Origin of the sequence: Streptomyces sp. NPDC005533 (assembly GCF_042871845.1) — a bacterium.
Lineage (GTDB): Bacteria > Actinomycetota > Actinomycetes > Streptomycetales > Streptomycetaceae > Streptomyces.
The window spans coordinates 1-57671 of the sequence record NZ_JBIAJH010000007.1 but is presented as its reverse complement, the minus strand read 5'-3'; the positions used below and the strand labels follow the sequence as shown (position 1 = coordinate 57671).

44 protein-coding genes and 4 pseudogenes are annotated in these 57671 nt (G+C 72.1%); 21 read left to right on the top strand and 27 right to left on the bottom strand.

The window, feature by feature from the left end; genetic code table 11:
• Positions 1-75 precede the first annotated feature (75 nt).
• On the bottom strand, positions 76-609 hold the full coding sequence (locus tag ACFYP3_RS09215) for a GNAT family N-acetyltransferase (protein WP_388829154.1): 534 nt from the start codon (positions 607-609) through the stop codon (positions 76-78).
• 141 nt (positions 610-750) lie between these two features.
• Here ACFYP3_RS09215 and ACFYP3_RS09210 point away from each other — a divergent pair, with 141 nt between their 5' ends.
• Positions 751-2076: a sulfite oxidase gene (locus ACFYP3_RS09210; RefSeq protein WP_388829658.1), complete on the top strand. Its 1326-nt coding sequence runs from the start codon at positions 751-753 to the stop codon at positions 2074-2076.
• Positions 2077-2084: 8 nt separating this feature from the next.
• On the opposite strand, the gene ACFYP3_RS09205 is transcribed toward ACFYP3_RS09210, so the two are convergent.
• The 3 genes from ACFYP3_RS09205 to ACFYP3_RS09195 form a co-directional block, all read right to left on the bottom strand.
• Entirely contained in the window at positions 2085-3248 is a 1164-nt protein-coding gene (locus tag ACFYP3_RS09205; RefSeq protein ID WP_388829151.1) for an alpha/beta hydrolase family protein, read from the bottom strand.
• Positions 3249-3891: 643 nt separating this feature from the next.
• The gene (locus ACFYP3_RS09200; RefSeq protein WP_388829149.1) at positions 3892-4230 is read right to left on the bottom strand and encodes a hypothetical protein; all 339 of its coding nucleotides are present in this window, start codon (positions 4228-4230) and stop codon (positions 3892-3894) included.
• The gene (locus tag ACFYP3_RS09195; RefSeq protein WP_388829146.1) at positions 4227-4487 is read right to left on the bottom strand and encodes a hypothetical protein; all 261 of its coding nucleotides are present in this window, start codon (positions 4485-4487) and stop codon (positions 4227-4229) included. The genes ACFYP3_RS09200 and ACFYP3_RS09195 overlap by 4 nt, the downstream gene beginning before the upstream one ends.
• A gap of 285 nt (positions 4488-4772) precedes the next feature.
• On the opposite strand from ACFYP3_RS09195, the gene ACFYP3_RS09190 reads away from it, so the two are divergent.
• Entirely contained in the window at positions 4773-5333 is a 561-nt protein-coding gene (locus tag ACFYP3_RS09190) for an MOSC domain-containing protein (RefSeq protein ID WP_388829143.1), read from the top strand.
• 211 nt (positions 5334-5544) lie between these two features.
• Here the strand turns inward: ACFYP3_RS09190 and ACFYP3_RS09185 are convergent.
• The 4 genes and pseudogenes from ACFYP3_RS09185 to ACFYP3_RS09170 all read right to left on the bottom strand — a co-directional run.
• Positions 5545-5655, bottom strand: a pseudogene (locus ACFYP3_RS09185) (sulfite exporter TauE/SafE family protein); the annotation flags it as partial.
• 48 nt (positions 5656-5703) lie between these two features.
• A complete protein-coding gene (locus tag ACFYP3_RS09180; RefSeq protein ID WP_388829140.1) occupies positions 5704-6108 on the bottom strand; it encodes an ATP-binding protein in 405 nt (134 codons plus the stop codon).
• Between the two features lie 812 nt (positions 6109-6920).
• On the bottom strand, positions 6921-9389 hold the full coding sequence (locus tag ACFYP3_RS09175; RefSeq protein ID WP_388829137.1) for a SpoIIE family protein phosphatase: 2469 nt from the start codon (positions 9387-9389) through the stop codon (positions 6921-6923).
• A gap of 38 nt (positions 9390-9427) precedes the next feature.
• Entirely contained in the window at positions 9428-13999 is a 4572-nt protein-coding gene (locus ACFYP3_RS09170) for a HAMP domain-containing protein (protein ID WP_388829134.1), read from the bottom strand.
• Between the two features lie 431 nt (positions 14000-14430).
• Here ACFYP3_RS09170 and ACFYP3_RS09165 point away from each other — a divergent pair, with 431 nt between their 5' ends.
• The 6 genes and pseudogenes from ACFYP3_RS09165 to ACFYP3_RS09140 all read left to right on the top strand — a co-directional run bounded on the left by ACFYP3_RS09165 (position 14431) and on the right by ACFYP3_RS09140 (position 21846).
• Complete coding sequence (locus tag ACFYP3_RS09165) at positions 14431-14826, top strand: ATP-binding protein (protein WP_388829131.1); 396 nt, start codon at positions 14431-14433, stop codon at positions 14824-14826.
• 609 nt (positions 14827-15435) lie between these two features.
• A pseudogene (locus ACFYP3_RS09160) lies at positions 15436-17208 on the top strand (DNRLRE domain-containing protein); the annotation flags it as partial.
• A gap of 111 nt (positions 17209-17319) precedes the next feature.
• Entirely contained in the window at positions 17320-19392 is a 2073-nt protein-coding gene (locus ACFYP3_RS09155) for an amidase domain-containing protein (protein ID WP_388829655.1), read from the top strand.
• Between the two features lie 14 nt (positions 19393-19406).
• Positions 19407-19919, top strand: coding sequence for a hypothetical protein (locus ACFYP3_RS09150; RefSeq protein ID WP_388829129.1), 513 nt, complete (start codon positions 19407-19409; stop codon positions 19917-19919).
• A gap of 189 nt (positions 19920-20108) precedes the next feature.
• On the top strand, positions 20109-20498 hold the full coding sequence (locus ACFYP3_RS09145) for a hypothetical protein (protein WP_388829126.1): 390 nt from the start codon (positions 20109-20111) through the stop codon (positions 20496-20498).
• 532 nt (positions 20499-21030) lie between these two features.
• Positions 21031-21846 (top strand): annotated as a pseudogene (locus ACFYP3_RS09140) (IS5 family transposase).
• Positions 21847-21921: 75 nt separating this feature from the next.
• On the opposite strand, the pseudogene ACFYP3_RS09135 reads toward ACFYP3_RS09140, so the two are convergent.
• Positions 21922-22008 (bottom strand): annotated as a pseudogene (locus ACFYP3_RS09135) (IS5/IS1182 family transposase); the annotation flags it as partial.
• A gap of 637 nt (positions 22009-22645) precedes the next feature.
• On the opposite strand from ACFYP3_RS09135, the gene ACFYP3_RS09130 reads away from it, so the two are divergent.
• The 3 genes from ACFYP3_RS09130 to ACFYP3_RS09120 all read left to right on the top strand — a co-directional run bounded on the left by ACFYP3_RS09130 (position 22646) and on the right by ACFYP3_RS09120 (position 25811).
• Positions 22646-23071, top strand: a complete 426-nt coding sequence (locus tag ACFYP3_RS09130) for a subtilase-type protease inhibitor (protein WP_388829123.1) — start codon at positions 22646-22648, stop codon at positions 23069-23071.
• A 571-nt stretch (positions 23072-23642) separates the two neighbouring features.
• The gene (locus tag ACFYP3_RS09125; RefSeq protein WP_388829120.1) at positions 23643-23831 is read left to right on the top strand and encodes a DUF4236 domain-containing protein; all 189 of its coding nucleotides are present in this window, start codon (positions 23643-23645) and stop codon (positions 23829-23831) included.
• Between the two features lie 1539 nt (positions 23832-25370).
• Entirely contained in the window at positions 25371-25811 is a 441-nt protein-coding gene (locus ACFYP3_RS09120; protein ID WP_388829117.1) for a hypothetical protein, read from the top strand.
• Positions 25812-25943: 132 nt separating this feature from the next.
• On the opposite strand, the gene ACFYP3_RS09115 is transcribed toward ACFYP3_RS09120, so the two are convergent.
• The 3 genes from ACFYP3_RS09115 to ACFYP3_RS09105 all read right to left on the bottom strand — a co-directional run bounded on the left by ACFYP3_RS09115 (position 25944) and on the right by ACFYP3_RS09105 (position 28768).
• Complete coding sequence (locus ACFYP3_RS09115) at positions 25944-27065, bottom strand: EcsC family protein (RefSeq protein WP_388829114.1); 1122 nt, start codon at positions 27063-27065, stop codon at positions 25944-25946.
• 102 nt (positions 27066-27167) lie between these two features.
• Complete coding sequence (locus tag ACFYP3_RS09110; RefSeq protein WP_388829111.1) at positions 27168-28106, bottom strand: amidohydrolase family protein; 939 nt, start codon at positions 28104-28106, stop codon at positions 27168-27170.
• Between the two features lie 254 nt (positions 28107-28360).
• Positions 28361-28768, bottom strand: a complete 408-nt coding sequence (locus tag ACFYP3_RS09105; RefSeq protein WP_388829108.1) for a DUF3224 domain-containing protein — start codon at positions 28766-28768, stop codon at positions 28361-28363.
• A gap of 141 nt (positions 28769-28909) precedes the next feature.
• On the opposite strand from ACFYP3_RS09105, the gene ACFYP3_RS09100 reads away from it, so the two are divergent.
• Entirely contained in the window at positions 28910-29296 is a 387-nt protein-coding gene (locus ACFYP3_RS09100) for a VOC family protein (RefSeq protein ID WP_388829106.1), read from the top strand.
• Positions 29297-29301: 5 nt separating this feature from the next.
• On the opposite strand, the gene ACFYP3_RS09095 is transcribed toward ACFYP3_RS09100, so the two are convergent.
• Positions 29302-30000 carry a class I SAM-dependent methyltransferase gene (locus ACFYP3_RS09095; RefSeq protein WP_388829104.1) on the bottom strand — a complete coding sequence of 233 codons (699 nt, stop codon included), beginning with the start codon at positions 29998-30000 and terminating at the stop codon, positions 29302-29304.
• Between the two features lie 285 nt (positions 30001-30285).
• Here ACFYP3_RS09095 and ACFYP3_RS09090 point away from each other — a divergent pair, with 285 nt between their 5' ends.
• Positions 30286-30549, top strand: a complete 264-nt coding sequence (locus ACFYP3_RS09090) for a hypothetical protein (protein WP_388829101.1) — start codon at positions 30286-30288, stop codon at positions 30547-30549.
• Positions 30550-30567: 18 nt separating this feature from the next.
• Here ACFYP3_RS09090 and ACFYP3_RS09085 read toward each other — a convergent pair whose 3' ends face one another.
• Positions 30568-31542 carry an isopenicillin N synthase family dioxygenase gene (locus ACFYP3_RS09085; protein WP_388829098.1) on the bottom strand — a complete coding sequence of 325 codons (975 nt, stop codon included), beginning with the start codon at positions 31540-31542 and terminating at the stop codon, positions 30568-30570.
• A gap of 239 nt (positions 31543-31781) precedes the next feature.
• On the opposite strand from ACFYP3_RS09085, the gene ACFYP3_RS09080 reads away from it, so the two are divergent.
• The 3 genes from ACFYP3_RS09080 (at position 31782) to ACFYP3_RS09070 (ending at position 33959) form a co-directional block, all read left to right on the top strand.
• The gene (locus ACFYP3_RS09080) at positions 31782-32534 is read left to right on the top strand and encodes a VOC family protein (RefSeq protein WP_388829652.1); all 753 of its coding nucleotides are present in this window, start codon (positions 31782-31784) and stop codon (positions 32532-32534) included.
• Positions 32535-32724: 190 nt separating this feature from the next.
• A complete protein-coding gene (locus ACFYP3_RS09075; RefSeq protein WP_388829095.1) occupies positions 32725-32913 on the top strand; it encodes a DUF6381 family protein in 189 nt (62 codons plus the stop codon).
• A gap of 233 nt (positions 32914-33146) precedes the next feature.
• Entirely contained in the window at positions 33147-33959 is an 813-nt protein-coding gene (locus tag ACFYP3_RS09070) for a DUF1206 domain-containing protein (RefSeq protein WP_388829092.1), read from the top strand.
• A 24-nt stretch (positions 33960-33983) separates the two neighbouring features.
• Here the strand turns inward: ACFYP3_RS09070 and ACFYP3_RS09065 are convergent, their stop codons facing one another.
• The gene (locus tag ACFYP3_RS09065) at positions 33984-35342 is read right to left on the bottom strand and encodes a M64 family metallopeptidase (RefSeq protein WP_388829089.1); all 1359 of its coding nucleotides are present in this window, start codon (positions 35340-35342) and stop codon (positions 33984-33986) included.
• A gap of 138 nt (positions 35343-35480) precedes the next feature.
• On the opposite strand from ACFYP3_RS09065, the gene ACFYP3_RS09060 reads away from it, so the two are divergent.
• Positions 35481-36860, top strand: a complete 1380-nt coding sequence (locus tag ACFYP3_RS09060; protein WP_388829086.1) for a tetratricopeptide repeat protein — start codon at positions 35481-35483, stop codon at positions 36858-36860.
• On the opposite strand, the gene ACFYP3_RS09055 is transcribed toward ACFYP3_RS09060, so the two are convergent.
• The 4 genes from ACFYP3_RS09055 to ACFYP3_RS09040 all read right to left on the bottom strand — a co-directional run bounded on the left by ACFYP3_RS09055 (position 36823) and on the right by ACFYP3_RS09040 (position 40469).
• Complete coding sequence (locus tag ACFYP3_RS09055; protein ID WP_388829083.1) at positions 36823-38346, bottom strand: MFS transporter; 1524 nt, start codon at positions 38344-38346, stop codon at positions 36823-36825. The genes ACFYP3_RS09060 and ACFYP3_RS09055 overlap by 38 nt on opposite strands.
• 59 nt (positions 38347-38405) lie before the next feature.
• Entirely contained in the window at positions 38406-38987 is a 582-nt protein-coding gene (locus ACFYP3_RS09050; protein ID WP_388829080.1) for a TetR/AcrR family transcriptional regulator, read from the bottom strand.
• Between the two features lie 200 nt (positions 38988-39187).
• Positions 39188-39427 carry a DUF6158 family protein gene (locus ACFYP3_RS09045; RefSeq protein WP_388829077.1) on the bottom strand — a complete coding sequence of 80 codons (240 nt, stop codon included), beginning with the start codon at positions 39425-39427 and terminating at the stop codon, positions 39188-39190.
• A 133-nt stretch (positions 39428-39560) separates the two neighbouring features.
• The gene (locus ACFYP3_RS09040; protein ID WP_388829074.1) at positions 39561-40469 is read right to left on the bottom strand and encodes a LysR family transcriptional regulator; all 909 of its coding nucleotides are present in this window, start codon (positions 40467-40469) and stop codon (positions 39561-39563) included.
• Between the two features lie 181 nt (positions 40470-40650).
• Between ACFYP3_RS09040 and ACFYP3_RS09035 the strand changes: the two genes are divergently transcribed.
• Positions 40651-41181 carry a DUF6817 domain-containing protein gene (locus ACFYP3_RS09035; protein WP_388829071.1) on the top strand — a complete coding sequence of 177 codons (531 nt, stop codon included), beginning with the start codon at positions 40651-40653 and terminating at the stop codon, positions 41179-41181.
• Between the two features lie 5 nt (positions 41182-41186).
• On the opposite strand, the gene ACFYP3_RS09030 is transcribed toward ACFYP3_RS09035, so the two are convergent.
• Positions 41187-44438, bottom strand: a complete 3252-nt coding sequence (locus ACFYP3_RS09030) for a TIM-barrel domain-containing protein (RefSeq protein ID WP_388829068.1) — start codon at positions 44436-44438, stop codon at positions 41187-41189.
• Positions 44439-44641: 203 nt separating this feature from the next.
• Entirely contained in the window at positions 44642-46237 is a 1596-nt protein-coding gene (locus ACFYP3_RS09025) for an alpha/beta hydrolase (RefSeq protein WP_388829065.1), read from the bottom strand.
• Between the two features lie 183 nt (positions 46238-46420).
• Here ACFYP3_RS09025 and ACFYP3_RS09020 point away from each other — a divergent pair, with 183 nt between their 5' ends.
• Together ACFYP3_RS09020 and ACFYP3_RS09015 are read left to right on the top strand one after the other, a co-directional pair.
• Positions 46421-47278, top strand: a complete 858-nt coding sequence (locus ACFYP3_RS09020) for an MBL fold metallo-hydrolase (RefSeq protein WP_388829062.1) — start codon at positions 46421-46423, stop codon at positions 47276-47278.
• Between the two features lie 211 nt (positions 47279-47489).
• Positions 47490-48428 carry an SDR family NAD(P)-dependent oxidoreductase gene (locus ACFYP3_RS09015; RefSeq protein ID WP_388829059.1) on the top strand — a complete coding sequence of 313 codons (939 nt, stop codon included), beginning with the start codon at positions 47490-47492 and terminating at the stop codon, positions 48426-48428.
• A 161-nt stretch (positions 48429-48589) separates the two neighbouring features.
• On the opposite strand, the gene ACFYP3_RS09010 is transcribed toward ACFYP3_RS09015, so the two are convergent.
• The 3 genes from ACFYP3_RS09010 to ACFYP3_RS09000 all read right to left on the bottom strand — a co-directional run bounded on the left by ACFYP3_RS09010 (position 48590) and on the right by ACFYP3_RS09000 (position 50949).
• On the bottom strand, positions 48590-48874 hold the full coding sequence (locus tag ACFYP3_RS09010; RefSeq protein ID WP_388829056.1) for a hypothetical protein: 285 nt from the start codon (positions 48872-48874) through the stop codon (positions 48590-48592).
• A 99-nt stretch (positions 48875-48973) separates the two neighbouring features.
• On the bottom strand, positions 48974-49642 hold the full coding sequence (locus ACFYP3_RS09005) for a response regulator (RefSeq protein ID WP_388829053.1): 669 nt from the start codon (positions 49640-49642) through the stop codon (positions 48974-48976).
• Positions 49642-50949: a sensor histidine kinase gene (locus tag ACFYP3_RS09000; RefSeq protein WP_388829050.1), complete on the bottom strand. Its 1308-nt coding sequence runs from the start codon at positions 50947-50949 to the stop codon at positions 49642-49644. Before ACFYP3_RS09000 ends, ACFYP3_RS09005 begins: the two co-directional genes overlap by 1 nt.
• A gap of 322 nt (positions 50950-51271) precedes the next feature.
• Here ACFYP3_RS09000 and ACFYP3_RS08995 point away from each other — a divergent pair, with 322 nt between their 5' ends.
• Positions 51272-53473: an MMPL family transporter gene (locus ACFYP3_RS08995; RefSeq protein ID WP_388829047.1), complete on the top strand. Its 2202-nt coding sequence runs from the start codon at positions 51272-51274 to the stop codon at positions 53471-53473.
• Positions 53474-53558: 85 nt separating this feature from the next.
• Here the strand turns inward: ACFYP3_RS08995 and ACFYP3_RS08990 are convergent, their stop codons facing one another.
• The 3 genes from ACFYP3_RS08990 to ACFYP3_RS08980 form a co-directional block, all read right to left on the bottom strand.
• The gene (locus ACFYP3_RS08990; RefSeq protein WP_388829044.1) at positions 53559-55352 is read right to left on the bottom strand and encodes an ABC transporter permease/substrate binding protein; all 1794 of its coding nucleotides are present in this window, start codon (positions 55350-55352) and stop codon (positions 53559-53561) included.
• On the bottom strand, positions 55352-56404 hold the full coding sequence (locus ACFYP3_RS08985; protein WP_388829041.1) for a glycine betaine/L-proline ABC transporter ATP-binding protein: 1053 nt from the start codon (positions 56402-56404) through the stop codon (positions 55352-55354). Before ACFYP3_RS08985 ends, ACFYP3_RS08990 begins: the two co-directional genes overlap by 1 nt.
• 377 nt (positions 56405-56781) lie before the next feature.
• Positions 56782-57573, bottom strand: a complete 792-nt coding sequence (locus ACFYP3_RS08980) for a GntR family transcriptional regulator (RefSeq protein ID WP_388829038.1) — start codon at positions 57571-57573, stop codon at positions 56782-56784.
• Positions 57574-57671: the final 98 nt, after the last annotated feature.

Genomic DNA, 57671 nt, shown 5'->3' with positions numbered 1-57671 from the left:
GGACGGGGCCCGGGAGCGGTCCGGCCGACCCGGGGGTCGTCCGATCGGCTGATGCGGAATGGCGGGACGGCGGGATCAGGCCTCGTACTCCGTGAGGTCGATGCCGTGGATCCGCACGGAGGTCTCGTACCGGGGGTCGGTGGTGTCGCGTTCCATGACCATGCCCAGCTTGCGGATCACGTTCTCGGAATCGGTGTTGCTCATCCGGTTGACCGCGACGACCCGGTCCAGGCCACGGTCCTGGAGCGCGAACTCCAAGGTGGCGTGGGCGGCCTCGGAGGCGTAGCCCTGGCCCCAGTACTGGCGGCCGAGCCGCCAGCTGATCTGCACGTCCGCCCGGGCGTCCGGCAGGTTCTCGAGCACCGAGAGGCCGACGGCGCCGATGAGCTCGCCGGAGCCGAGGAGCTCGACGGCGAAGAGCCCGAAGCCCTCGTCGTCCCACTCCTCCTCCCACTGCTCGATCTCCTCGGCCGTCTCGTCCAGGTCGCGGGTGGACCCGTCACCGATCCAGCGCATCACCTCCGGGTCGGCGTTGATCTCCGACAGGGGGACGAGGTCGTCGTCGGTCCAGCGGCGGAGGAGGAGGCGGGGGGTACGGATCTCGGTCATGCCCCACATCCTGCCGAAATTCCGCCGACCAGCGGTAATCGGCCGTTGCGGCAGTGTTTCGAGTGCGTGGCCATCGCCGCGGGAAGGTTCCCGCGGCCCACCCCGGACCTCTACGGTCCGTCGGGAACCACGACCGAGGAGATGCCCGCCATGCCCTTCGACACGTCGGACGAGAGCCGGTACGACCGCACGCGCCTGCGGCAGTGGGCACACGGCCGCGCCCGCTCCGCCGGAGTGGACCGCCGCGACCTGCTGAAGCTGTTCGCGGTCGGGACGGCCGCCGGATCGCTGGGCCTGGCGGCGGGCGCACCGGCCGCGGCGGCGGGCTCGGCCGCCGCCGGCTCACCGGCCGCGGGCGCGCCGAACCCGCCCGTCGCCGCGGCGGCCGGCCCCGTCACGGTCAAACCGCTGCCGCCCGAGCTGTTCACGCTCCGCGGCACCAACGCGGAGACGAACTTCGCGGCGCTGCGCGGCACCGGCCCGCTCACCCCGATCGACCGGTTCTTCGTCCGCAACCACACCTCCACTCCGCGCGTCGACGCGGCCGGGTGGCGGCTGAAGGTGTGGGGCGACGGGCTGTCGGGCGGCCCGGTGGAGTTCTCGTACGAGCGGCTGCGGGCCCTGCCGGCGGTCGAGCGGACCCTGTTCATCGAGTGCGCGGGCAACGGCCGGAGCTTCTACACCACGCAGCAGGGGCAGCCGGTGACCGGCACCCCGTGGACCCTGGGCGCCATCGGGGTCGCGCGCTGGCGCGGCGCGCGGCTGTCGGACGTGCTGCGGCTGGCCGGGGTCACCCGCGGCGCCGTCGACGTGCTGCCGAGGGGGCTGGACGACGAGGTGGTCGCGAACGGGGTGAACCTGGGCCGGGTGCGCCGCCCGCTGCCGGTGGCGAAGGCGCTGGACGACGTCCTGCTCGCGTACGAGATGAACGGGCAGCCGCTGCCGCCCGACCACGGCGGTCCGGTGCGCCTGGTCGTACCGGACTGGGTCGGGATCTCCTCGATCAAGTGGGTGGGTGACATCGAGGTGAGCGACGAGCCGCTGTACTCGCCGTGGAACACCGACATGTACCGGCTGTTCGGGCCCGAGCACCCGGCGCAGGGCAGCGCCCCGCTGACCCGGCAGACCATCAAGAGCGCCTTCGAGCTGGAGCTGGGGGCCGTCGTTCCCGTGCACCGGACCCGGCTGCTGACCGGCCGTTCCTGGTCGGCGGCGGCCCCCGTCACCCGCATCGAGGTCAGCACGGACGGGGGCGGCCACTGGCGGCGCGCCCGGCTGCACGACGCCCCGCGCCGGGGCGGCTGGGTGCGCTGGTCGCTGCCGTGGACCCCGCGGGCGACGGGTGCCACGTCACTGCTGGCCCGGGCGACCGACGCGAGCGGGCGGACGCAGCCGGAGACCTCCGTCCACAACACGCAGGGCTACCTCTTCGACGCGGTCGTGCGGCACCCGGTGACCGTGGTCTGAGCGGCGGTTCAGGGGGTGTGGAAGCGGACCTCCGGCGCATCGGGGGACGGGCCGTCGAGGAGGGGCCGCGGGATGCCCTTGAGGTGCTGGTCGAAGAAGGCGCCGACGTAGCGCCGGGTCAGCTCGACGGAGCGGGCTCCGGGCAGCGGGGCGCCCTGGTCGGGGAGGCCGAGCTGCTCGCCGATCGCCGGGAAGTCGGTGAAGGTGAAGTGGCCCGAGTCCGCGAAGGTGATCCAGCGCTTCCAGCCGTCGAGCTTGGGCCAGTTCTGGTCCCACGACGTGATGCCGCCGGGGGCGCTCTTCTGCTCGCCGAGGAACATGAAGGGGCGCTCGCCGAGCCCGGTGTCGGGGACCGGGGTGTGGAGTCCGCCGTCCATGTTCACCCCGGCGCGGATCCGGGGGTCGACGGCCATCGCGGCGACCGCGGAGGCGCCGCCGATGGAGTGGCCCGCCATCGCGATGCGGCTGGGGTCGATGAGGTCGGCGTGGCGCCAGGCGGGGCGGCGTCCGGTGAGGCGGTCCAGCAGGAAGGACACGTCGCGGCCCCGGGTGTCGCTGACCGTCCGCATGGGTGTACCCGCCTCGGTCTTGTCGCAGGCCAGGCAGGTCAGCACGCGCCCGCCGGGGAAGGCGGTGCCGACGCTCTCGTAGGCGTGGTCGACCGAGGCGACGACGTAGCCGCGGGAGGCCAGGTCCTCGGCGAGCGCGGTGAGGGTGGCGCGGTGGGTGGTGAAGCCCGGCGAGAGCACGACCAGCGGGTACCGTCCGGAGAGGGGACGGGCGTGGGTGCGGGAGGCGCTCACCGTGCCGGTCAGGGTCGCGACGGGGATGACCTGGTCGAGTCCGCGGTCGACCAGCAGCAGCCGGGCCTCCTCGTCGGTGAGGTAGCGCGCGGAGCCGCCGGTGTCGCGCCGCGCCGGGTAGCGCATGGTGACCATCAGCTCGCGCGGCCCCGATCCGGCCCAGGGATCGGTCCGGCTGCGGTCCACGAGGTGCAGGTCTTCCCGGCCTGTCGCGAACGGGCCGGTGGGGCGGGGCAGTTCCACCGTGGTGGCGGCCCGCGCGGCGGCGGACGGCGAGTCCGCCGCGACGGCGGTGCCCGCGCCGACGAGCGGGAGCGGCAGGATGAGGGCGAAGAGGGCGGCTGAGGCGACAGCACTGCGTCGGTTCATGAACCCGAGGCTATGCAGCGACAGTAGACGGATCGTCACCTCACAGGAGGATCGCGCCCTCCACCCCAAGGGGGCCCCGAATCCCCCTCAGGTCTCATCCCCGAACTGCGACAGCACCCCCGCGGCCCTCAACTCGCCTGCTGCCGTACGCGTGCGTGGTGCGACAGCCCGCTCGGCCGCGCCGGCTCACCGGGCCGGGCACGCCGGACTCGATGCTCTGCCACGGCATCGGCGGACCTGCCGGTGCCACGAAGGGGGATGCCACCGGCACCCCCGCCACCGCGACCCACGACGCCGCCGTCGTCCCCGAAACGCCGGCCGGCACCCCGCCCGTACGAAGCAGGCGGCGCGCTCCCCCGCGCCCCCGGCTCTCGGTCCCCACGAGCGGATCCGCGACCTGCTCTCGCACCTCGCTGCCGCCCTCCCCCCCGGCCACCGGCCCGCAAGCCCGCCTGCTCGCCCTGCAATGCGCACTGCGCACGGATCAACACGGGCACGCACGCATGCCCGACGGCCTCCTGCCCGGCATGCTCCTGGCCGTCGCGCTGAACGCGACCTCCCGGCGCCGTGATCCAGCGCCGACCGCCCCTCTGCTCAGCCTCCTGGATCATCGGCACACGACCAGGATCAACTTGTCCGGGCGTCAGAGCTCAGGCACGAGGAGGGTCAGGCGCAGGACCGCGGCGAAGGCCAGCAGTGCAGGCAGGGTGAACCACCACCTGCGCAGCCACTCGGCCTTCACGAACACCCAGGTGAGGAGTGTGATCACGGCGGCGAAGGCCAGGGCCAGGCCGGCCGCGAAATTGGAGTGGGCGCCGCTTTCGCTGTCCCAGGAGCCGGCGGGTTCCGCCGCATAGGCGAGCAGGAGGAGGTATCCGGTCGCCAGGTTGCCCACGGTCAGGACGACGGCGCACACGGCAGCGCCTATCGGATGCGGGGCGCTTCTGGGGTGCTGCCGGGTCATGGTACTCGTCTCGTTCACCGCAACGCTCTCCCGGCGCCGCCCAGATTGCCGTCGAACAGACGGCCGTACGCCTGTGCTCCGCTGCCTTCGCAGTAAGGGCCGCCGTTGTAACGGGCCGCGAGCTCCCGCATCTGTTCACGGGTCATGTCCTCCGGCAGCACATCGGCGAAGCCGCTCTCGGCCTTGAGCTGGGTGATGCGACCATCGCCACGATACGTCGGCGGTCCTGGGCATGGCCAAGCGCCGAAAACACGGCCTGTCGGGCTCAAGGCCATCGCGCGCCCCACAGGCGGGCCAGCCGGCCGCTGGACGGTTGCGGGCGGCGGCGGCCGTCGTCGCGGAACGTCGGTGGGCGCGTAGCCTGTCGCCGATGCCAAACCGGCATCTGACCCGGGAAGCCGGGAGGATCACTCCACTCGGCACACGGAGCTGCAGGCAGAGGTACCCGTAGTACCGTCAACGCGAGCAGCCGCAAGGGGCCCATCCTGTCCCGGCCTGCCGGCCGCACCGGCGGCGACACCCGCCGCCAGGCTCCCCACACCGACCCTCAGGAAGCCACGTTGACGCGCCCAGCCCAGTTCCCGCGAGTGATCGCCGTCAGCAGCAGCCCCTCGCACCAGACGATCGACAAGGACAACCGGCCCTCCATCACCCTCCTCGCCGGAATCGGAGTCGAGGCCGACGCACACGCCGGAGCCACGGTGCAGAACCCGTGGAAGGTGCGACGGGATCCGAGCGCGCCGAACCTGTCCCAGGTCCACCTCCTGGCCGCCGAACTCCTCGACGCCCTCGACCAAGCCGGATACCCCGTCGTCCCCGGCCAACTCGGCGAGAACATCACCACCCGCGGGATCGTTCTGGAAGCCCTTCCCCAGGGCACCCTGCTGCGTATCGGAGCCGACGCCGTGGTCCGGCTCACCGGACTCCGCGACCCCTGCCGCCGCATCAACAGCCTGCACCCCCGCCTCCTCAAACAAGTCCTCCACCGGGACCCGGACGGCACCCTGATCCGACGGGCCGGCGTCATGGCCGTCGTCGAAGCCACCGGCCGCATCGCCCCCGGCATGACCCTCCACGCCGAACCGCCACCTCCACCCCACACGCCGCTTCCACCCGTGTGACCGCCCCTGCCCGAAGCCACCGTCGGCGCTCGTGCCCTCAGCCTCGGCCCGGCCACCGCCGGTCACGGCGACCGTGCCCCGGGGCCCCATGGGACGGGGGCGAGGCGGCCCGGAGGGCGGCTGTGTTGCCAGCGGTCAGCCGAACAGCCCGTGGCCGGCTGCATGAACTCGGGCTCGGGTCGAGCTCGGCGAGGGCGTCGAGGACGCGTCACCCGGAGCCGACGACCGCGTCGTAGAGGAGGTTCGTCGGCGACACCGCCGGATTGGGCACCCCCAGCACCCTCAGCCGTACCGGCAGCAGGAACACCGCACCCGACACCCCCCACCGCCGCCGTTACCGGCAGCGCGCACGCCGGCTGACCGCCGCGCATCACAGGGTGCCCGACGCCCCGGTAGTAAGGGTGGCGGTCACGGTCTTACCGCCCTGGTGGACGTGCACGTCGGTCCTGGCGAGCTGGTTGACCAGCCTCCAACCGAAACCGCCGGGCACCTCCGGCGCCCACGGCTGCAGCCGCGGCGGGGAGGGCGACCGGTCCGAGACCTCGACCGTGACCGTGCCGGCGTGGGCGCTGATCCGGAAACCGGAGGCGCCACCGGCATGGCGGCTGGCATTGGAAACCAACTCGCTCACCACCGTCAGTACGTTGTCCGCCGCGGCCGGCTCCGGCTCCAGAGCCGCCAGGACTTCGCGAGCGATCTCCCGGGCCTCGGCGCAGCTGAGACCGCCCCCACCGGGAGCCAGGAGATCACGGGAAGACAGCGTCCGCTCTTCCATATGGTGCGCTTTCCCCCGCTTCCATCCGGTAAGCGGCACTCGCGGATGCTCCTCCGTGCCGTCCACCTCGCGCCGCCCGTCAGGCCCTCGTCGTCCCCGCTGTGGTGCCGAACCGGCACCACAGCGCAGCGGTCAGGCTAACCCCGCCGGCTCGGTGTGTGTAGGGAGCCCCCATACGAAGCCCCCACGATCGGAAATCCGAGGCGCCCACCGTCGTTCCGCTCGGCACGCCCCGCTCCCCCGCGCCTCGCTCCCCCGCGCCTCGCTCGTAGCCGGGGCCGGGGCCGGGGCCGCCGGACGCCCGTCCCCGGCCGCTCGACGGCGGACGCGGACGCTCTGTCGGCCGCCGTGTGCGGCACGGCCCGCGCGAGCGCACCGTCACCGGTAAGCACCGTGAGCTCGGGGCCCCGGCCACCCAGCCCGGAGCGTGAGCGGGGCCGTAGCCTTCAATGTGGTGCAGGCCCTGCGCCTACGCCCGGCCTACAGGGCGAAGGGCTTCACTTCGGTACCGCCAGCCGGCCGCGACATCCCGCAGCCGGTCCTTCTCCCCCTCGTCCACCGAGAGACCCCAGCGCGTGGGTCAGCCGATGGACGCGATCAGGGCGCTTTCCCGCACCACATCGTCCTTCCCACGTTCAAGGTGACGGTCCCGACCGCGTCGGCGTGCACGGGAACCAGCCCCTGCTCCGCATCCGGCATCACCAGGAGCAGGACGCCCCAACCGAACACCGTGTCCCAGACCCTGCGGGAGCCGGGCGGGTGGCCGTTGCGTCGGCCACGGGGAGGCCGATGGCGGTGAGGCGATCCCTCCCTCAACGGACCTCGATTCCGATGAGGCAGGTGTCGTCGTCGGTGTCGGAGGTGCTGTACGTGAGCACGCTGTCCAGTCGCTTCTCCAGTGTGTCAGCGGAGCGTGAAGCGACGGTGAGCAGCTGGGCGAGGGAGTCGGTGACGGCGATGTCCCTGCGTTCGACGAGTCCGTCGGTGTACATGAGCAGGATGTCGGCGGCTTCGAGCTGAACCTCCTCCTCCGTGAACGTCGCGTCGGGCATGGCGCCGAGCAACAGGCCGCCTGTGAGGGGGAACGACTGCGCTTGCCCGTTCCTGACCAGGACCGGTGGCAGGTGGCCGGCGCGCGCCCACTGCAGGGTTCGGGCCGGGGGGTCGAAGAGGGCGCAGACGGCGGTCGCGGTGAGGTTGCTGGTGAGGTGGAAGGCGACGCGGTTGAGCCAGGCGAGTAGCTGCGCGGGGCCGGCGCCGGTGACGGCGAGGCCGCGGAGTGCGTTGCGCAGCGCGACCATGCCCGTGGCGGCCTGGATGCCGTGGCCGGCGACGTCGCCGACGCTGAGGAGGATCTTGCCGCTGGGCAGGACGACGGAGTCGTACCAGTCACCGCCGACGAGGGACTCGGATTCGGCCGGTCGGTAGCGCACTGCGATCCGGATGCCGGGTACTTCGAGGGGCGCCGGGGCCGGGGGCATGATGGCATGTTGCAGTTGGAGGGCGAGGCGGCTGCGGTCGGCGGATTCTGCTTCGGTGTCGGCGAGCTGGTCCCGGGTGGCGGCGAGGGCGACCTCGGTCCAGTGCTGGGAGGAGACGTCCTGGCAGGCGCCGCGTACCGCGTAGAGGCGGCCTTTTTCGTCCAGGACGGGCTCGGCGACCATGCGGACGTGCCGGGTGATGCCGTCAGGGCGTTGGAGGCGGAACTCCACGGACGATTCGCGATGGCTGTGCAGCAGAGTGCGCAGGAAGCGGCCGATGGAGTTGACGTCGTGGGCGTGGGCGTGGGCGGCGAGGTCCTCGAGGGGGACGGGGGCGACGGTGATCGGCAGCCCGAACAGGGCGAAGAGCTGCTCGTTCCAGCTGATCTCCGCGGTGTGCATGTTCTGTTCGAAGCCGCCGACCCGGCCGAGGCGCTGCGCGTGCTGCAGCAGGTTGGCGAGCCGCGCCTTCTCGTCTTCGATCTTCCAGATGAGGAGGAGGGCGGAGCCGTGTCGGCTGATGCGTACGTCGGCGACCGTGGTGAGGGGTACCTCGCCGACGAAGGTGGTCAGGGTGGTGCGCAGGGCCTGGCAGGCTTCGCCGGTGGCGTACGTCCTCTCCAGTTTGTCGAAGACGCCCCCGGCCTCGGCTGCCGCTGGGTAGATCTCGAGGAAGCGGCGGCCGGTGACCATGGAGCGGGGGCGGCCGGCCGGATCGATGAAGCTGTTGTTGACGTGGTGAATGCGGAAGTCGGCGAGCCGACCGTCGGCGTCAAGAACGGGTGCGAGGACGAGGACCGTGTCGTCGAGATGACCGGCGAGGTCGGCAAGTTCCGCCAGGGCCGCGTGATGCGCCGCGTCTGAAAGGTCCGGGGTGCTGTGCGGGGACTGTTCTTCGAGAGTGTGGGCGCACAGTTCCGCCAGCGCTTCGAGCTGGCGGATGATCTGTACGGGCTGAGGGGGCAGCGGTTGGGGCCAGCCGATTTCCAGGACGCCGTGGATGCGGCCGCCGGTACCCGCGGGGATGACGATGCGACCGCCGTCGGGGTGCTGGCGCCTGCCGATGGTGGGGAGACTGGCCTGGGCCAGGCTGGGGACGACGGAGAGCTCGCGATGGGTGAAAGCCAGCCGCGCGCAGGTGGCGACCTCGGGTGGAACGTAGCGCCAGCGGTCGGCGTCCTCCGGCGTGAAGCCTGCCTGACCTGCCAGAGTGAGCGAGGAGTCGGCTCCCGCGATCCAGATCGCGACGCCGTGCGCACCGAGGGGGGCGAGCGCGTTGTCGAGGAGCGCCGCTGCGACGGCCGGCGTGTCCCCCGCAGCCAGAACGCGGCTTTCCGCTGCCCGAAGGCGGACGGCCGGCGCGGCTTCGGCAGCCTCCTCGGCGACAGCGGTGGCAAGGAACTCCTGCGCGACTTCGCTGACGCTGTCCCGGGCTGCCTGGTTGATGACGTCGACGGCGAGTGCCAGCAGGGTGGTGCCGGACTGCTCGGCGAGTTTGGCGAGCTGCCTCGACGCCTCGGCGGGCCCACAGCCGAGGCGCCCGACGAGAATGCCCTTGGCAAGCTCGACCAGAGCACGGCCGTCGGCCGCGGACTGGGCTTCCAGAGCCTCCTCGCGCAGCCGCTCCACGGTGGCCGCGAGGCGGCCGGCCTCCACTCTCGTGGAAGTCTCCGGCCTGGCGCCCCGCGCCGGCAGGGGTTCGCCGTGCACGGCTTCCGCTCGTGGATCCAGGGCATTGCCCCCCGCAGGACCACTGGCGTGAGCGTGGGTTGCTTCGGGTTCGTCAGAAGTGGTGTTCACCGTGTGAGTCGCTATTCCTCCGTGGGGTGGCCGGGTGGTCAGGCGGGCGTGGTGCCCGAGGTGTTCTGGGCTGGCAGCCACCGTCGGAGGCGGGTGATGAGGTCGTTGGCGTCGACGGGCTTGGTGACGTAGTCGTTCGCGCCGGAGGCCAGGCTCTTCTCCCGGTCGCCGGGCATGGCTTTCGCGGTGACCGAGATGATGGGGAGATCGGTGTACTCGGGCATGCGCCTGATCTCGGTGGTTGCCGCGTATCCGTCCAGTTCCGGCATCATCACGTCCATCAGGACCAGGTCGATTCCCGGGGTCTCGACGAGGGTTTCGATGCCCCGGCGGCCGTTCTCGGCGTGCAGGACCTGCATCCCGTGCAACTCCAGGATCCCACTGATGGCGTAGAGGTTGCGCGGGTCGTCATCGACGACGAGGACCGACCGGCCGGCGAGGCTGGCGTCGACGACGGCGTGTTCGGGGACCGCGATGTGGCTGTCGGCGTGCACCAAGGTGGGGACGTCGCCCGGGCGGTCTGCCGACAGGTGCAGGGCGATGCGCTCGCGGAGCTCATCGAGGCTGGAGAGCACTTCCAGCGGCAGAGCGGCGGCGCGCTCGGCCACCTCTGCCTGATGCTCCCGGGTCATACGCCGGTTGTCGTGGGCGAGGACCGGCAGGGAGGCCAGCGCACCGTCCCCTGCGAGAGCCTGAAGGAAGCGCAGTCCTTCCCCGTCGGATCCGAGTTCGAGGACCACGCAGTGGAAGGGCGCTTGGGCCAGTACGGCTGCCGCGTCCGCCGCGGTGACCGCGGTCACGACCTCGGCACGGTCGGTCGGCACGGTGACCGCCCGTCCCGCGGTCAGGTCCCCGGCCGCGCTCTCGGCGACCAGGCTGAGCAGGCCGTTGCTGCGCTGCTCGATGACCAGAATGCGTCGCGGATGACGCTGCTCCTCGAGGGCCGCCTGCGCAGCGCCGTCCGCATGCTCAAGCTCCGCAGCGGTGGGCTCCGCACTGTCGAGGGCAGCCGTTTCCGCTTCGGTGAGTTCTCGTCCGGAGACGGGGAGGTAGAGAGTGAAGGTGGAGCCCTTGCCGACCTCGCTGCGGGCGGTGACGGCGCCGCCCAACAGGCGGGCGATCTCCCGGGTGATGGACAGGCCCAGGCCGGTGCCGCCGTACTTGCGGCTGGTGGTGCCGTCGGCCTGCTGGAACGCGGCGAAGATGGCGTCCAGCTGCTGCTCGGCAATCCCGATGCCGCTGTCGATCACGCGGAAGGCGACCACGGACCCGGCCTGGGCCAGCTCGTCGGGGAGCTCTGCCGAACCCGCGGGCTCGATCTTGACGTGGACCCGGCCGTGCTCGGTGAACTTCACCGCATTGGAGAGCAGGTTGCGCAGGATCTGCTGGAGGCGGGCGTCGTCGGTGAGGAGGTCCACCGGAACGCCAGGGGCGGTGGTGATATCGAATTCAAGCCCCTTCTGACTGGTCAGCGGCCGGAAGGAGGCTTCGAGGTAGGTGAGGAGCTGCTTGAGGGAGACGCGCTCGAGGTTCACGTCCATCTTGCCCGCCTCGACCTTCGACAGGTCGAGGATGTCGTTGATCAGCTGGAGCAGGTCGGAGCCGGCGGAGTGGATGATGCCCGCGTACTCGACCTGCTTCGGGGAGAGGTTGCGGGTCGGGTTCTGGGCGAGGAGCTGGGCGAGGATGAGGAGGCTGTTGAGCGGGGTGCGCAGTTCGTGGCTCATGTTCGCCAGGAACTCCGACTTGTACTTGGAGGCCAGCGACAGCTGCTGGGCACGGTCCTCCAGTTCCTGCCGGGCCTGTTCGATCTCCAGGTTCTTGGCCTCGATGTCGCTGTTCTGGCTGGCGAGGAGGGCCGCCTTCTCCTCCAGTTCCGCGTTGGAGCGCTGGAGTTCCTCCTGCTGGACCTGGAGCTCCTCCGAGCGGGCCTGGAGTTCTGCCGTGAGCCGCTGGGACTCGCCGAGGAGCTCGTCGGTCCGGGCGTTGGCGACGATCGTGTTGACGTTGACCCCGATGGTCTCCATCAGGCGGCCCAGGAAGTCGCGGTGCACGGGGGTGAAGGGAGCGAAGGAGGCGAGCTCAATGACGCCCAGGACCTGGTCCTCGACGACGATGGGCAGAACGATCAGATGGGCCGGCGCCGCTTGTCCGAGCCCGGAGGAGATCAGGTATCCGGGCGGCACGTTGTTGGTGGTCAGGATGCGGCGGCTGCGGGCCGCCTGGCCCACGAGGGTCTCTCCGTGTCGGACGCGCGTGGCGGCGGGGCTTTCCGTCGGCCGTCCGAAGGAGCCGATGAGGGTGAGCCCGGCCTGTCCGTCGATCTCCTCGCCGAGGTAGAAGGCGCCGTAGCTGGCGTCGACGAGGGGGGTGAGTTCGTCCATGACGAGTTCGGCGACTACGGCGAGGTCGCGGTGGCCCTGCATCAGGCCGGAAATCTGGGCGAGGTTGGATTTGAGCCAGTCCTGCTCCTCGTTGGCACGGGTGGTCTCGCGCAGCGAGCCGACCATGGAGTTGATGTTGTCCTTGAGTTCGGCGACCTCGCCCGAGGCGTCGACGGTGATCGAACGGGTCAGGTCGCCCTCGGCGACCGCGCTGGCGACCTCGGCGATGGCCCGGACCTGCCGGGTCAGGTTGCCGGCCAGCTCGTTGACGTTCTCGGTCAGGCGCTTCCAGGTGCCGGAGACGCCCTCGACCTCGGCCTGGCCGCCGAGCCGGCCCTCGCTGCCGACCTCGCGAGCCACCCGGGTGACTTCCGCGGCGAAGGACGACAGCTGGTCGACCATCGTGTTGATGGTCGTCTTCAGCTCCAGGATCTCCCCGCGGGCGTCCACGTCGATCTTCTTGGACAGATCGCCGTTGGCGACGGCGGTGGTGACGAGGGCGATGTTGCGGACCTGGCCGGTGAGGTTGTTGGCCATGGAGTTGACGTTGTCGGTGAGGTCCTTCCAGGTGCCCGCCACGTTGGGGACCCGGGCCTGGCCGCCGAGCCGGCCCTCGGTGCCGACCTCGCGGGCCACGCGCGTCACCTCGTCGGCGAACGCGGACAGCGTGTCGACCATCGTGTTGATCACCCCGGCCAGCGCGGCGACCTCGCCCTTCGCCTCGACCGTGATCTTCTGCGAGAGGTCTCCGCGGGCGACGGCGGTGGCGACCTGGGCGATCGACCTGACCTGCCCGGTCAGGTTGGACGCCATGACGTTGACGTTGTCGGTGAGATCCTTCCAGGTACCGGAGACCCCGCGGACGGTGGCCTGGCCGCCCAGGTTGCCCTCGGTGCCGACCTCGCGGGCCACCCGTGTCACCTCGTCGGCGAAGGCGGACAGCTGGTCGACCATCGTGTTGATGGTCTCCTTCAGCTCCAGGATCTCCCCGCGGGCGTCCACCCGGATCTTCTGCGTCAGATCGCCCTGCGCCACCGCCGTGGTGACCTCGGCGATCGAACGGACCTGGGCGGTCAGGTTGTCGGCCATGAAGTTCACCGAGTCGGTGAGGTCACGCCAGGTACCCGAGACGCCCTTGACGTCCGCCTGCCCGCCGAGCCGCCCGTCCGTGCCGACCTCGCGGGCCACGCGGGTGACTTCGTCGGCGAACGCGGACAGCTGGTCGACCATCGTGTTGATGGTGGTCTTCAGCTCCAGGATCTCCCCGCGGGCGTCCACGCGGACCTTCTGCGACAGGTCGCCCTGGGCGACGGCGGTCGCCACCTGGGCGATGGAGCGCACCTGGGAGGTCAGGTTTCCGGCCATGAAGTTCACCGAGTCGGTGAGGTCACGCCAGGTGCCCGAGACGCCCTTGACGTCCGCCTGCCCGCCGAGGATGCCTTCCGTGCCCACCTCGCGGGCCATGCGGGTGACTTCTCCGGCGAACGCGGACAGCTGGTCGACCATCGTGTTGATGGTGTTCTTCAGCTCCAGGATTTCCCCGCGGGCGTCGACGGCGATCTTCTGGGAGAGGTCTCCCTTGGCAACCGCGGTGGTGACCTGGGCGATGTTGCGGACCTGGTCGGTGAGGTTTCCGGCCATGAAGTTCACCGAATCGGTGAGGTCACGCCACACCCCGCCCACTCCGGGCACCTGGGCCTGCCCGCCGAGGCGCCCCTCGCTGCCCACCTCGCGGGCCACGCGCGTGACTTCGGCGGCGAACGAGGACAGCTGGTCCACCATCGTATTGACGGTGTCCTTCAGCTCCAGGATCTCGCCCCGGGCCGCCACGTCGATCTTCTGCGAGAGGTCGCCGCGCGCCACCGCCGTCGCCACTTGCGCGATGTCGCGGACCTGGGTGGTCAGGTTGCCTGCCATCGCGTTCACGGAGTCCGTGAGATCCGCCCAGGTACCCGACACTCCCGGCACCTCGGCCTGGCCACCCAGCGTTCCCTCGGTGCCGACCTCACGGGCGACGCGGGTGACCTCGGAGGTGAACAGCGACAGCTGGTCGACCATCCCGTTGAAGACCGTGGCGATCTCCCCGAGCAGACCGTCGGCCTCATCAGGCAGCCGTGTACCGAAGTCACCGTCGCGCACCGCTGTCAGGCCCGCCAGGAGCTGCCGCAGCTCCGGCTCCCCGACTTCCCCCACCGCCGTGCGTGACGAATCAGCCGTCCTGGCCATTGCAGTCCCAACCTCTCGTGCTGCCCCTGGGGCGCCCGCAACCCTCATGCGTTCCACCACGTAGTCCATCACATATGCCGCCGCCCCCAGAGCCAGTGGTGAACTTGCGTTCGTACGTCGTCAGGGAGGGCCGTGGACGAGTCGGACGCCAGGCGCCCGGTCGAGAGCCGGGTGAAGGTGATGGTTTTCAGCGGCTGGGGGTCTGCTGTGGCGGTTGGGGGCGCGTCGAGCGGGTGCTCCTCCGGCTGCTTGTGTGCATGTTGTCCCGGCTGCTGATCCAGCGATGTAGCAGTTCCGCAAGCGGTTGTGGCACTGGGGACGGCGGTTCGCCGAGGCGGAGAAACCCGTGAGGCCCCTGGGCAGGGCTGCCGAACCGCATCCTGGGTGCGGCGGGCCGGCATCTTGTGGGGTAGCCGGGGCAGGTGACCGGTATGAGGCCCCGAGGGAGCAGGCCCGACCGCCCGGCGCGGATGAGCTGCGGCCAGGCCCGGGAGCTGGCCCGACGCGTACTGGCCGAGGTGGGCGCCCCTCCGGTCCTGGTCACCGACGTGCTGATGGTGGTGAGCGAGCTCGTCTCCAACGCGATCCGGCATGCAGGCGGTCCCGCAGGGTTCCACATCTACCGCCGGTCCGGCGTGATCATCGTCGAGGTGTCCGACCACTCACCCCGCCTGCCGCAGCTGCGGCCGCGATCACCGAACCTCCCCGGCCACTTCGGGTGGCGCCTGGTCAAAACCCTCGCCCCCACCGTCTTCATCCGCTTCCATCGCGGCGGCAAAACCATCACCGCCCCACTCCCCCTGCACCCCACCCCCCACATTCGCTGAGCCTCTGCGTCGGCCCCTACCTCCGCCGCGTCCACGCTCCCGGAAAGTCCAGGTCGAGTGCGCCGCACCGGTGGTTGCCGCGTCCGCGTTCCACGGCCGACCGAGGACGTCGTGGGCGCTCACTGGTACACGACGTCAGCGCGGCAACCGTGAGCCGGAAAAGTGGCGTCACCCCGTAGCTACAGGGTGACGATGACGGGAAACCGGCGGAAAGCTCGGCGGCCGGGGGTGGGGCGGCCCGGGGGTACTGCAGCCCCCAGAGCGCTATGGCCCCGGGCCTCACCCGCGCACGCCGCCGAGGAACTGCCCCCGCTGACACGGGCACCCCTGAGGGGCGAGGCCGACGGAGTTCTGGCTCCAGGACGTGCAGCAGAGTCCGGAGGCAAGGAACATCACAAATGAGTCACCGTGGCGAGATTATGCCCCAGTTGCCCGTTTCCGGGAAGGAACTGCCTGGTCAGAGAGCTACGTTGCTCCTCTCGTACCTAGATCATCGGGTACTCGCAGAAAGACCGAGGACGTATGGCTACTCGCTTCTCCGCGGCAAGACGCCGCGGAAGAGGGCCCTGGGGGACCACCCACTGGATAGCGGGCGGAGCGGCACTCATCGTGTCCGCGACCCTGCTCCAGAGCTCGCACCCGGCCGACGCCGCTGCGGCTCCGGCCGCCGCGGCCAAGTCCGGCGCCGTGACCGAAGAACTCAACCTCGCGCGCGCCCGGGCGGCCGCGCGGACGGCGGGCCACCGCGTCGAGGCGGTCTCGGAACGTTCCGAGACGTCCACGACGTGGGTGAACCCGAACGGCACGCTCACGACCGAAGTGGCCGCCGGGCCGATCCGCTTCTACGACCAGCAGGCACGCGCCTGGCGCGCCGTCGACGTGACCCTGGGCCACGCCCCGGACGGGTCCGTGGTGTCCAAGGCCCACCCGCAGGGCCTGAAGCTGGCCGCCGGCAGCCTCCCGCGGATGGCCAAGGCCGCGCCGCAGGCCGCACCCTCGGTCAACTACACCAGCACCGACCTCGTCACCCTGGGCGAGGGCGAGCAGCAGATCACCCTCAAGTGGAAGGGTGCCCTGCCGTCCCCGAAGCTGGACGGGGCGCGCGCCGAGTACACCAACGCCGTCCCCGGCGGTGACGTCGTCATCGAGGCCACCCGCAGCGGCTTCGAGCAGTTCGTCGAGCTGAAGCAGCGCCCGGCCGGCGGGAACTACTCGTACACCCTGCCGCTGGTGGCCAAAGGCCTGAAGGTGGAACAGCAGGCAGACGGCAGTGTGCAGTTCACCGACCGCAAGAGCAAGAAGACCGCGGTCATGCCCGCGCCGGTGATGTGGGACTCCACGGTCGATCCGGTCTCCGGTGAGCACACCCGCAAGGTGCCCGTGGCGATGACGGTCGTCCAGGGCAAGGGCACCGTCGACCTGGTCGTCACCCCCGACGCGAAGTTCCTGGCGGACCCGGCCACCACGTACCCGGTGACCGTGGACCCCTCCACCTCCTCGCTGGGCAACGTCTTCGACACCTACGTCCAGCAGGGCGAGACCGTCGACTGGTCGAACGACACCGAGCTCGACCTCGGCAACCCCGGTACGAAGAACGCGAACGGCACCTTCCGTACCGCCCGTTCATTCATCACCTGGAACACGGCGCCGATCGCGGACGCGCTGGTCTCCGACGCCAAGCTGTCCCTGTGGAACTTCCACTCCGGGAACACCGACTGCGTCGCGCAGCCGTGGGAGGTCTGGGACTCCACCGCCCCGAGCACCGCGTCGCGGTGGACGAGCCAGCCGACGATGGGCACCAAGTACGCCACGTCCACCGAGACCCGCGGCAACCCCGGCTGCGGCTCCGCGCCGGACGGCTGGATCAACGCCGACGTGACCACCCTCGTCCAGACGTGGGCGTCCGCGAAGGCGCCGCTGTCCAGCATGGGCCTGCGCGCCACGTCGGAGTCGGTCGTCGGGCAGTGGAAGCGCGTCAACTCCGCGAACGCCACGTCCAACCCGCCGAAGCTGACGGTCACCTACAACTACCGTCCGCAGACCGGCACCAAGCAGGAGGCCGGCCCTCCGTTCGTCCAGGACAAGACCCCCGCCTGGCGCGTGGACACGACGACGCCGACCCTGCGCGACACGTTCGCGGACAAGGACGGCGACACGGTCAACGGCACCTTCCAGATCTTCGACGCCGCCACCAACACCCAGGTCGGCAACACCCTGGTCTCGCCGTTCGTCCCCGCCGGCACCCCGGCATCGGTCGTCGTACCGGCGGGCGTGCTCCAGCACGGCCGCACGTACCGTTTCCGCACCTCGCCCTACGACGGCACCCACTACAGCAACAGCTGGTCCCCCTGGTCCAACTGGACCACCCTCACCGTCAGCCCCCTGCCCGACGCCCCGCAGGACATCCAGGCCGGCGCCCAGCAGACCCTGACGCCCATCCTGTCCGCGGTCGTCACGACCCCGGCGCAGACCCGCGTGAGCGCCGAGTTCTCGATGAAGGACGCGGCCGGGAACCCGGTCCCGAATCTCCCGCTGCCTCCCGTATGGGTGCAGAGCGGCAGTAGGGCCGCCCTGCAAATCCCCGAGGGGAAGCTCGCGGACGGCGCGAGCTACCGCTGGTCGGTACGGGCCTGTGACAGCGTCGGCTGCTCACCCTGGTCGGCCGAGCAGATGCTGACCGTCCGCCTCCAGCCGCTGCCGTCGATGCCGGCCACGCAGTCCCTGGCCCTCACCGGCGCCGCACTCGCGGGCACGTCCGCCCCGACCGACTGCGACACGCCCGGCTGCGCCACGGTGCCGAACGGGCAGCTCCGGATCGGTACGGCGGACGGACACCTGTGGGCGACGCACCTGAAGGCGAACCTGTCCGCGCTCCCGCCGGGAGCCCGGGTCACCTCCGCCAAGCTGTCACTGACCAGGGCCGACTGCACCACCCAGTGCGTGGCGCAGAAGCCGAGCGCGTACGAGCTCTCCACCGCCTGGACCGCGGCACAGAGCGGCAAGGACCTCCTGACGGCCGCGGGCGACGACAGCTACGTCTCCGACCTCGCGCTGTCCGAGGTCGACTTCGGCATGCTGGTGCAGTCCTGGCTCGACCGCGGCGGGAACGAGGGACTGGCCCTCACCGTCCCCGGCACGGTGGCCGGAGCGTCGTACCACTCCGGTGCGGCGGCGGACCCCGCCCTGCGTCCGAAGCTGACAGTCGAGTACCTGCCGCCGACCGCTCCCGGCGCCGTCAGCGACGTCGTCACCACCCCCGGTGACACCGGCCTGCTCGCCACCTGGAACGCCCCGCTCGACAGTGGGACGACCGGTGACGTCACGTACGTGGCGAAGGCAGAGAAGAGCGACGGTACGGTGACGGGCACCTGGGAGGGCACGGCGCTGCGCGCCGTCTTCGGCGGGCTCGACAATGCCCTCTCCTACCGGGTCTCCGTGACAGCGAAGAATGCCGTCGGCAGCGGCCCGGTGTCCCGCTCCGCCCTGGCGCAGGGTGCCTCCGTGGCCGGTGGCACCACGCCGTACAAGGACTACGTCCAGGCCTACTTGAGCGCCCGGAACAAGGTCATGACGGGGGTCAGCGCCACCACGGCCGAGGCGGCGGCCGAGTCTCCGCACGGTGCAGTCTTCGGTGCGGTCCTCGACGTGCAGGAAGCCTCCCTCATCGGGGAGCTCGTGGCGCTGGGAACGCAAGGCCAGGCGTACGTGGGTGCCTCTTCGGCTTTGACGGACACCATGGTTGCCGATGGTGGGGCCGCCCGCGTGCTGGTACGAGCCACTGTCATCCAGACGACGACCCTGCGGGTCAACGGCGTCGACGAGGTGTCGGAGGACCGGCGGGCCAAGCGGTTCGTGTTCAACGCCTCGGGCGGGACGGTGAAGCTCGAGAGCGAATCCGATGACAGCGAGGCGGGGCAGAAGCTGTCCCCCACGGCTGCGGCGGGAACCCAGGTGGCCGCTACACCGGCGGACACCACGGGCGTGCCGACCGATGGCGCAGAGACCATCCTCCTGGGCGACGACGGGTTCCCCGTGTCGGACCCCGTGGCGGCCGGCGCCCTCACGGCCTCCTACGTCAACGGGTCCGGAACGGCGAGCTGGGCCTGGAACAACGCCGGCCGGATCCCGAGGGACTACGGCAGCAACGACTGCACCAACTTCGTGTCCAAGGCCCTCTACAACGGTGGCGGCATGAAGATGCGCCACTGGGCGTACTGGCAGGACCGTGCCTGGTGGCGGAACACCTCCTGGACGTCGTGGAAGAAGAACAGCCACACCTGGTCAGGGGCCCAGAACCTGTTCACGCACATGCTGAACTACCGCCAGCCCGGATACGTCAACCGTGTGTACAATCTTCGGCCCGGGGACATCCTGTTCTTCAGCTGGAAGAAAGACAACGGTGTGTTCAATCACGCGGCGGTCGTGACCGGAAACAATCAAGGCGTCGTCAGTGTGGCTCAGCACGGCTACAGCGCCCATGACACCCTCCAAGGGATCATGGCCCGCCACAGGACCGGTCCCAATCCGATCGTCGAGGTCGGCGCGCTTCGGCCGACGTCTCGATGAGGCCAGGACCGGCCTTGCGGGCCGCGGCGGTTTCCGCACTGACCTTCGGCATGCTGACCGCCTGCTCCTCGGCCTACGATGCCGAAGACGTGGCGTACGCCGGTGACTACGGCAGCCACCCACCGCTCGCCGTGGTCGGATACCCGTCCACGGGATCCCTGGGCATCACCCAGGAGGTGGTGTGGCGCATCGCCGACGGCAAGGTGGGCGAGCTGGCGTCTCTGGCCGACAAGGACGACAAGGGCGTTCCTGAGAAGACTGCCGAGAACTGGATCACGGCATTCGGCAAGGGAGCCCGCGGCAAGGTGACCGCGGAGTTCTACGACGAGGGATCGCTCCGGCAGGAGGTCGTGCTCTATCTGCACGAGACCGGCCAGATCAAACAGATCCAGGTCCGGGCCACCAGCGTCAAAGGCAAGGACATCTGGCGTGTGACCATGGCCGAACCCTCCCCTGAGGAGGCCACCGCCGTGCACCCGTGGGTGCCGAAGAAGCCCGGCGAACTCGGTTCGAAGACCGTACGGTGAGCTGATCCGAACAAGTCCGGGCAAGGGGCGTCGCCTGCGTGGGAAACCGCGTGGGCGGCGCCCCTTCGCGGGTACCGCAGGTTCCCGGGCCCGCTCCCTGCCCCGAACTCCCCGCCGGCGACCTGCGCGGCCAGCTCGGACGGCCTACGCGTTCCGACCGCGGGCCACGGTCCTGCGGGGCAGCTGCTCGTGCGGGGGGCGGGGCCGGCCGAACACACGCTCGACTGGAGCGCGCTGCCCGAAGACAATCCGCTGTACGAGGTGGACGTGGACCTCTCGGGGCCGATCGCGGACTACGACGCACACCTGTCGGTCATTCGGGGGAAGGCCGTACCGCTCCCAGAAGAGCTCACCGGGCTCCTCACCGGCCTCGTCCGCGTCCTCGACGGCCTGGCCCTCAAGGAGCCGCTGGTCGCATTGAAGGCTCTCGCGGACCTCCGCCACGTCATCGACCAGACCGGCCAGGACGCCGTGTACGAACTCGCCGTCCCAGATGTGCCGATCGATGAGGTCGCGACCGCGCTCGGGACGAGCGAGGCCGTGGCCCGTACCTATCTCAACGACTACCACCAACCCTGACCCCAGCCGCCCCGGAGCGGGAAGCCAGGGCGGTGCAGCGGATCCCGCCTTCGGGGTGCCATTCCAACACCGGCCCCGCCGCGTCGCCGTGCTCAGCCCACCGCGCGACGGGGACCACGCCACCGCAGTCGTGCCGCTGGCACACACGCACCCCTCCCCCGACCCCGCGTACGCGACCCCGTGACGGACCACCCCGCCTGCCGGCCCGGACGCCGCGGTGCCGCGCAGACCCGCCGGCCACGTCAGCGTCAGGCGCAACCCTCCCGCGCCCGACCGGAACCGCTCGATCTGAGGGCTTGCCGACGCGCACACACCAGCTGTTGTCCCGCCGACCCCAGGCAGAGGCTCGGTGGCCCGGAACACACATGCATCGAGGCCCGGACCGCATGCGGCCCGGGCCCGGACCGCAATGCGCCGGCCGACCGCGACAGCCGCACGCAGACAACCGGCCCGGACGGCGGCTAGCGCGTGTCTCTTTGATGGGTTGCTCAGTTGATCGGATGTGTCCGTCCGATTAGTGATCACTGATGTCATGTGGGACCGGATCGAGCCGTTGATGCCGGCCGATCCGGTCCGGGGCCGGCGGTGGGCCGACCCCCGCCGCACCCTTGAGGCCATCGCGTGGAGGTACCGCGCCAATTCGCCTTGGCGGGACCTTCCCGACGAGCTCGGCCCGTTCCAGACCGCACACAGACGCCTGATCAGATGGGCCGTGGACGGCACCTGGGAGAAGATCCGCGCCTCCGTCCTGGCAACGGCGGACGCCGACGACGGCATCGACTGGACGGTCTCGGTGGACTGCACCGTCGTCCGCGCCCACCAGCACGCCGCAGGCGCACGCAAAAAGGGGCGGCTCGCTCGGGCGAGCGCGCCGATCACGCACTCGGACGCTCTCGCGGCGGGCTGAGCACCAAGGTTCACCTCGCCGCAGACGGCGGGGCACGCCCGCTGGCCTTCGTCGTCACTGCAGGCCAGGCCGGTTACGCCTTCGAGACGGTGATGTCCCGCATCCGCGTTCCCCGCGGCGGGCCTGGCCGACCACGAACGAGGCCCTTCGCCGTGCCGGCCGACCGGGCGTACTCATCCCGCGCCATCCGCAGCCACTTACGGCGCCGCGGAATCCGGGCGGTCATCCCTCAGCCGTCCGACCAGACCGCCTGCGGCGGGGCCGCCAAGGCGGCCGACCGCCAGGCTTCGACCTCGAGGTCTACAAGCAGCGGAACACCGTCGAGCGGTGCATCAACCGACTTAAGCAGTGGCGCGCCTGGCCACACGACCCGACAAACTCGCCATCGCCTACCAGACCGCACTCCACCTCGCCGGCATCGTCATCTGGGCCCGACGCTGACAAAAGAGACAGAACCTAAAGGGTGTTGCAGAAGGTCTGTTTCGGGCAGGCCTGTGGGGCTGCTGACCTGCTGTTTCACCGTGCCAGGGCGAGGCTGTGCATGGTGGCGACGGCCTGGACGGCATGGTCGCGGCCGTCGCCCTTCTGTCGGCAGTCGCGGAGCTGGGCGGCTCCGGGACGCCGGGCTGCGGGTACGAGCGCTTCGGCGACGACGGCGTACCCGTCGGGGTACGCGGTCGCGCTCCCCGACGACGCGCGGACGGCGGTACCCGTCCGGTGTGGTTCACCGGTTCGCCGGTTCGACGCGCGCCTACGGCCTGTCCCTGCCGCTTCTCCCCCGTCGCACTGCGGAGTGGGGGCTGGCCGGGCAGCCGACCCGGGAGGTGTCCGCACTCTGGGCCGCGCCGGACAAGCCTCCGGTGCGCTGTCCGTGCAGCACGGCACGCGCGTCTGGTGCCGCCGCGCTCCGCGGGACCGTTCACTCGGAAGCTCCACCCGGACCCTGGGTTGGGCGCATTCATCCCGTCACCCTGCAAAGCGATTCGGCGAACCGCGCACCTCCGTCACCAGGGAGGCACATGGCGCGGCGGGGCAGCAACCCCCGCCCCCGAGCCACTCGGAAGCCTGGGACGTGCCGCGCCAGCTGGGCGGACACCGGCCGATGATCCGGTCAAGGCGTCTGTCCGTAAATCGACCGCCCGTTGGCGGCCCTCCTTCGGACCTGCCAGGCTCGTCGTGAAGAGCGCCAGATCGCAGGCGCTGAACCGCAACCACCCTTGACTCGAAGGTGAAACCACTCATGCGTCGCCACATCATCGCAGTATCCGCCTTCAGCCTCCTCTGTCTTGCCGGCACCACCGGCCTCGCGGAGGCTCAACCCACCGGTGCGCACGGCCCGTCCGCGATGGTCTTCACCATTACCCACGGCCGCGGCGCACCCACGGACACCGTCATGCGCGCGGCCACTCTCAGCTGCGCCTACACCGCCGAGGGCACTCACCCCGCCCCGAGGGCCGCGTGCGACGCCCTCAACGCCACCGACGGCGAACTCAACCGCCTGCTGGCAACACCGAACACATCGCGGGTCTGCCCCAAGTACTTCGACCCCGTTACGGTCACCGCAGACGGCGTACTGCACGGCAGGCGCGTCGCCTGGAAGCACACCTTCTCCAACGCATGCACGATGTCGGCGACCCTGAACGGGAACCCCGTGTACGCGTTCTGACTTCGTACGGCCGACCTCGGATGGATCTGCCCGGCGGTACCGCCCCCAACGTGCGGGCACCGGGGCCGACCCGCGCGCCGCACGGACGGCATCCTCTCCTTCCGTCGGATTCACACGTGGCTCGGCTAGCGGTCGCCCGCACCGCGCCCCCCCTCCTGCGGCGGCGCGTGCGGCTCACCGCCTTCGGCGAGGCACGGGAGCCAGGGAGCGGGTTTCGTGAAGCCGCCCTGGGCCGAGATCGACTTGATGCCGGCCAGCCCGCCGTCGCGGACCGGCCACAGGCCGAGCAGCCGGCCGACGTGGCCAATCCCTCCGCCGGGGACCAACGCCCGAGCACCGAGGCCCTACATGGTTGGGGCGACCCAGCTGCACCTCGCGCCCGACCTCCTGGAATGCTGTGCCCCCACCTGTGAGCGGTTGCGATGTGGCCTGGCGCCGATGAGAACCTGCCGCGCGGCGCTCCGCGGGCGCATGGAATGGGCCGCGCCGGACACACGTACGTCAACTGGCCTGAGCGCAAGAACAGTTCGCCGGGGCCAGCCGACCCCTACGCGCACCGAGGAGAGACGTCATGCCGCTGACATTCCGCAAGAGCTTCAGGATCCTGCCTGGCGTCCGGCTGAACATCAACCGCAAGTCGTGGTCGATCACCACCGGCGGCAAGCACGGTCCCCGCCGCACCCACAGCAGCACCGGACGCCGCACCACTTCGATGGACCTGCCCGGTCCCTTCGGCTGGCGCAAGACCCGCCGCAGCTGATCCCAGGCTCCTCAGCTGACGCAACGGGTACGCCATCCCTCCAGGACGCGGCGGCCACCACCGACCGCTGGTGACCCACGGCAACGACCACGCCGTCACGCTTGCTCCCGGCGCATCTCACGCTGGACGTTATGCGCCGCCCGGGCTGTGCCCGCCCGAACATCGCCTCCGAGCGGGCCGGCTGGCACGGCCCGGGCGAAAGGCGGCGGTCACCGGTCTGGTGACCGCCGCCGCTCTTGCCTTGCCCTGCCCTGCCCGCCGCCCCTACGCACGCGGCCGAGGTACGGACAGCCGTGCCGCAGGTCTCGGCCACATCTCTCCGTAGCCAAAATGTGAGGCCGGCGACGGAGCGGTGTGCGGAGCGCTCCTCCGAGCGCTCGAGCGTTTGACACCTCTTGCCGTGTCGTCGCGGTCGGGGCCGACCGGCCCGACTTCCACCGCTTGAACGTGTTCAACGTTGCGGGCCGCATCACTCGGCCCGCCGCTTGAACATGTTCAAGCGGTGTGTGAGCATGATCGGCGAAGGCTGCGGGACATGGCGCCGGCCTCACCGCCGACACCACAGCCGTCGGCAGGACCTGACTGTCCCTCTGGAGCCGACCCGGCCCCAGAGCGGGCGTGAGAGGCATAAAGATGATCTTGTGGCTACCGATCGCGTTGGCTCTTACCGTCGGAGCGCCCATCGCCGCCGTTTGGGCCGCCACCGAGCTGACCCGCCCACTGCCCGCACCTGCCCGGATCGGCGTCACCGTGCTCGCCCTGGTTGTGTCCTTGTGGTGGCTGGCGCTGCCTTCTGTCACCTTGGCATCACTCGGGGCTCTGATGTCATGGGCTCTCGTCGCAGCAGCGGCCGACGAAGCGAAGAGGCGGCGGCGGGCCCGCCGCCCCGTCACGCCCCTCGCCTGGCACCAGGCGCAGACCCACGGCTCCCACGGCTCCGACTGAACGATGCGAGGGCTACAACCCCTTGGCGTGCGACGCACCCGGCGGCCGACAGCCGGCCCGGGCAGGCAGGGGGCCGGCGCTCCGCCCTGGTTACGACTGCGGGTCCAGGCCCAGGCGTGCCGCTACACGCCAGCACGTACACGGGGCACCACAACCAGGACTTCACCATCCTGCAGACCGCGAACGAGTTCACCTTCAAAGCCGCAGGCGAACCTACCGAGCTGGCGAACAGGGCAGCAGAGTGGTCCGAGTCCGTCCTCGCGCGACCTCTGGTCCGCTGCGAATGGCATCACGCGGGAAGGATGTACGCGGTCCGCTACGCGTACGCAGATACGGGGCGAGGCCTCAGTGAGGGCTTCGAGACCCCTCTGGCACCCGACGCACGGCGGAAACGACTGGCCGCAGACGGCGTGATCCGAGGCCTAGGCCGGATCGACCGTGTCGGCCTGGGCCGACCAGACGTGATCGCGCATGGCCGGGGCGTCTATCCCGATCAGTAGTTGCGGGACAGCTCTCAGGACCTGTCCTGGCGATCATCCGGTAGGCGCCTCGGTGATATTTTGACCGGAATCGCGGGAAGGAGCGGGCGAATCCGTGGACAGTGAGCTGCGGCGCGCGGTGGTCGTGACGCTTGGCGAACTCGGGCGAAGCGATGACTGGCGTGACCGGGCGGATGCCGGTCACAGCCTGGCAGGCTTCGCCGAGATGCCGGAGGCCGTTGAGCCGCTGCTGGGGCTTGTTCTCGACCGTGGCGACACCTTCGTCACCCGGCGGACCGCGGAGGGCTTGCTTCGGCGAAAGGACCGGGCCGGACTGACCATAGTCGCGTCCGCACTGGCAGTCGCCGACGACAATCACGCCGATTACATCCACACCGCGATCTTCGATGTCTTCAGCATCTTTTCGGACGACCTGGACGAGGCGCTACGGCTCTGCGAGGAGATGTCGGGCGACACCGACGATCGTGTTGCCCGGGGGGCCCGTCGGCTGCAGGAAAGCCTGGCACAGATCGATCCCGTCCTCCGCCCTGCATAGCGGGGGGGGGTCGAACGCTGTTGTGGGGCGCAGACCCTCGACGAACGTTGCCGGATCACTACCACGGAGCATTCCCGTCGATCCCCCGCTGACGCTCCCGGGGATCGGGAGGAACGGTCGGCGTTCCGCGGCTCAGCGGAGGTCGGGTCCGCCCGCGTCGGCGAGCTCGCCGAGCACGCTGATCGCCGCGTCGGCGTCGTCCGGGACGTCCCTGTCGTCCGGGTCGAGATCGGTAATCGGTCCGGACGCCTCCTCCTCGCCGAGGTGGGGGTACTTCTCAAGGAGGAACCGCCTCCGGTACGCGATGTCAGCGGCGTCGACGATCTGTTCCAGCGTGGTCCAGTTGAGGGTGCCTCCCACGAGGATCCCGAAGGCGGGGATGGCTTTGCCGAGTCCCTTTTTGGTCAGGCGGAAGCCGAACGCCTTCGCGAACTGCGCGGAGACCTTGGCGACGGCGGCCTCGTTGAGGACCGCCCACGACTTGCCTCGCACGAGCGCTTGGGTGAGCCGCGAGATGTCGGCCATCGCAGCGGTCTTGGCGGTGGCCGATACGGCAGTCCCGGCGTTGACGACGGACATCACGAAGAGCTTCTCGGCAGGCTCCTCGGGGTCGTAGCCGTAGAGCAGCGAGATCTGGCCGACGGAGCGGGACGCGAGTCCGAGGACGACTGCCGCGTCGGCGGCGAAAGCGCCGACGATGGCGCCTCCGGAAGGGGCTGCCGCGGCGCCGGCGGAAGCGGCGGTGACCAGCTGCCCGCCGGAGATCACCAGCCCTGCGCCCGCTCCCGAGAGCGCTGCGCCGGCCGGATAGTACCAGCTCGCCGCCCGTCCACGGACCGCGTCGATCTGCTGGAGGTCGAGGCGGCCGAGGTCGGACAGCGATGCGACGTCGTGCCCGCGCTTCTGGTGCAGCGCCACGATCCGTCGGGAGGAGAGCCCCACGCGCGAGAGCCGTCCCACCGTCTGCCGCACGGACTGAACGGCGGTGCCGCTCCAGTCGGGCAGGGCGTCGGCCGCTCCGCGAGCCCCGGCGCCGACCTTGTGAGCGCCCTTGGCCGCGATTTTCCGTCCACGCGAAACCGCCGACCGGGCCCGCGGGTGGTCCTCCAGGTACTTCGCGGCACGCTTGCCGATCTCCGCCGCGCCGACGGCCACTTGCTCGCCGGCGTCCCTCATCACCCGTGACAGCGGACGGCCGTTGAACCGTTGGATGTCACGCCATGCCGCGAGTTCGTAGTCCGAGGGGTATGCCACACCGCGACTCTACTGGCCGAGACCTCCCTCCGCGCGGGTTACGTACGACTGCGTGCGATCACGGGTCCCCACGCCCGGCCGTGCCGCTCTCGTGGGCGGCGGTCAGGCTCGTGCGAGGCGGGGGAAGAGGGACTCGGCGTTGCCCCGGTGGATCGCGTGGAGCTGCCCGTCCGCCCAGTGCGGGTAACCGTCCAGCCCGTCGTCGAAGCCCGCGCACCATTCCTCGGGCACCATGGGGAAGTCGCTGCCGTACAGGACGTGTCCGGGCTCGGCGAAGGCGAGGAGCGAGGGCAGCGAGGCGGGGCCCGCGCAGAACGCGGTGTCGAAGTAGAAGCGCCTCAGCTCGGCCAGGAGGTCCTCGGGAGTGCGGCCCGGACGCAGCCGGGCGGCGGACGCGAAGCGGTGGGCGGCGTACGGCAGGAAGCCGCCCGCGTGCGGGAGGATCATCTTCAGCCGCGGGTAGCGGCCCGGGACCCCGGCGCCGGCCAGGTGCAGGGCGGTACGGGCGGTGTCGTACGGGAAGTCCACCAGCGGGCTGGGCAGGCCCGGGACCATCGCACCGGGCGGCGCCGTGGGGTGGACGAGGACCACCGCCTCGCGCGCGTCCAGTTCGGCCCACAGGGGCTCGAAATCCGGGTCTCCGAGGTAGCGCCCGTGCGCGTTGGACAGGACCATCACGCCGTCGGCGTCCAACTCGTCCAGGGCATGGGCGGCTTCGTCGAGCGCTCCGTCCACGTCCGGGAGGGGGAGGACGGCGAAGTTGCCGAACCTGTCGGGCCGGTCCTTCATCAGCTCCGCGGTGAACTCGTTCACGGGCCGGGCCGTGGCCCGAGCCCCCTCGACGTCGTCGGGAGCGCCGAGCGGAGCGGCGTACGAGAGGATGCCGGTGGCGATCGAACGGCGGTCCATCATCGCGATCGCGCCCTGCCGGTCCCAGGCGGGTACCGGCCAGCCGAGGACGGCGGTGCGGTCGGCGATCGCGCGGCTGCGGTCGGGCGGGATCACGTGGTGGTGGACGTCGATCCGGGCGTGTTCGCTCATTGCGGTCCTCGTCTCCTCCCGCCCGTGCGGGGGCGGGCCGGGCCGGGCCGGGCCGGTGCACGGTGGACGGTGGACGGGAACGCGGGGGCCGGCCGCGGTCCATGAGACTCCAAGGACGCCGATGGACGCCGGCACACGCGAACGCCACCGCCCGGGCCACCCGTCCGGCCCACACCCCGGTCCCCGCGCCGGGGCGAGTAGGCCCGGCCCCGGGACCGGGGTGTGGGCCCCCGGCCGGGGCGAGTCGGCCCGGCTCAGCCGAGCCGATAGTCGAACCAGATGCGGTGGGTGCCGTCGGGATCGACCGCCATCCCCCCGGCACCGGTGATTCCGGCCAGCTCCCCGGTGCCGCTCGAGGGCACGAGGGTGAAGAACTCCGCGGTGCGGTCGCTGCCCGAGGTGGTCGCCGAGTGCACGAAGTTGAACGCTCCCTCCCGGCCGTGCAGTGAGCCCTCGAAGGACTCCATGGCCACATAGGTGCCGACGCCGGTCTCCTGGTCGAACGCGGCGGTGAACAAGGTCGCCGAGCGACCGGCGACCTCGCCCTCGAAGGCCTTCTCCATGGTCGCCACGCCCACCGGAAGCCCGGTGGACACGGCCGGGTCCGGCTTCAGCTCGGTCGGGACGAACGCTTTCACGGTGAACGTGCCGGTAGCTCTCATCCCCTGACCGTACCGAGGCGCACTGACATCACCTCCGGAAGCCGCGCACCTGGCGAGGGAGGAACGGAGTGGGGCGTCGCAGCGAGGGTGGACCAAGCCCGGTGCCGGGCTTTCACGTCGGCGCTCGTAGACTGCGCGGTCATGACACCTCGATGGCCCTTCATCCACCACGTCACCTTCATCGCCTCGGACCCGGAGGCGAGCATCCGCTTCTACACCGCCGCGCTCAAGCCTCTCGGTGTGGTGGGGGAAGCGGCTGACGGCGGAGCGGAGTTCTGGGAAGAGGAGCTGGACACTCCCTCCTTCGGTCTGTACCCCGCGGGCGACGCCACGGTGACCCGGGGCGCACACATCGCGTTCACCGCACGCGACCGCGCCTCGGTCGACAGCTTCTACGAGGCCGCCATGGCCGCCGGTGGCACGTCCCGGTACGAACCCCGGCTCTGGCCCGAGTACCGCGCCTACTGCGCGTTCGTCGACGACCCGGACGGCAACAACGTCGAAGCCGTGTACAAGGAGCAGGAGTAATCCGGCTACGGCCGTCCGGTGACCGGCAGGGCCCGCACCCAGGTGCGGTCATCCGTCAGATAGGCGTCGACGGCGAGGCCTGCCTCGCCCAAGGCGAGCTCGAAGGCCTCGGTGGTCAGGGGGCGTGACAGGAACGTCTGGGTCCACCGGGCGTCCGAGAAGACGTATTCGACGTGGACGGACCGCACACCGGGGCTCACAGGGTCGGAGGACAGCACCCGCACGACACCGTCGGCGATCTTCCGTTCGTGCGGCAGGTTCTCGTGCCTGCCTTCGCCCTCCCGCTGGATCAGTACGCAGCCGTCGTTCGCGACATGCCGTCGACAGGTCCGCAGCAGCGCCCGGCGCACGTGTGGATCACCGGCGTGGACGAGGAACGACCCCAGCAGCACCACGTCGAAACGCTCGTCGAGTTCCAGTGCCTCGATCGGACTGCAGACGGTCCTGGCGCCGTGCACCCGTTCCAGCATCTGGGGGGACTCATCGACGGCGGTCACGGTGAAGCCGCGCTCGAGCAGCGGATGCGTCATGCGGCCCACGCCGGATCCCAGTTCGAGGATGCGGGCCTCGGCGGGGACCGCCCGTTGGATGATGTCGGTCTCGTCGCCTACGGGGAGCCGCTCGTACAGCTCGACCGCACACCCGTCCCGTGTGATGGCTCCCGGCCCGGTTCCTTGGTAACCCTCGCGCGTCCGCCTGCTCATGTGCCATGGGACCACGGCGCGGGCTGGGGAAGTTGGCGAATCAGGCTGATCCCTCCCCGGCAACTTGCACACCGCTCTACGCTCGTCCGGTGTCCGGAACCACACAGCCAGGCCATGGCGCCGTGACCCAGGGGAGAGCGTGGACGTCCCGACGTTGATTCTCTTGGGGGCGGCGGGTGGCCTGCTGCGAGGCGTCCTGGACCTGTACACCCGGTTCGTGTCCTGGCAGACGGATCGCCGGGTCCTTCGGCAGGCATCCGCCGCAAGAACGCCGGATGGGTGTCCGTGGCCGTGACCGTAGGCGCGATCGCCGTCTGCGTGGTCGGTCTTGTGGTCACCGCCCTGCGCCAACCCACCGCGCTCGCGGCGCACGTGGACGAACCGGGCGAGGACCGGGTGGCCCGGGCCAGAGAAGCCTGGCGGAAAGCCCTGGTGGCAAGGGGCATCGAGCCCTTTCTGAGGGATGCCCTCGCCGACGACTGCGATCGGGGCTCCCGCCCGCGCTACACCGGCCCCGACTACGCGGGCCCGGAACGCCCGCCGGAGTGAGGCTCCGCCGGAGTGGGTTCAGCCCGCCTCCGGGACGCTGATCGCGTCGAGCTTGCCGCGCAGGTACGTGTGGGAGTCGACGGGGTCGTGCACCACCCGGCCGAGGGGTGCGGGGAGGGATTCGACGCGGGTGTGCGCGTCGCATTCGTAGAAGTAGACGAGCGAGATCAGTTCCTCGGCCGGGGTGTCGGCGGGCGGGGGCAGGACGCGGTGGCGGCCCGCGCGCCAGCGGTCGCCCGTCCAGCGGGCCATCAGGTCCCCGATGTTGACGGTGAGCGCGGCCGGGTCGTAGGGGGCGTCCTGCCAGCCGTCGGCATCGGTGTGGATCTGGAGCCCGCCCGCGCCGAGCTGCCGGTCCAGGACCGTGACCGTACCGAAGTCGGTGTGCGCGCCGATGCGGAACTGGCCGGGCAGCGGCGGGCCGGCGGTCTCGGTGCCGGGGTACCAGTTGAGGTTGAACCCCCAGGTGGGGTGTCCGGTGTGGCGCGTGAAGTGGTCCTCGGCGAGTCCGAGTGCGGTGGCGAGAAGTACGAGCAGCTCGTCGGAGAGGGCTCGCATCCGGGTCAGGTACTCCGTCACCAGCGGCCGCAGCTCCGGCACCTCGGCGGGCCAGGCGTTGGGCCGGAACCACTCGGCGTCCACGGCGGGGTCGCCGGTGGGGTCGTCCGCCGCGAAGGACCAGGACTCCTTGAGGTCGGGCGGTGAGGCCGTGCCCTCGGCGTAGCTGTTGGCCTCCGCCCCGGGGCCGAGCCAGCCCCGGCCGCCGACGGCGACGGCGTAGGGCTCCTTCACGGCGGCCGGCAGCCGGAAGAACGTGCGCGCCGCCTCCCGGATCCGTGCGGGCAGCGAGGGGTCCACGCCGTGGCCGGTCACGAGGAGGAATCCGGCCGCGCGCAGGGCCTCGTCGACGCGGGCGGCCGTACGGGCACGTTCCGGCGGCCCCCCGGACCGCCACGGCCCGAGATCGATGACGGGAACCTGGGAACCGACCATGGGAGACCTGCCTTCCGGGGCTGCGGGGTGGCGTCCGGAACCGAGGCTAGCGCCGCCCGGCGGCGGCCGGGATCGACACGGAGCGTGGTTCTCCGGCACCTTCCGTGTGGGGTGCGCCGCCTCCGGCCGCGAGGAACGACACGAAAAGGACCACAATGAACCGGGGGCCCACAGGGACGGAGCGAGCGGTGGAGATTTCGACGAGGGAGGTCTTCGGGGCGCCGTGCTGGGTGAGCCTGATGACCCGCGACCTTGAGACGGCCCAGCGTTTCTACGGCGCGGTCGCGGGCTGGCGGTTCCGGCCGGCCCGCCTCGGCGAGGCCTTTTCGGTGGCGTACCTGGACCGGGTGCCGGTGGCGGGCATCGGGGCGCTGGCCGGGGACCTGGGGGTCGCGGTGGCCTGGACCCCGTACTTCGCCGTCGACGACGCCGATGTGGCGGTGGACCGCATCCGGGAGCGGACGGGCACCATCGCCGTCGGCCCGGTCTCCTTCCCGTCCGGCGGCCGTGCCGCGCTGGTCGCGGATCCGGACGGTGCGGTCTTCGGGATCTGGGAGGGCGCGGTGGCCGCGGACTGGCGGGCGGGCAAGGGCCCGCTGCCGGCCTGGCTGGAACTGCGGACGCGCAACGCCCTCGACGCGGCGATCTTCTACGGCGCGGTACTCGAATGGGCCACCGATCGCGCCGGGTGCTGCGAGGTCTCCTACGAGGAGGACCAGGTCGTCCTGCGGCAGAACGGTGAGCCGGTGGCCCGCCTGAACAGCGGACCCGTCGAGCTCGCCGCCTACTCCCCGCACACCAGGCCCCGCTGGCACGTCCACTTCCGCGTGCCGAAGCTGCGGCCGGCGATCGAGGCCGCCGTCGCGCTGGGCGGCCGTACGGTCTCGGACATCACCTCGAACGCCGTGGAGCGGTGGGTGACGCTCCGCGACCCGGACGGGGCCCTGTTCACCCTCACCACTCCGCTCGGCGCGGACACGGACCTGGACTGACCGGCCCGACCTGGTCTGCCGGGCCCCGTCGGCTCGACCCGGTCGGCCGGACCCCGTCGGCCCCCGGCCCGCGGCCGATCGGGGGAGCCTGGGGCTGCGTATCACGCTCGGTGACCCTTCGAGATGCGCCCGCCCGGCAGTGCTGGTTCGCTGAATCCGCCCGCTCTCCCCACTGATGCAAGGAGCGATCATGAGCGTTTCAGGCGAATCCCGCGGCCGGTCCCAGCAGATGCGCGCCAAGGCCCAGGAACTGACCGACGCGGCCGAGCGTTCGACCGACCCGGAAGAGCGCCGTCGGCTGAAGGAGAAGGCCCGTCGTCTCCAGGAGCAGAGCGAGCAGGAGGGCCGGATGGACGACCGCGGTATGGACCCCATGTAGCACCGGAGTCCGTACCCCGCGCCTGCGGGCCCGTACCCCGGCCGGTGGCCGCCGCGATCCGTCGCGCGGCCACCGGCCGGTGCGCTGCCGCCGGGGCGACCGGGCCCGCACCGCATGGAGGGGCGGCGTCCGGGTAGTCGCAGGTTGAACCGTCCGGCACGCGGGTCCGGCGCGTACGCGTCGCCCGCCGCGTCGGACCGAGCGGAAGGGGGGCTGGTCTCATGGTCGGCCGCATGGCACGTGAGGGCGCACGGACCGGGTCCCGGGGCGGCACGGGCCGCGAGGTGGTGGCACGGTGCGGACTGGTGGCGCGCGGACTGCTGTACGTACTCGTCGGCGTGCTCGCCGTGCGGGTGGCGCTCGGAGACGCCGGCCAGGAGGCGGACCGTACGGGTGCGCTGCAGGAGCTGGCGGAGAAGCCCTTCGGTGGTTTCCTGGTGTGGGCCGTCGGGATCGGCCTGGTGTGCATGATGCTGTGGCGGCTGTCGGAGGCGGTGTTCGGCGCCGCCGGTCCCGACGGTGACAAGGCTTCCAAGCGGCTGGCGTCGGCGGCCCGGACCGTCTTCTACGGGGTCGTCGCGTTCTCGGTGCTGTCCTTCGCGGCCGGGTCCGGCGGCGGCCAGTCCGGCGACGAGCAGTCGCGCGACGTGACGTCGAAGGTGATGGACCTGCCGGGCGGCCCGTGGTGGGTGGGGGCGGCCGGGGTGGCCATCGCCGTGGGCGGCATCGTGATCGCCGTGCAGGCGGCCCGCCGCTCGTTCCGCAAGCAGTTGGAGATGGACCGGATACCCGAGGGCGTCCGCAAGGCGGTCGAGTTCCTCGGGGTCGCCGGCGGCCTGGCCCGCGGTGCGCTGTTCACCACGGCCGGGGCCTTCGTCGTCTATGCGGCGGTCAGCTACGATCCCTCGCAGGCCAAGGGCGTCGACGACACCCTCAGGGCCTTCACCCGGACCCCGGCGGGACCGTGGCTCCTCCTGGTGGTCGCCGCCGGGCTCGTGCTGTTCGGACTGTTCTCCTGGGCGCTGGCCTGCTGGCGCCGGGTCTGAGGGGCGGACGGGGCGCGGTGCGCCTCAGAGCTTGACGGTCCAGGTGGCCGTGGACCGCAGCGTGCGGATGGTCTTCGGGTCGCGTACCGAGGGCGTGCGGTCCTCGGCCGTGACCGACAGCCGGTGCGTTCGGAGGTCGAACAGCCACAGCTCCGCCACCGGCACCTCGGTCCGGCCCTCGAAGCGCTTCAGCTCCCTGCCGTCGAGGTACCAGCGGACCACGGGCTGCCTGCCGTCCGCCCCGTTGAGCTTCGGTACGGACGCCTTCGCCGTGTGGCGCAGCCGCAGGGTGCGGTCGGTCGGGGTGAGCGGGGTGACGATCCGCGCGTGCTGGTAGAAGCCGGCGATCATGGACTCGACGCCGGGCAGGTTGAAGGGCTTGCCCAGGACCCGCATGAGGGAGTTGTCGGTGGGCCGGTAGAGCCCGGTGACGAAGTAGTTGCCGCCCTCGTACGCGCCGACGGTGCCGCCGTCGGGTGAGGTCTCGCCGAGCCAGCGGTACCACTTGGACCGCTGCGCGGTCATCTCGTCGGCGCTCAGCGCGGTGCTGTTGGATTCGGCGGGTTCGGGGCCGGTGTACTTCTCGTAGTCCGGGACGCCGGGGTAGAAGTACTCGTCGGCGAGCTTGCCCAGCGAGTGGCCGGTCTCGTGGATGGCGACCTGGCCGGACTTCGGGTGGCCCGCCGAGGCCGTGGAGATCCCCTCGTAGCCGAGGGCCGCGCTGCGCTCGTTGTAGCCGGCCCCGCCGTACTTGGCGCTGTTCGCGAGGACGATGACCAGGTCGGCCGCCGGCGCCTTCGCCACGTACGCGTCGACCTTGGGCTGGTCCACGCAGAGCAGCCGCTCGATGCCCTCGCACCAGAAGTAGGAGCCCAGGGCGGTGTCGCGGACGGTGGTGGGGTCCGGGTCGCCGGAGACGCCGGAGTCGTGGGAGACCGCGTCGACCGTCCAGACGTTGAAGAGGTTCCGGTACGTGGTGTACGGCTCGACGGCGGTCACCTCGGCCCACTTCTGTGCGGCGTCGGCGTGGAAGCGCGCCAGCTCGTCGGCCGTGTAGCCGTCACCGATGACGACGACGTCGAGGCGGTCGGCGGTGGAGCCGTTGTCGATCAGCTTGGTGACCGTGCCGTCGGCCTCCCGCTGCGCCGGGGAGAGCCGGCCCGCGCTCTTCGCGGGGCCGCCCGCGGCCGGCACCCGGGCGTGGCCGGATCCGGCGTCGCCGCCCTGCTCCGGCCCCGGTATCTCCACCTGCACCCGGCTCTTGGCGGCCGGCGGGTCGGCCGCGTCGGCTGGCCCGGCCGCCACCAGCGCGGCGGTCGCGCAGACCATCGCGACGCTCGCGCGCAGCGCCGTGCGAACGGCCGCACGTCTGACTCGAACCATGAAGTCCTCCCCCGGGAACGGAAGTTAAGCAGTTTGATAAATCTGCTGAAGTGGTTGCTTAAACTAGGTGGCGCGCGGGTGGTGCGCAATGCCTGCTCCCCCTGAATACTGGGGAGTTCGAGCAACCAGGGGGACTTCATGGACGAACCGGCCCTGATCGGCCGCCGGGTTCAGCGCATGCGCAGTGAACTGGGTATGACGCAGAGGCAGTTGGCGGAGCCGGCCTATACCTCGGCCTATGTCTCCACTCTGGAGTCGGGCAAGGTCCGCCCCTCCGAGACCGCGCTGCGCTTCCTCGCCGCGCGCCTGGGCACCTCGTACGAGGAGCTGACCACGGGCCGTCCCGCCCACCTGGCCACCGAGCTGCGCCTCGCCCTCACCGACGCCCAGCAGACGCTCGCGACGGGCGAGGCCGTGGAGGCCGCCGTACGCTACCGGCGCCTGCTCACCGAAGCGGAGGACCTCGGGCTCGTCCCCGAGCGGGCCGAGGCCCGGCTCGGGCTCGGCGAATGCGCCCTGGAGGCCGGTGAACTCCCGGACGCGATCGCCCATTTCGAGGAGGCCGAGCGGCTGCTGGCCGACCAGCCGCTGCCCCGTCGCGCCCGGCCGATCCGCGGGCGCGCCGTGGCCCACCTGCTCGCCGGTGAGCTGCGCTACGCCTGCTACCTCCTGGAATCCACCATCGACGAGCTGGGCGCGAGCGGGCTGGCCGATCCGGACGCGCTGGTGCTGCTCCACGCGGCGGTGATCGGGCCGTACATCGACATGGGCGCCCATGCCCGCGCCGCCCACGCCGCCGAGCTCGCGCTCGCGCTGGCCCCGCAGGTCAACGACCCGGCGCTGGTGGCCGGGATGCACCGGCAGGTGGCCCGGACCTTCCTCGCCGAGGGGCGGGTGGCCGACGCCGACGCCTCCCTCGCCAAGGCCCAGGCGATCTACGGGCAGTTGCGGCTGCGGACGGATCTGGCGCACTGCCACTGGATGCGCGGATACGTACAGGCCCAGAACGGCGAGCTCGCCTCGGCGGAACGGGAGCTGCGCACGGCCCGGGACATGCTGTCGGCCCGGCGCGCGGGCCTCTACACGGCCCAGGTGGAGGTCGAACTGGCCGACGTACTGCGGCAGCTGGGCCGGTACGAGGAGGCCTCCGCACTGCTCTCCGCGCTGCTGGACCTGGGGGACCGCCACGGCGCCGTCCACGCGGGCGGCGCGCACCGGCTCCTCGGCCTGATGGCGGAGGAGCGCGGCGACACCGAGGCGGCCGAGGAGCACTACGTGCAGGCGCTGGCGCTGCTGGAGCGCAGCGGGGCGAGCGGGGACCTCGCGGACCTGTGCCGACTGCTCGGCGACCTGATGCGGCGTACGGGCCGGGTGGAGGCGGCGATGGACGCCTACCGCACGGGCCTCGGCCACCGGGCGGCTCCGGGCACCACCACCCTGGGGCCGGCGCCCGCCGCGCCCGCGTTCCGGCCGGCGCGGCTCAGTGGTTCTCGGTGGGCCGCAGGTCCCGCGGAATGAGCGACCAGGTGGTGGCCGCCGCGACGATCACGAGACCGCCGGCCAGGAGGAACGCCGGGGTGATGGCCAGGGTGTAGGCCTGCGAGGCGGTGTCGAGCAGGGCCTGGCCGACGGAGCCGCCGAGCCGCTCCGCGGTGTGCGCGGCCTCGCCGACGGAGTCCCGTACGGCGGCGGCGGTGGGGCCGTCCAGGTCGAGGGCGGGCAGGTTGCCGCGGTAGAGCACGGCCGCGGTGGAGCCGAGGACGGCGACGCCCATGGCCGAGCCGAGCTCGTAGCAGGTCTCCTCTATGGCGGCGGCGCTGGAGACCTCGGCCGCGGGCGCGGCGGAGACCAGGGTCACCGAGGCCACCGTGGTCGCGATGCCGGCGCCGGCACCCATGACGGTCAGGGCGGTCGCGAAGGCCGGATAGCCCAGGTCGGTGAACTGCTGGAGGGTCCAGGGCAGGGCCATGCCGGCGGCCAGGACGACCAGTCCGGCGCCGAGCACGTGGCGGATCGCGAAGCGCTGCATCAGCGAGGGGGCCAGCATCGAGGCGGCGATCAAGGCGAGCGGGGCGGGCAGGAGGCGCACGCCGGCCTGGAGCGGGGTGTAGCCCTCGCCGTACTGGAACCACTGGGTGACGAGGAACAGGATCGCGCCCATGCCCACCATGGGCAGGAAGATCGCGGTCGCCGCGACGCTGAAGGCGGGCTTGGCGAACAGCCGGACCTGCAACAGCGGGTGGTCGAGGTGCAGCTGGCGGCGTACGAACACGGTCAGCGCGACGGCGGCGACGAGGAGCAGGGCCCAGGGCAGCGGGTCGGCGACCCCGCTCTTGCCGAGCTGCTTGATGCCGCCCGCGAGGGCGAGCATGCCGACGACCGACTGGCCGACGCCCCACCAGTCCCAGGCACCGGTGCCGCGCGGGGAACGCGATTCGGGCAGGTAGCGCAGGCCTGCCGCGACGATGACGGCGGCGAGGGGAAGGTTCAGGAGGAAGGCCGAGTGCCAGCCGTAGTCCTGGACGAGGAGCCCGCCGATCACCGGCCCGAAGGCCATGCCGCCGCCGAAGACGGCCGCCCAGACGGCGAGCGCGAAGGCGCGCTCCTTGGCGTCGGTGAAGACGGTGCGCAGGATCGACACGGTGGACGGCATGATGGCCGCGCCGCCGATGCCGAGCAGGGCGCGGGCGGCGATCACGTGCCAGGCCTCGGTGGAGAACACGGCTATGAGCGAGGCCACCGAGAAGATGCCGAAGCCCGCCATGAGCAGCCGCTTGCGCCCCCAGCGGTCGCCGAGCGCGCCCGCGGTGACCAGCAGGCCGGACAGGGCGAGCGCGTAGACGTCGATGATCCACAGCTGCTGCACCGCGCCGGGGCGGAGGTCGCCGACGAGCGAGGGGAAGGCCACGTTGAGGATCGTGGTGTCCATGGAGATGAGCAGGAGGCTGCCGGAGAGGATCGCCAGGACGATCCACCTGTGGGGGGCCTGCGCGGGGGTGTGCATCGGGTTCCGTTCAGAGTCGTTCACGGCGTGCGCGCGGGGTGCGCGCGGTGGCGCGCGGGTCAGGGTGCGGGGTCGCCGGCAGGGGGCCGCGCGGCGGGCCGCGTTCCACCGAGGAAGGAGGTCAGGATCAGGTGGCCGATCTGGCGGCGGGCGAGGTGGCCGTCGCGTACGCCCTCGGCGGCCGCGTCGAGCAGGCCCCAGAGCGAGTACCAGATCCAGTAAGGCGGCAGGTCGGCGCGCAGCCGCCCCAGCCGCTGGCCCAGGGCGAGGAAGGCCAGGGCCCGCTGGTCCTGCCGGTCCACGCCGGCGCGGAACTCCGGGTCCGCGAGCACGGTGGCGTCGCGTGAGGTGAAACCGTAGAGGTGCGCGGCGGGCAGCAGGGCGAGGACCAGGTCCTCCAGGGCGGCGTCGAACGCGGCCCCGTCGGCGTCCTGGGCCAGGTCGAGCGGGGCCAGGCACCCGTCGACCACCTCGATCGCGCGGACCGCGACGGCCTTCAGCAGCGCCTCGCGGGTCGCGTAGCGGCGGCTGAGCGTGGCGCGGCTGGTCCCGATCCCGGCGGCGATCTGCACCATCGAGGCACTGTGATCGCCGGCGAGGACGCGAGCGGCGCCGTCCAACAGTTCTTCTTCGCGCACCATGACGATGAGCCTCCTTCGCCTCGAACGATACAAGATTGTCTCATTCGAGGCAAAGGAAGCCCACACTGCGTCGTCGCGTCATCGAATCCGCCGGGCACGCACCCCAGCGCGCCCCCTCGTCCACCGGAGCGCGGTACGGGAGCTGCTCACGAGCCCGTCCGTTGGCCCGACCGCTACGGGGCGGGTCGGCGGTGGCTTGGCTACTCGGCGCCGCGCGCCCGGGCCCCGGAGCGGGTGCGGCCCGCGGTCTGGGCCCGCTGCGGGTGGCGGCGTACGTACTCGTGTTCCAGCTCGTTCATCCGCTTCGTGTGGGTGACCAGCGCGTCGTCGGACCCGTGCAGCAGGGTCTCGTGGCGCGTGCGGTGGATGGCCTCCAGCTCCTTCAGGAGCTTGCCCTCCTCCAGATTCCGCGCCGCCGGACCGCCGTCGTGCTCCGTCATGGCACGTGCACCTCCTCCGCCGGGCCGCGGGATCACGCCTGGCCTTCGTCCCCGGCCACTCCATCATCCTCCGCCCGGCGCCCCACGTCCTCGCCAGCGGCCGAACCCCGTGGGGGCCGGGTGCACCGGGGCGTCACCGCTGCCCGGCCGCGCGCGCCCGGCAGCTGCGGGCGACCTCGTCGGCGAAGGCGAGGGCCGGCGGGGCGAGGGCGGACCAGCGGCGGACCGCCCATCCCACCCCGAGCGGCGGCAGGGCGGGAACGGGTACGAGCCGCAGCGGGCCGTCGGTGCCGGGGACCTGCCAGCCGGGCAGCGCGGGCACGACGGCGTGGCCCAGGCCCAGTTCGGCGAGGAGCAGGGCGGTGTCCCAGTCGGCCACGCTGGTGTCGGAGCGTACGTGGATGCCGGACTCGGCGAAGGCGGCGTCGAGGTGGGCGCGGGAGGCGGAGTTCTCCGGGAGCCGGATGTGCCGGATGCCGGCGAGGTCGGCCGGATCGATGTGCGGGCGGGCGCCGAGGGGGTCGTCGGCGCGGACGGCGAGCACCCAGGGCAGTTCCATGACCGGGCGCTGTTCGATGCCGCGGACCGGTCTGCCGATGGTGATCCAGGCGAGGTCGAGGTCGTCGGCGGCGAGGGCGTCGAAGCAGCTGCGGCTGGAGTTCTCGGTCTGGAACTCCAGGCTCACCCCGGGGTGGAGGCGGCGGAAGGTGACGACCGCCTCGGACATGAAGTGCCGCACGGTCGTCGCGCCGGTGGTGACGCGCACCGAGCCGCCACCGCCCCGTAGGAGGTCGTCCACGCGGCGCAGGGCTCCGTCGAGACCGGCCATGCCGTCCGCCGCGGCGACTTGCAGGATGCGGCCCGCCTCGGTGGGCACGACCCCCCGGGCGTGGCGCTCCAGGAGGCTCGTGCCGGTCTCCTTCTCCAGGCGGCGGACGTGCTGGCTGACGGCCGACTGGGTGCAGCCGAGGTCGCGGGCGACGGCGCTGAGGCTGCCGGCGCGGCAGACGGCCACGAACACACGAAGATCGTCGAGGGTCACGAGACCCAAGATATCGCTTGGATGTCGGGAGCAAACCGGAGGATTGACTTGGGGTTTCGGCTGGATCAAGATCAATGCAGGGCCCGGGCGGCAACCCGTCCCCGCCTTCGTCACGGGGTCCGGACCCCCGGCGAAAGGTGTGGACGGGTGCCGACCCACCACCACGACCGAGGGAGTCCCCGTGTCGGAACGTGCCGTCGCGTGGTTGCGGGAGCTCGGTGCGCAGGACCTCGCCCACCCCGGCGGGACCCTGCTCGCGCACCTGGAGCGCGTACGGGCGCTGCTCGCGTCCTGGGGTGCGCGGCCCGCGCTGCAACGGGCGGGCCTGTGCCACGCCTTCTACGGTACGGACGGGTTCCCTACGGCCCTGCTGCCGCTCGACCGGCGGGCCGAGCTCGCCGAGGTGATCGGCGAGGAGGCCGAGGCGATCGTGTACGTCTACGCCGCCTGCGACCGGGCGGCCTCGTATCCGACGCTCGCCCACGAGGAGGCCGCCTTCCGGGACCGGTTCACCGGTCGTGTCCACTCCCCCGCCGTGGCGCTGCGCGGCGACTTCGCCGAGCTGTCGGCGGCCAACGAGCTCGATCTGGCACGCGTCGATCCCGCCTTCCGTGCGGCGTGGGGAGCCGGACTCCTGCAACTCTTCGGCCGGTTCGGGGGGCTGTTGAGCGAGCCGGCCCGGCGGGAGTGCCGGGCCGTGCTCGGCGGCTGAGGGGGTCAGGGAGTGAAGGTCCAACGCTGGTTCGGGGTGTTGTCGCAGGCGGCGCGGGTGAGGGTGGTGTCGTTGGCGGTGCCCGAGCCGGCCGGGGTGAGGCATTGGCCGGCGGTGCGCAGGGTGCTCTGAGGTCCCGCCTGCCAGGTCTGGCCCGGGCTGCCGTCGCAGGTCCGGATGGTGACGCGGGCGGGGTTCGCGCCGTCGAGGCAGACGCCGGTGAGGCCGGTGAGGCGGCCGTCGCCCTGGAGGGTCCAGCGCTGGTTGGGGCCGCCGTGGCAGGTGTAGAGGGTGGGTTCGGTGCCCGGCGTGGTCGCGCTGTGCGGCAGGTCCAGGCAGGTCGCGGAGGCCGCGTTGACGAGGGTGGCGTCGGCGGGCAGCGGGGCCGGGCGGCCGGTGAGGGTGATTTCGGCGGCGCTGGTCCAGGGGCCGCGCCCGCCGGCCTCGGTGAGGGCCTTGAGGCGCAGGTAGCGTCCGCTCTTCGGGGTGAGGGCTGCGGTCTTTGCGGCTGCCGTGTCGGGGAAGGTGCCGCTCGCCACCGGCGGCCCCCAGTCGGCGGTGGTGTCGGAGACGTAGACCTCGTAGCCGCCGATCCGGCCGTTCACGCCGCCGTCCTGGCGGGGCAGGTAGCCGAGGGCGTCGACCGTGTGGCGGGCGCCGAGGTCGATCTGGATCTCGTGCGGCAGCGCGGCGGGCTTCGCGCCGGACCAGGCGGAGTGCCACAGCGTCGCCGGATTCCCGTCGAAGGCGCCGACGGCGGCGCCGTTCTCGGCGGCGGTCTCCTGGCTGTCGGCGTGGACGAGGGACCAGGCCGACTGGTCGATGGGGGCGGCGGAGGGCACGGGTTCGGCGGAGGGAAGACTGGTGTCGGTGGCCGAGACGCTGAAGGCACCCGCCTTGGAGCCCGTCTTGACCCAGAGCACCCCGGACCGGTCCGCCGGGTCGAAGAACCAGCCCGATGCGGCGGAGTCGTAGGCAGTCTTGGAGGTCAGGCGCGTCGACATGGCTCCGTCCACCGTGAGGGCCGTCGGCGCGGAGGCCACGTGGAGGGTGAACTCGTAACCGCGGGAGGCCGGCTTGCCGGCGTAACTGCCGGTGGGAGCGCCGACGTTGACGGTGACCGTGCCGGAGCCGGCCGTCGGGGCGGCGACGTCGACCCGCTGGCGGGCGTAGGCGCCGGACTGGTAGGCGCGGGTGCGGCCGTCGTCCTCGTAGAGGCTGAAGGAGGAGGTGCCGCGCGGGTGGATGTCGTAGGTGAGGGTGGAGACGGGCTTCTCCCCCGTGTGGTTCATCTGCGGCCACATCGGCACGATGCCGCCGCCCTTGACGAAGAGCGGGAGGGTGTCGAGCGGCGCCCGGTAGCCGTTGAGGCGGCCCGGGCCCGCGTAGGTCTTCCCCGTCCAGTAGTCCGTCCAGGTCCCGGCGGGGAGGTAGATGCCGTCCCGGACCGAGGTGTCGGAGACGACGGGCGCGACGAGGAGGGAGTCGCCGGCCATGAACTGCCCGCTGGTGGCGTTCCCGCGGGCCACCGGGTCGTCGGGGTACTCCAGGACCATGGCGCGGGTGCTGGGTACACCGCTCTCGTGGGCGACGCGGCTCATCGTGTACAGGTAGGGCATCAGCCGCATCTTGAGCTGGAGGTACTTGCGGTTGATGGAGAGGTAGGGCTCGGCGAAGCGCCAGGGCTGTTTGTCCTGGTAGCCGGCGGACGGGTTGGTCGCGCCCCAGCCGGACATCGTCATGAAGGCCGGGGTGAAGGCCTTCCACTGGAGGTCGCGGGTGTAGGTCTTGGGGCTGCCCCCGAAGATCCCGTCGACGTCGCCGGCGGCGTAGTTGAGGCCGGAGAGGCCCGCTCCGGTGATCGCGGGGACGTGCCAGCGCATGTCGTCCCAGGTGCCGTGGGTGTCGCCGGTCCAGACCACGGCGTTGCGCTGGGTGCCCGCCCAGCCGTCCACGGTCCAGACGTAGCGGCGGGCGTCGGAGTTCTTCTCGATCCCGTCGACGGCCTGCCGTACGCCGTCGAAGGCGTACTTGTAGCCGCTGCCGATCCACGCCACGTCGGTCTTCACCCCGCGGCTGCCGGCCGTTCCGACCTCGTCGGCGATGGAGCCGAGGCCGGTGGAGGTCCACAGGCCGGTCTGGAATCCCTTGGCCTTGAGGGCGTCCACTGTGGACTTGAGGGGAGCGGTGTAGCCGCAGCCGTAGCCGTCGTTGGGCAGGAACCAGCCCGAGGGCATGTCGGCGGCGCGGGCGTCGGTCGCGTAGCCGACGACGTCGGGGGTGGTCTGGTGGCGCGGCCGGTTGTGATCGCCCTGGTAGTCGGGGTTGGAGGCGTTGAAGCAGTCGGCGTTGCCGAGCTCGAAGCCCCACATCGGGGCCATGAACGGCTTTCCGCTGACGTCGGTGTACGCGTCGAGCACGGACTTGAGGGAGTCGCCGGTGAAGTACCAGGCGTCGAAGCGCTTCTCGTCGTGGGTGAGGGCGGTGGGGGCGTGGAAGTCGTACGAGCCCGGGGCCCAGGTGTTGCGCATGACGCCGTAGCCGTTGGTGGACATGTAGAAGGGCGCGGGGCTGGCGTTGTCGTTCTCGCGCCATCCGTTGTCGACGGCGATCGGGACGGTCTTGTCGCGCAGCGCCCATTCGCCCAGGCGCAGGCCCGTTCCGTAGAACTGCTCGTCCGCGCCGCGGGCGAGGTACTGGGTGGTCCGGTTGCCGGTCCAGCTGGTGGGCTGGGTCTCCTGCCAGACGGGGGTGGAGTCGTCGGCCCGGTAGACGGAGAAGCGCAGGGGCGCCTTGTTGACCCGGATGGAGAGGGCTCCGGTGGTGATCCGGTAGTACGCGCCGGCGTCGGACCAGGACGTGGCCACGGAGCCGAAGTCGGTGGTGGTGGCGAGGTCGGAGCCGGCCGGGTCGTCGGTGAAGGCACCGTCCGGGGAGAGCCAGAGGCGGAAGATGTCCGCGCGGGCGACGACGACGCGGGCCCTGGCCCCGCCGGAGGCCGTGACGGTGAAGGTGTTCCCGGACCGGGTGAAGCCGGTGACGTCCCCCGCGGTGGCGGTGGCACCGGCGGGGGCCGCGGCGGCGGGCGGGGCGAGGGGGCCCGCCGCGGCCAGGCCCGCGACGGCGAGGGCGGCGGCGAGCAGGGCCGCTCCCGGGGTGCGGCGGCGCCGGCCCGGTCGCGCAGGGGCCCGTAATCGGCGTTGCCCGTCGTGCTGGTCGTGTCGGCGCTGGCTCCTGCGGATGCTCGGCAGTCTCATGGGCAGCTCCTCGTGCGGTCCGCGAAGCGGACACAGCTCTTTGGCATGCGCCCGACAAGATAGCGCCGCACTCCCCATGAATGAAAGATGATGCTCGAAGCCAGCTTGCATCACGCACCTTCGAGCATCAACGGGGTGAACACCAGGACAACGTCAAGCAGGCCACGGCACCAGCCCGTGACGCCCGAGCGCCCGGCCGCCCGTCAGGAGAAAGGAACCCGGTCCGGGCGGCAGACCGTACCGGGCGGCGGAAGCGTCCCGTCCACGAAGTAGCGGCTCTCGTACGCGCTGACGCAGCTGCTGCCGTTGTTGAACAGCGCGGTGTGCCCGTACCCGTCGTTGGTGAGCAGGCGGGCGTCCGCCAGCTCACCGGCCATGGCCCGGGCGCCCGCGTAGGGCGTGGACGGGTCGTACCGCGTCCCGATCACCAGCACGGGACGGGCCGTGGGGCTGTTCCACGGACCGTCGTACCCGGCGGCGGACCGGGCCGGCCAGGTGGCACAGGGCTCCGCCGCCCACGTCCAGAAGCGTCCCGCGTCGCCGGCCCGCCGGGCGCTGTCCTCCTCCAGGCCGTGGTAGGCGGCGGGGTCGCGCGGGTTGGGGCTGTCGGCGCACCACACGGCCGCCGCCTGCTCGTCCCCCAGGTACGGGTTCGGCCGGTCCACCGGGGGCGGCGGCGGGTACACCGGGGGCTGGGGGGCCCGGCCCTGCGAGAGCTCCTGGAGCCTGCCCGCTAGGGCCGTCCAGCCGGGGTCGACGATGTAGAGGCTGTTGACCGTGTCGGCGACCGGCTTGGCGTACGTCCACGGGCCGATCGGGCGCTCCCGCAGCCGCCTCATCAGCCGGTCGAACTTGTCACGGGTGGCCTCGGGGCTGCCCGCCGAGAAGGCGCAGCGGGCCGCGGGCGCCGATCCGCACAGGGTGAGGAACCGGTCCAGGGTGGCCGCGGCGGTGACGTCCGAGCCCATCCGCAGGAGGGTCGTCGTGTCGGGCTCGCCCTGCCGGGCGTCGTCGGTCCAGGCCCGGGGGGCGATGTTGCTGTCGAGGACCATGGCGCGGACGCTGCGGGGGAAGAGGTTGGCGTAGGTGGCGCCGAGGATCGTGCCGTACGAGACGCCGAGGTAGTTCAGCTGTGGTTCGCCCACCGCCCGGCGGAGCAGGTCGAGGTCCCGAGCGGTGTCGGCGGTCGACACGTGGCGCAGCAGGTCGGGGTCGCGCTTCTCGCAGCGCCGGCCGAGGTCCTCGTACGCGTCGATCCACGCCTTCCGCTCCTGTGCGCCCACCGGGAAACCGCCGGGTGCGCGGGCCGCCCAGGAAGCGGCCTCCTCGGTGGTGTCGAAGCAGTTCACGGCGGTGCTGTTGCCGATCCCACGCGGGTCCCAGCTGACGATGTCGAACCGTTCCCGCAGTTCCTTGGGGAAGGCGTCGTAGTTCTGCGGCACCTGCACGGTGCCGGGGCCCCCGGGGCCGCCGGGGTTCACGAACAGGGTGCCGATGCGCCGGCCGGGGTCGGTGGCCTGCCGGCGGACGACCGCCAGGTCGATGGCGCGGCCCGCGGGCGCGGCGTGGTCGAGCGGCACCTTCGCCGTGGCGCAGTCCCACGGACTGCCGGGCCTGCACGGACTCCAGTCGAGTTTCGGCGGGGTCGCCGAGGGTGACGGTGAGGGGGCGGTGGGCGTCGGGGGCGCGCTGCGTGCGGCGGCCGGTCCGGGCCCGGCGAGCAGCGCCGAGCAGGCCAGCGCCGCGGTGAGGACCGCTCCACGGCGTCGGCGGCGGTCTGTGCGACCTGGTGCGGACATGTTCCGCCCTCCTCCGTTACGGCGAGGGCTCGGTCCGGCGGTCGATGCCGCCGCATCGGTGCACACGCCCCTGCCACCACGAAACCGCGATCGGGTGGCGCGCGCGAGCCGGGCGCCGGCCGATGAGCGCGCCCGCCCGACGCCTCACTCCCCGGCCGCCGACGTCGACGGTAGGTTGGACGCGTGATCGACTTTCTCCGGGGCGCCCCGGTTTCCGGCAGTCTCGACGTCGTCTGGCACGCGGGCTGGCCCTCCCCGAAGCACGACCCGGCCCCGGAGATCCAGGTCCACGCCTACTCCGAACACACGGTGATCCTGCGCCAGAACAAGTCCGTGCACTACGAAGCCCCGTTCCTCTTCCTCTTCTTCGGCAATGACCGGGCGCTGCTCCTCGACACGGGCGCGACCGCCGACCCGGCCCACTTCCCCTTGCGGGAAACGGTCGACCGGCTCGTGACGGACTGGCTGGAACGCCACCCGCGGCCCGCGTACCCGCTGCTGGTCGCCCACACCCACCGGCACGGCGACCACGTCGCCGCGGACCCCCAGTTCGCGGACCGGCCCCTCACCACGGTCGTGGGACCCGGACCGGACGAGGTCACGGCCGCCTTCGGCCTCACCGACTGGCCGCACCGCACCGGCACACTGGACCTGGGCGGCCGGATCCTCGACCTGATCCCCGGCCCCGGGCACCAGCGGGCCGCCCTGGTCTTCCACGACCGTCACACCGGCCTCCTGCTGACCGGGGACTCCCTCTATCCGGGGCGGCTCTACATCGAGGACCGGGCGGCCTACTCGGCCACCGTCGACCGGCTCCTGGACTTCTGCGCCACCCGGCCGGTCCGCCATGTCCTCGGCTGCCACATCGAGAGGAGCGCGGCGGGCGAGGACTACCCCCGCGGCACCCTGCACCAGCCGGACGAGCCTCCGCTCCAGCTCACCGCCGGCCATCTGCGCACGCTGCGCAGGGCACTCGACGAGACGGCGGACGGCCACGGCACACACCCGTACGGGGATTTCGTCCTCGTGTACCGCGACTGACCGGGGACGGACGCCGCCGCTCCCAGCCGCGCGCGGTGCGCCACGGGGCGTCGGCGGCCCGTCGGCGGGCGCCGTGTCCGCGGGCTGTCGGTCGTCCGGCGGGACGGTCGCCGATCCGTCGGTGATGTGTCGGTGGGCGCTGGAACGGTGGGCGTCGAGTTGCCCGAGGGGGCAGCCGCAGCCGCCTCCGACAGCAAGGGACCCCGTCGCCATGACGTCCACATCCGCCGCCCCGTCCTGGAACCGCCGACGACCGCCCCGGGCCGACGGCCGCGTCTTCCTGGTCACCGGCGGCAACGCCGGCATCGGGTACTTCGTCGCGGAGCAGTTGTCGGCGACCGGGGCCACCGTCGTGCTCGGCAGCCGGAATCCCGCCAAGGCCGAAGCCGCCACGGCCTCGATCCGTGCGCGCGTGCCCGGGGCGCGCGTACGGGCCGTACGGCTGGACCTCGCCGACCTCTCGTCGCTCGGGACAGCGGTGGAATCACTCGGGGTGGAACGCCTCGACGCGGTGGTCCACAACGCCGGCGTCGCCCTTGACGACCCGCCGCGCAGGGAGACCGCGGACGGTCACGAGCTCATGTTCGGCACGAACCACCTCGGGCACTTCGCCCTGACCCGGTGGCTGATGCCGTTGCTGTCGGCCGCGCCGGCGGCCCGCGTGGTGACCATGGGCAGCTTCGCGGCGAAGTCCGAGCGGCTCGACCTCGACGACCTGCAGTCCCGTAAGGACTACCGGCCCAAGCGCACCTACGGACGCTCCAAGCTGGCCCAGATGTACTTCGGCGTCGAACTCGACCGCCGCCTGCGCGCCCGCGGCAGCACGGTGGCGAGCGTGGTGGTCCATCCCGGCGGTGCGCTGGACTCCCTCACCCCGTCACGCCCACCGGTCCATGTGCGGACCGCCGGCGCGCGGCTGGGCGCGGCACCCGCGGCCCTCCTCCTCCAGGGCAAGCACGCCGGTGCCCGGTCCGCGGTCCGGGCGGTGCTCGACCCGGCCGTGCGAGGAGGTCAGCTGTGGGGACCGCGCGTGTTCGGCCTGCGCGGCGAGCCCCGAAGCGAACCGGTGTGGAACCACCTCGCCGACCCCTCCGTCGCGGCACGGTTGTGGGAGGCCAGCCGTGAACTGGCCGGCGGCCGGGGTCTGTAGCGGGCGCCGGACACCGAGGGGCCGTGGCGGCGGCCCGGAAGGGCCCCGTCGGGTCCGGCGCTGCGGCGCCGGCACTCTCGCGGTGGGCCTACGACGACGCGCAACTGCCCCGCCCGACCGGCGACGGACCCGCTCCCCCGACCCGGGCCCGCGCACGGTCCTCAGGTGGCGAGGCCGGGGCGTGGGGGCGGGGTGACCGCCAGGAGCGGTGGGGCCGGAGTCGACCAGTGGTGGCCGCAGGGCTCGAAGACCAGGGTCACCGGCCAGCCCGGGCGCTGGCGCCAGGAGATGCGTGCGGGTGCGCCGTCGCACACGGGACAGCGGGGCAGCGGGCCCGGCTCCGCCTCCGGCACGCGGTCGGGGGCGGCCGCGAGCGGCGTGGCGTGCGGATCGCGCATGGCGGCTCCCTGGTCGTGCGTGCGGTCGGGCTGATCGCACTGTGCCATGGAGCCACCCTTCTCCGCACGGGCGAATCATCCAGTGTTCTGGCTGGTCAGAGGTGCGGTCACCAGGAAAATTCCGGTGCTCTTGCGGGCACTTGGTGATCAACCGCTCGCACAACCGGCCTCGACCAGGCCGGATTCGTACGCCGCGATCACCGCCTGTGCGCGGTCGCGGACGCCCAACTTGCCGAAGATGCCGGTGATGTGGTTCTTGACCGTGGAGACACTGATGTCCAGGTCCAGGGCGATCTCGGCGTTGCCCCGGCCGCCGGCCAGCAGACGCCAGATCTCCAGTTCGCGCGGGGTGAGATCGGCCGGGGTCTCGGCGGCCCACGAACACGGCCGCACGGGGGTGCGTACGTAGGCGGAGATGAGCCGGGTCAACAGCCGCGGCGCGACGGCGGCCTCGCCGGTGTGGACGATGCGGACGGCGGCGATCAGCTCCTCCGGGGAGATGTCCTTGGGCAGGAAGCCGTACGCGCCGGCGCGCAGGGCGGCGACCACGTACTCGTCCATGTCGAAGGTGCTGAGGGCGAGGACGCGGGTCGAGGGGAGCGTCCGCGCGAGTTCCTCGGTGGCCTGGACCCCGTCGAGGACCGGCATCCGGATGTCCATGACGACGACGTCGGGCCGCAGCTCCCGGGCGAGGGCCACGGCCCGGGCCCCGTCCTCGGCCTCGCCGACGACCTCGAACTCCGGGTCGGGCCCCAGGATCAGGGCCAGGCCGCGCCGCACCAGCGGCTGGTCGTCGGCTATGAGCACGCGGATCATCACTGCTGTTCCTCTCTCTCGCCGTACGCCGGGCTCGCGGCCGGGACCGGGAGGCGGGCCGCCACACGGAAGCCTCCGCCGTCGAGTGGGGCGGCCTCCAGGGTTCCGCCCTGCAGGGCGACACGCTCGTGCATGCCGATCAGACCGTACCCGGGGCGCGCCGCGGGCCGGGAGGCCGGTGCCTGCGCTCCCGCCCCGTCGTCGCGCACCTCCACGGCCACCTCGTCCCGGCGGTAGGTGAGCCGTACGTGGGCCCGTGCCTGCCCCGCGTGCTTGCGGGTGTTGGTCAGCGCCTCCTGCACGATGCGGAAGACGGTGAGGCCCACGGTCGGCGGCAGCGGGCGGACCGGGCCGTCCACGGTGAACTCGGTCTCGGTGCCGGCCAGCCGGGACTCGGTGACGATCCGGTCGAGGTCGCCGGCCCCGGGCTGGGGAGCCGGCGGGGTGTGCTCCGGTTCCTCCCCGGCCCGCAGGACGTCGAGGAGTTGGCGCATCTCGCGCAGCGCCATCCGCCCGGAGTCCTCCAGGGTGACGAGGGCCTCCCGGACGACCTCGGGGTCGTGCGCGAGGTTCGCCCGGGCCCCGCCCGCCATCAGCTGCATGGTGGTGATGTGGTGGGCGACGATGTCGTGCAGCTCGCGGGCGATCCGGCGGCGTTCCTCGGCCACCGCCCGGTCCGCGAGCAGGGTCCGGTGGACCTCGGCCTCCCGCTGCCGGTGGTTGACCACGGCCGCGACGCCGACGGCGCCGAGGGTGCCGATCGCGTTCGCGAGCAGGCCCGACCAGCCGAAGGGCAGCGGCCAACCGCCCTGGCCGGCGGAGATCAGCGGCACCGCCACGACCGCCGCCGACGCGGCCACGGCGGGCCGGCTGAACCGGGCCACCGTGTAGAGGGCCACCAACAGAGTGAGGGTGAAGTGCGGGGTCGGCGGGGTGGCCAGGTTCACCAGTGCGCCCAGGGCCAGGACGGCGGCGAGCACCGTCACCGGCCGCACGCGCCGGGCGATGAGGGGCATCGCCGAGAGGATCAGGGCGAGGGCCGCGGTCACGCTCAGGACGCGGCCCTCGGTCTGCATGCCCAGGGAGTAGCCGACGAGGTCGATGGCGCCGGCCGCGACCGCGACGAGGGCGTCGTTACGGGTCCACGGTGAGCGCTCGGCTCCGCCGTCCGCGCCCGGGGCGGCGGCCCGGCCCGTGTCGCGGTGTGCGGTGCCGCGGCCGGTGTCGGGGCTGCCGGTCACACGGCCCTGCGTACGGCTGCCGGTGTCGCGGCCCGCGTCCCGGTCCTCCCCCACGCCCACACCCACACCCGCATCCGCATCCGCATCCGCCCCCACACTCATACCCACACCCATGCTGCCGGTCCTCCCCCGCGGGCCGCCCCTCCCGGCAGGTGCCGGGTGCGCGCGGCCGCGCTCTCCGGTGCTCCATTCTGGCACCGCCCCCGTCCTGTGCCACCGGCCCTCGGTAGGGGCCCGTACCAGGACTCGGGTCCTGGTCGGTGCCCCCGTACGGACTCTGGTCCCGCGGTGCGGATCCTCCCCCGCCCCGACGTTTTCGCCGCGCTCCGCTGATGGTCTGGAGTCAGGCCGGGAACACCGGCCGTACCGCACAGACCGGAGGAGACCAGTGATCCGCGCCCTGACCCGATTCTCGACGCGAAGTCCGTGGAAGGTCATCGCCCTGTGGGCGGTCCTGGGCATCGCCGCCACCATCCTGGGCCAGGCCTTCGTCTTCCGCGCCACCCAGCCCGGCAACGGCGGGTTCCTGCCCGCGCACTACGATTCGGCGGCGGCCCTGAAGATCGCGGAGGAGCGGTTCGGCGTGAAGCCGGACGCCAACCTCCTGACCCTGCTGGTGGCGCGCTCGGACGACGCGCCGCTCGGCGCCGCCGACGAGCAGCGCATCGACGCGCAGGCCGCGCAGCTGGCCCGGAAGCGGGTCGCCATGCCCCGGACCGAGGACACGATGCCCCTCGCCGAGGACCACTCGCAGGTTCCGCGGGTCAGCCCGGCCATGACGGCGCCCGACCGCTCCTTCCGCCTGCTCTCCGTCGAACTGACCGGAAATCCCGCCGATCCGGGGGTGCAGGACACCTACCGCGCCTTCCGGGACGCCGCCCGGGACGCGTTCGCGGCGGAGGGACTGCGCACCGGTTTCACCGGCGGGATCGCCGACCGGGTGGACACGGCGGACGCCGAGAAGACCAGGACGACGGTGGTCGGGTCGCTCATGCTCGGCGTCATCGTCCTGCTGCACGTCCTGGTCTTCCGCAGCGTCCTGGCGGCTCTGCTGCCGCTGCTCGCGGTCTCCGTGATCGGCGGCGCCGCGGCCGGAGTCGTGGTCGGCGCGGCGCTGCTCACCGGGACCGGACTGGCCGATTCCACGCCCGGGCTGATCAGCGTGGTGCTGGTGGGCATCGGCATCGACTACTTCCTCTTCCTCCTCTTCCGCTTCCGCGAACAACTGCGTGAACACCCCGGGCAGTCCGGGCGCGAGGCGGCCGCCGAGGTCGCCGGCCGGGTGGGTACGGCCATCACCTCCGCGGCGCTGACCATCGTCGCCGCGTTCGCCACGCTCGGGGTCGCCTCCTTCGGGCAGTTCCGGGTGCTCGGGCCGGCCATCGCCCTGTCCGTACTGGTGATGCTGCTGGGCAGCCTGACCCTGATGCCGGCCCTCCTGGCGGTCACCGGGCGCCGGATGTTCTGGCCGTCCAAGGCCCTGAAGCACGCCCCCCGCCCCGGCTCCGCCGCGCGGCTGGGCGACCGGGTGGCACGGCGGCCACTGGCACTGGTCCTGGGTTCGGTGGCGCTGCTCGGCACGCTGGCCGCCGGTGTCGTCGGGATGCGCATGGACTACGGGCAGGGTGGCGCGGGTACGGAGCGCACCGCCGCGGTCGTCACCGCCGACGAGATCTCACGTGCCCTGCCGGCCGGGGTGTCGGACCCGACGAGCGTGTTCGTCACGGCCTCCGACGGCGGCGCGCTCACCGTCGAGCGTCTCGGCGGGCTGTCCGGGGCGCTCGCCGGGGTCGACGGCGTGGGCCAGGTCGCGCAGACCGTGCTGAGCGAGGACCGGCGGGCGGCCCGCATCGACCTGTTCCTGACGGCCGACCCGCAGCGCAAGGAGGCCCGCGACCTGGTCACCGGCCCGGTCAGGGCCGCGGTACGGGCCCACGCGCCCGCCGGGACGGAGGCGCACGTGGGCGGTACGCCGGCGCTCTTCGCCGACATCTCGACCGCCGTGGACAAGGACCTGAAGGTGGTCTTCCCGGTGGCGGCGGTGCTCATCGCGCTGATCCTGCTCGCGCTGCTGCGCAGCCTGCTGGCGCCGGTGATCCTGCTGGCCGCGGTCGGGCTCGGGTTCGCCGCCACCCTCGGCGCCTCGACCCTGGTGTTCCAGCACGCCCTGGACCGGCCCGGGGTGGACTTCACCCTCCCGCTCGTGCTGTTCCTGTTCGTCGTCGCGCTGGGCACGGACTACAACATCCTGATGAGCGACCGGATCCGGGAGGAGATGGAGCGGCCTGGTCCGGCACGGGCGGCGGTGGGCCGCGCCGTGCGGCACACGGCCCCCGCCATCGCCACGGCGGGGCTGGTGCTCGCCGCGTCCTTCGGGAGCCTGGCCGTCACCCCGGCCCCGTCCACCCAGCAGATCGGTTTCGCGACGGCCCTCGGGATCCTGCTCTCCGCGTTCGTCCTGTCGATCGTGTTGGTGCCCGCGCTGGCCGCCCTGCTGGGCCGGTCCACGTGGTGGCCGGTGCGGCCCCGCCGACGCTCCCGCGGGGCCGCCGGTCCGCAGGAGGCAGCGGACCGCGTCCTGGTCGGCTGACCCGGTCCCCGGGCCACACGAAAGGCGCCGGCGCGCGTGGGACCGTACGGGGTCCCGCGCGCGCCGGCGCCTTCGCCGCTCGCCGTCAGGCGAGCCGGTCCACCTCGGGGTGGTCCGCCAGCCAGGCGCGGACCGCCTCCTGCTCCTTGCCCTTGCCGGTTTCCTGGATCTTCGCCTCCAGGCCGGTCAGCTGCTCCTCGCTGAGCTTGAACGAGCGCAGCCAGCGGGCCACCTCGGGCTCGTCGGCGGCGAAGCCCTTGCGGGCGAGGGTGTGGATCCCGTCGCCCTTGCCCCAGGCCGTCTTCGGGTCCTCCAGCTTGGTCAGGTCGTACGTGGAGTACGCCCAGTGCGGGGACCACAGCACGACCGCCACGGGCTCCTGCTTCTCGTAGGCCCGCTTGAGCTCGGCGAGCATGCCCGGCGTGGAGCCGTCGACGACCTGGTACTCGCCTTCGAGGCCGTACTCCTTCAGGACCTTGTCCTTGAGGATGGACATGGCACCGGCGCTCGGCTCGATGCCGATGATCCGGCCCTTGAACCGGCCTGCCTTGCCCTTGAGGTCGGCGAGCGAGCGGACGTCCTTCATGTACGAGGGCACGGACAGCTCCAGCGAGGTGGGGCCGTACCAGGACCCGAGGTCCTCCAGCTTGTTCCCGTACTTCTCCCAGTACTGTGCGTGCGTGACAGGCAGCCAGGAGTCGGTCTGGAAGTCGAGCTGGCCGCCGGCCAGGCCGGTGTAGAGGGCTCCGGCCTCCAGCTGGCGGGCGTCGACCTTGAAGCCGCGCCGCTCCAGCAGCTCCTTCCACAGGAAGGTGGAGGCGATGCCCTCGTCCCAGGGGATGTATCCGACGGAGACCGTGCGGCCCTTGCCGATGTTCGCCGCGCCGGCCGGTCCGTCCTCGGCGGTGGAGCCGCCGAAGGTGGCGAGGCCGCCGGCGACGAGCGCGAGCACGACGACGCCGCTGAGGGCGTGGACGGGCTGGGGGCGGTGGTTCCACACCTTGGCGGCGCCGGTGGCCGCGGCCTTCGCCTTGGCCAGGGCGCGCCGGCCGAGCGGGGAGACCTGGCGGCCGAGGGCGCCGGTCATCCGGTCCAGGTACATGGCCAGGATGACGATGGAGATGCCGGCCTCGAAGCCGAGGCCGATGTCGACGTTGCCGATGGCGCGGTACACGGCGCCGCCGAGTCCGCCGCCGCCGACCATGCCGGCGATGACGACCATGGACAGGCCGAGCATGATGACCTGGTTGACGCCCGCCATGATCGTCGGCAGGGCCAGGGGCAGCTGCACGCGGAAGAGGGTGTCGCGCGGGGTGGTGCCGAAGGCCTCCGCGGCCTCGACGAGTTCCGCGTCGACCTGGCGGATGCCGAGCTCGGTCATCCGTACGCCCGGCGGCAGCGAGAAGATGATGGTCGCGATGATGCCGGGCACCACGCCCACCCCGAAGAAGATGATCCCGGGGATGAGGTAGACCATGGCGGGCATGGTCTGCATGAAGTCCAGGGCGGGGCGCAGGACGGCGCTGACCCGGTCGGATCGGGAGGCCCAGATGCCGAGCGGGATCGCGAAGACCAGCGTGACGAGGGTCGCGACCAGGACGAGGGAGAGCGTGGACATCGCGTCGGACCACAGGCCGACGGAGTCGACGAGGGCGAGGCCGGCGAAGGCCAGCAGGCCCGCGAGGAGGCCGCGCAGCCACCAGGCGCCGAGCGCGAGGATGCCCGCGAAGAGCAGCGGGGCGGGGGCGGAGAGGACGGCGTCGATGCCGTCGTAGAGGCCGGTCACGAGCGCGCTGATGGCGTCGAACAGCCAGGACAGGTGGCTCTGGAGGAAGTCGACACCGCTGTCGACCCAGGAGCCGAGGTGCAGGCGGGGCATCAGGCGGCCACCTCCGCACAGGCCATCGGCGGCCGTTGTTCGTCACCGAGGAAGGCGATGAGCCGGTCCTGCGGCACGGATCCGACGACGGCGCCTGCCTCATCGGTGACGGCGACGGCGTGCGGGACCCGGGCGCTGACGGCGCACAGGTCGGCCAGCGGGGTGTCGCCGTGGACGGTCGGGCAGCCGCAGGCTTCCGCGTCCTGCTCGGGCTCGTCCATGACGGCGTCGGCGGTGAGCACCCGGGAGCGGTCGACGTCCTGGATGAAGGAGGCGACGTAGTCGTCGGCGGGGCGGGTGAGGATGTCCTCGGCGGTGCCCTGCTGGACGATCCGGCCGTCGCGCATGACCGCGATGCCGTCGCCGATGCGCATGGCCTCGTTGAGGTCGTGGGTGATGAAGACGATGGTCTTCTTGAAGCGCTGCTGGAGCTCCAGCAGCTGGTCCTGCATGTCACGGCGGATCAGCGGGTCCAGCGCGCTGAAGGACTCGTCCATGAGGAGGAGGTCGGCGTCGGTGGCCAGGGCCCGGGCGAGGCCGACCCGCTGCTGCATGCCGCCGGAGAGCTCGTCGGGCCAGGACGTCTCCCAGCCCTCCAGGCCGCACAGGGCCAGGGCCTCGGCGGCGCGGCGGTCGCGCTCGGCGCGGGGGACGCCCTGCACCTCCAGGCCGTAGCCGGCGTTCTCCAGGACGTTCCGGTGCGGGAAGAGAGCGAAGTGCTGGAAGACCATGGAGATCTTGGTGGACCGTACGCGGCGCAGCTCGCCCGCGCTGAGCGCGGTGAGGTCCTGGCCGCCGAAGAGGATGCGTCCCGCGGTGGGCTCCAGCAGTCCGTTCAGCATGCGCAGCAACGTGGACTTGCCGGACCCCGACAGACCCATCACGACGAAGATCTGGCCGGGTTCGACGCTGAACGACGCGTCGATCACTGCGGCCGTGGTGCCTTCGGCGCGCAACTCGTCGCGGTCGGTGCCGCTTTCGAGCGCGCGGACCGCGTCGTCGGGTCGTCGTCCGAACACCTTGTAGACGTGCTCGGCTTGGAGCGTGGACACATGAACCTCACGGGTCGTACGGGGTACGGCGCGCGCCGGCGGACCGGGGGCCGTAGAGCGGGACGGGATCTGCCCGTGTGCGCCCCGTCTCTGGCACCAAGGGCCGGAGGACGTGGTTCCGCTCCAGCAGTCCACGATGCCCCGCATTCGCCACCGCAAACACCAGCGTGATTCAGGTCACTTGCACATCGGGGAACCGCGGCCCGCGGCGCCGCGCCGGGAGCCGGGCGGCGACGCGCGGCCGCCGGGACGGAGTTGGGCCGGACCCCCGGCGACCCGAGTGCGCGCCGGGCCCGGCGCGCCGCCGCCCGCGGCGTGTCCGAGCCCACACGGTTCGTCCGGCGGACGGGCCGGCGCCGGGCGGTCCGAGGGGCGACCTACGTCACGCGGAAGCCGGTCGCCGCGGGGTCGCGGCGGTCGCGGTGGAAGGTCAGCCGGTCCCACGTGGGGAAGGCCAGGTCGGTGACGGCCAGCAGGCGGCCGGAGCCGTCGTGCAGGGTGCGGCGCACGGTGAGGCCGCTGGCCGGGGAGACGGCCGGCGGGTGGGTGGTGCGGGTCATGGTGATGGTCTCGGCGACCCGGCCGCCCGCGGCGGCGCGGTCGAGCCAGCGCCGCAGCGGGGCGAGCTCGCCGTCGCGGAGCGTCACTCCCGGGCCGCGGTAGGCGGCCAGCTCGGGGTCGCGCGCGACGACGCCGGGGCTGAAGTACGTGACGGCGTCCCGGAGGGTCTCGCCGGCCGGGCCGCGTTCGCGTTGGTGATGGACCAGGGTGCGCTCCCCGCCGGCCATGCCGAGCAGTCCGGCGAGCGAGGGCGGGACGGTGACGAGGGTGAGCCAGCTGCGGGTGAGGGCGGGCACGGCGGAGGCGGACCGGACCCCCGCCGGCTCGGCCACGGGCCCGCCGCCGGGAGCGGCCGGGCCGACAACGGCGGTGACGGCGGGCCGGGTGCCGCGGCGGCCGGTGACGACCAGGCCGTCCTCGCGCAAGTGCTGGAGGGCGGCCCTGATCGTCTGCCGGTTGACCCCGTACCGGGCGGCCAGGCTGCGCTCGGAGGGCAGTCTGCCGCCGGGGGTGCGTGCGGTGCGCTCGAGATCGCGGCGCAGCGCTGCGGCGATCCGCTGGTACTTGGGCATGGCGGCCGGGCCGCCGCCCCGCGAAGGGGAGGGCATGGCTTCCATACCTTTCTTCGTGGGTTGATTCGGGTCATTCGTAAGATCGGGACACCCAGGGGAGTCGGGTGTGGCTGGCATGGGGTAGCCGCTGTTGT

Coding starts and splice junctions, on each gene's coding strand:
- ACFYP3_RS09215 (WP_388829154.1), bottom strand. CDS start 609: ATGACCGAGATCCGTACCCCCCGCCTCCTCCTCCGCCGCTGGACCGAC.
- ACFYP3_RS09210 (WP_388829658.1), top strand. CDS start 751: ATGCCCGCCATGCCCTTCGACACGTCGGACGAGAGCCGGTACGACCGC.
- ACFYP3_RS09205 (WP_388829151.1), bottom strand. CDS start 3,248: ATGAACCGACGCAGTGCTGTCGCCTCAGCCGCCCTCTTCGCCCTCATC.
- ACFYP3_RS09195 (WP_388829146.1), bottom strand. CDS start 4,487: ATGGCCTTGAGCCCGACAGGCCGTGTTTTCGGCGCTTGGCCATGCCCA.
- ACFYP3_RS09180 (WP_388829140.1), bottom strand. CDS start 6,108: ATGGAAGAGCGGACGCTGTCTTCCCGTGATCTCCTGGCTCCCGGTGGG.
- ACFYP3_RS09170 (WP_388829134.1), bottom strand. CDS start 13,999: ATGGCCAGGACGGCTGATTCGTCACGCACGGCGGTGGGGGAAGTCGGG.
- ACFYP3_RS09165 (WP_388829131.1), top strand. CDS start 14,431: ATGAGGCCCCGAGGGAGCAGGCCCGACCGCCCGGCGCGGATGAGCTGC.
- ACFYP3_RS09155 (WP_388829655.1), top strand. CDS start 17,320: ATGAAGGACGCGGCCGGGAACCCGGTCCCGAATCTCCCGCTGCCTCCC.
- ACFYP3_RS09130 (WP_388829123.1), top strand. CDS start 22,646: ATGCGTCGCCACATCATCGCAGTATCCGCCTTCAGCCTCCTCTGTCTT.
- ACFYP3_RS09125 (WP_388829120.1), top strand. CDS start 23,643: ATGCCGCTGACATTCCGCAAGAGCTTCAGGATCCTGCCTGGCGTCCGG.
- ACFYP3_RS09110 (WP_388829111.1), bottom strand. CDS start 28,106: ATGAGCGAACACGCCCGGATCGACGTCCACCACCACGTGATCCCGCCC.
- ACFYP3_RS09105 (WP_388829108.1), bottom strand. CDS start 28,768: ATGAGAGCTACCGGCACGTTCACCGTGAAAGCGTTCGTCCCGACCGAG.
- ACFYP3_RS09100 (WP_388829106.1), top strand. CDS start 28,910: ATGACACCTCGATGGCCCTTCATCCACCACGTCACCTTCATCGCCTCG.
- ACFYP3_RS09095 (WP_388829104.1), bottom strand. CDS start 30,000: ATGAGCAGGCGGACGCGCGAGGGTTACCAAGGAACCGGGCCGGGAGCC.
- ACFYP3_RS09085 (WP_388829098.1), bottom strand. CDS start 31,542: ATGGTCGGTTCCCAGGTTCCCGTCATCGATCTCGGGCCGTGGCGGTCC.
- ACFYP3_RS09080 (WP_388829652.1), top strand. CDS start 31,782: ATGACCCGCGACCTTGAGACGGCCCAGCGTTTCTACGGCGCGGTCGCG.
- ACFYP3_RS09075 (WP_388829095.1), top strand. CDS start 32,725: ATGAGCGTTTCAGGCGAATCCCGCGGCCGGTCCCAGCAGATGCGCGCC.
- ACFYP3_RS09070 (WP_388829092.1), top strand. CDS start 33,147: ATGGCACGTGAGGGCGCACGGACCGGGTCCCGGGGCGGCACGGGCCGC.
- ACFYP3_RS09065 (WP_388829089.1), bottom strand. CDS start 35,342: ATGGTTCGAGTCAGACGTGCGGCCGTTCGCACGGCGCTGCGCGCGAGC.
- ACFYP3_RS09060 (WP_388829086.1), top strand. CDS start 35,481: ATGGACGAACCGGCCCTGATCGGCCGCCGGGTTCAGCGCATGCGCAGT.
- ACFYP3_RS09055 (WP_388829083.1), bottom strand. CDS start 38,346: ATGCACACCCCCGCGCAGGCCCCCCACAGGTGGATCGTCCTGGCGATC.
- ACFYP3_RS09050 (WP_388829080.1), bottom strand. CDS start 38,987: ATGGTGCGCGAAGAAGAACTGTTGGACGGCGCCGCTCGCGTCCTCGCC.
- ACFYP3_RS09045 (WP_388829077.1), bottom strand. CDS start 39,427: ATGACGGAGCACGACGGCGGTCCGGCGGCGCGGAATCTGGAGGAGGGC.
- ACFYP3_RS09030 (WP_388829068.1), bottom strand. CDS start 44,438: ATGAGACTGCCGAGCATCCGCAGGAGCCAGCGCCGACACGACCAGCAC.
- ACFYP3_RS09025 (WP_388829065.1), bottom strand. CDS start 46,237: ATGTCCGCACCAGGTCGCACAGACCGCCGCCGACGCCGTGGAGCGGTC.
- ACFYP3_RS09015 (WP_388829059.1), top strand. CDS start 47,490: ATGACGTCCACATCCGCCGCCCCGTCCTGGAACCGCCGACGACCGCCC.
- ACFYP3_RS09010 (WP_388829056.1), bottom strand. CDS start 48,874: ATGGCACAGTGCGATCAGCCCGACCGCACGCACGACCAGGGAGCCGCC.
- ACFYP3_RS09005 (WP_388829053.1), bottom strand. CDS start 49,642: ATGATCCGCGTGCTCATAGCCGACGACCAGCCGCTGGTGCGGCGCGGC.
- ACFYP3_RS08990 (WP_388829044.1), bottom strand. CDS start 55,352: ATGCCCCGCCTGCACCTCGGCTCCTGGGTCGACAGCGGTGTCGACTTC.
- ACFYP3_RS08980 (WP_388829038.1), bottom strand. CDS start 57,573: ATGCCCTCCCCTTCGCGGGGCGGCGGCCCGGCCGCCATGCCCAAGTAC.